The organism is Streptomyces viridochromogenes DSM 40736 (assembly GCF_000158955.1).
In the GTDB taxonomy this organism is placed as follows: domain Bacteria; phylum Actinomycetota; class Actinomycetes; order Streptomycetales; family Streptomycetaceae; genus Streptomyces; species Streptomyces venetus.
The window spans coordinates 6,913,778-6,961,192 of record NZ_GG657757.1 but is presented as its reverse complement, the minus strand read 5'-3'; the positions used below and the strand labels follow the sequence as shown (position 1 = coordinate 6,961,192).

The window sequence follows — 47,415 nt, the reverse complement described above, 5'->3', positions numbered from 1 at the left end:
AGTTCTGCTATCCGCTGCCCATCCAGGTCATCGGCGAACTGCTCGGTTTGCCGGAGGAGTTGGGTCCCGAACTGCGGGCCGTGGTGGACGGTGTCTTCCACACCTCGGCCGACGCGGCGGAAGTCACCGACATCTACGCCCGGTTCTACGCCGTCCTCGGTGAACTCGTCGCCGCGAAACGGGCGTCGCCCGGCGACGACCTGACCTCCGCGCTGATCGCGGCCCATGAGGAGGAGAGCGGCACCCGGCTGAGCGAGCAGGAACTGCTCGACACGCTGATGCTGGTGATCAGCGCCGGCCACGAGACGACGGTCAACCTGCTCGACAACGCCGTCCACGCGCTGCTCACCCACCCCGACCAGCTCGCGCACGTCCGCGACGGGCGGGCCACCTGGGACGACGTGATCGAGGAGACCCTGCGGGCCGAGGCACCGGTGGCCAGCCTGCCGCTGCGGTACGCCGTCGAGGACCTCCCGCTCGGCGAACTGGGCGGCCCGGACGGCGCGGTGATCCGCAAGGGCGAGGCGATCCTCGCCTCCTACGCCGCCGCCGGACGCGACCCGGAGCAGCACGGCCCGGACGCCGCCCGATTCGACGTCACCCGCGCTGCGAAGGACCATCTGGCCTTCGGCTACGGCGTCCACCACTGCCTGGGCGCCCCGCTCGGCCGGCTGGAGGCCCGCGTGGCCCTGCCGGCCCTGTTCGAGCGGTTCCCCGGCCTCGCCCTCGCCGTGCCGTCGGACGAGCTGCGGCCGGTGGACTCGTTCATTTCCCACGGCCATCGGTCGCTGCCGGTCCTGACCGGCTGACGGTCGGCCCGGCGGACGCCGGATCTCCGGGGGCCCTCAGCCGCACCAGTCCAGGGCGCCCCGGACGCCCACCCCGGCCCGCCGCGGCTTCCCTCCTGGACCCGGGAGTGGTGGAATCGCACCCGTCGGGCCAACTGCAGCCATCGGCGAACGAGTTGACCACCGGGAGGCCTCCGTGCCGGAGCACCGTGTCGACACCGGGAGCGCGCCTGGTTCCGGGAGACCCTCGACCTGTCGGAGCCGGTCGCGCTCACGGTGATCGCGATCGTGCACTTCATGCTGGACGAACACGACGCCGTCGGTATCGTCCGCCGGCTCCTCGACCCGCTGCCGTCGGGCAGTTGTCTGGCGATGTCGGTCGGCACCGCCGACTTCGCCCCGGACGAGGTCGGCCGGGTGGCCCGGGAGTACGCCGCGCGCGGCATGCCGATGCGACTGCGCACCCAGGACGAGGCCGCCGCGTTCTTCGCGGGTCCCGACCTGGTGGAGCCCGGCATCGTCCAGGTCCACAAGTGGCGGCCGAACCGCGCGGACGGTACGGAAAGCGGAGGTGAGGGCATCCCGGACGAGGACATCGCGATGTACGGGGCGGTCGCGCACAAGCCGTGACCACGGTCGCGCCGTTCGACCCGTCGAACAACATCACGATGCGGCGGCGGCAACTCACTGCATGTGGCCGCTCACTTGACGACCAGTGGTCACACACGGTTGGCTCCGGGCCAGCGAGAGTCATCGGGTCGTGCACGTTCACGACCATGCCTGTGCTCTCACCCTGCTCTTGCTCGGCCGCACAGCGAGGTCCGCCCCCCATGAACACTCCTCCCCCACCGCACACCGCAGCGAGACTCGCCCGAGTCGCCGCTCTGGCGTCCGCCGTGTGTCTGCTGGTGGCCGGCTGCTCCGTCCTCGGCGTGGCCCGGGACGGGAAGGACGCGGACGCGGCGGGCGGGTCGGGCGGCGGGATGAAGGTCGCCCTGGTCACGCACGGCGGCAAGGGCGACGCCTTCTGGGACCTGGTGCGCAGGGGCGCCGAGACGGCGGCCGTCAAGGACGGCGTCGACCTGACCTACGCCGGCGACGCCGACCCGGCCGCGCAGGCCGACCTGGTGCGCGACGCGGTCCGCGACAAGGTCGACGGCATCGCGGTGACCCTGGCCAAGCCGGCGGCGATGCGCGGGCCGATCGCCCAGGCCAAGGCGGCCGGCATCCCCGTCGTCGGGCTCAACTCGGGCATCGACGCCTGGCGTCCGTCGGGTCTGCTGGAGTACTTCGGCCAGGACGAGTCCGTCGCGGGCCGGGCGGTCGGCGACAAGCTCGACGAGGTGAAGGCCGAACACGCCCTGTGCGTGGTGCACGAGCGCGGCAACGTGGCGCTGGAGGCCCGCTGCGCCGGCGTGAAGAAGGCGTTCCACGGCGACACCGACAACCTGTACGTGGACGGCAGCGACATGGACGCGGTGGGCGCCACGATCGCGTCCCGGCTGCGTCAGGACACGAGCATCGACGAGGTCGTCACCAACGGCGCCCAGTACGCGCTCAGCGCGGTCAAGGCCGTGAGACAGGCCGGCAGCAGAGCGAAGGTCGCCACGTTCGACCTCAACGAGGACCTGGTGAAGGCGGTCCAGGACGGCGACGTGCAGTTCGCCGTGGACCAGCAGCCCTACCTCCAGGGCTACCTCGCGGTGAACGCCCTGTGGCTGTACCGCACCAACGGCAACGTCAGTGGCGGCGGGACCGCTCCGGTGCTCACCGGGCCGGCCTTCGTGACCAGGTCGAACGTGTCCGCTGTGGCCCGGTTCGCGGCCGCCGGAACCCGGTGACCGGGCGCTTCCTGTGACGGTGTCGCCAAAGATTCGGTCAGGCCCGGTCCGTGCGGTCACTTGTACGGATAACATCCTGCCCATCCCATGTGCCGCGTCCGGCACCCCCTCACCCCCGCGACCGTCCCCCGCACCCCCCGACCGTTCCGCCTCCCCGTTCCTCGCTCCCCGCTGATCGCCCTAGGACGACGATGTCTCGACGGACAGGTGCCCGGCGCCGTCTCGGTTCCATACGCCTCTCCCTGGTGCTTCTGGCCCTGGTGCCGAGCGTCACCCTCGCCGCCATGTGGGGCGTGACGACGATCCAGATGTTCTCGGAGGGGCTTCGGCTGCGTGACCAGACGGAGCTGAGCCGGTCGACCGGTGCCATGGGCACCGACGCGACACTCGCACTGCAGCGGGAACGCAGCCTCTCGGCGGCCTGGCTGGCCTCACCCAAGGGCTCCCGGGCCGCGCTCGACGGACAGCGGGAGGAGACCGACAAGGCGGTCGCCAAGCTGGTCGGGCAGGCGGACGCGATCGAGAAGGCGCCCTCCCGCGTCTCGGACCGGCTGTACTCGGTGCTGGGCTCGGTGGGCAGCCTGGAGTACTACCGGGACCAGGTGGACAACCCCACCGACATCACCGCCCAGCAGGCGCTCGACCAGTACTCCTCGATCATCGACGACCAGATCCACGCCTTCCAGGAGCTCTCCCAGGTCGACGACGGCGACCTCACCTCGCAGGCCGGCCCGCTGGTCGCGCTGGAGCACGCGGCGGAGCTGGTCTCCCGGGAGGACGCGCAGCTGACCCTGGCCTGGCCGGCCGGGCATCTGGACGACAAGGCCTGGGTGCAGTTCGCGGAGCTGGTGAACACCCGGCGCTGGCTGGTCCAGGACCAGGTCCTGCCCCAACTGACCGGCGACGCCAAGGCGCAGACCGAGCAGATCCTGGCGAGCCCGGAGTGGAAGACGCTGCAGGCCGTCGAGGACCAGGTGCTGGCGGCCCGCAACTCCAGCACCGAAGCGGACCGGATCGCCCTGCCGGACGCGCAGAAGCGGTGGAAGGCCGCCATGGGCAAACTGTCCGACCACTACGCGACCCTGATCGAGCAGCAGACGACGGGACTGCTCGAACGCAGCGCCGACCAGGCGGACGGGCTGCTGGTCAAGGCGGGCTTCCTGAGTGCCGGCGGGCTGCTCGCGCTGCTGGTGTGCGTCGGGATGTCCTGGCGGATCACCCGCTCGCTGTCCCGGCGGCTGCGCGGCCTGCGCCGGGCCGCCGTCAGCCTCGCACAGGAGCGGCTGCCCGACGTGGTGGCGCGGCTGGAGCGGGGCGAGACGGTCGACCCCGAGACGGCAGCGAAGACACTGGACTACGGCCACGACGAACTCGGCCAGGTGGCACGGGCGTTCAACACCGCCCAGCGCACCGCCGTGCACACCGCGGTCGAACTCGCCGACACCCGGCGCGGCTTCCAGAAGATCATCCTGGGCATCGCCCGGCAGAGCCAGAACCTCGTCAACCTCCAGCTCAGCAAACTGGACGCGCTGGAGCGTGAGCACAACGACCCCGACGTCCTCAAGGGCCTGTACGAACTGGACTCCACGGCCAGCCAGTTGCGCCGCTACGAGGAGAACCTCGTCATCGTCAGCGGCGAACGGCCCGGCCGCAGCTGGTCCGAGCCGGTCGCGCTGATCGACATCCTGCGCAGCGCGGTCGGCGAGGTCGCCGAGTACCAGCGGGTGGAGGTGCACACCGAGGAGGAGGTGTACGTCGCCCCGCCCGCGGTGGCCGACGTCATCCACCTGCTGGCCGAGCTCATCGACAACGCGACCTCGTACTCCCCCGCCCCGAGCCCCGTCACGGTGCGCGCCCAGATGGTGGCCAAGGGCCTGGCCGTCGAGGTCGAGGACCGCGGCCTCGGCATGTCGGAGGAGGACTACGCGTCCTTCAACGAACAGCTGGCGGTGCCCCCGCAGTTCGACGTGGTGGCGCTCGCCGACGACCTGCGGCTCGGCATGTTCGTGATCGCCCAGCTCGCCCACCGGCACGGCATCACGGCGACCCTGCGCTCGTCGCCGTACGGCGGGACCACGGCGATCGTGCTGATCCCGCACGAGATCGTGGTGCGGGAGTTCCCGGGCGGCGGGTCGTCCCGGGCGCGGGGCGCCGGTGTGAACGGTCTGGTGGCCACGGCCGGCCCGAGAGGCTCGGTCGGCGGAGCGACGGACGACGGCACTCCGGAGGACGAACAAGGTTCGGTGGACGCGGGGGGTTCGGTGGACGCGGGGGACGCCACGGACGCCGGGCCGGATGCCTCGGACGCCGGGCGGGTCGCGGCGTCCCAGGACGTCGAGGAGCCGCGCGGGGGCGACGCCCCGCGGGGGGCCGACCGCGCCGCCGTATCGCCCCGCGAGCCCCGCCCCCTCGTCGCGGCGCGCACGGCCTCCGCCACCGCACCGACCGCCGCCCGCGAGGTCATCCCCCGCCGGGACGGTCTCGCCCCGCTCCCCCGCCGGGTCCCGCAGACCAGCCTGGTGGAGGAGCTGCGTGAGGAGTCCGGGCCCGACGAGGACGGCTCTCCCGACGAGTTCACCGCGGAAGCGGCCGCCTCCTCCCTGGCCGGTTTCCAGCGCGGCACGCTCCGGGCCCGTGACGGCGACACCGAGCCCCCGTACGCCGAGGAGCAGGCCGCACCGCGCCGGGCCGCCGCCGACTCCGTCCCCTCGACTCCGCCCGCCGACCGCTGACGAAGGACACCGCAATGACACGCCCCATCCCCGCCACCCACACCCAGCTCGACCAGCTGCTGACCGGACTCGTGGAGCGGGTCGCCGACGTGAACCAGGCCGTGGTGCTCTCCGAGGACGGCCTGGTGGTGAGCAAGTCCACCGGATTCCTGCGCGACGACGCCGAGCGGCTCGCGGCGACCGCGTCCGGACTGATGAGCCTCAGCAAGGGCGTCAGCATGGACTTCCGGGGCGGTCCGGTGCGCCAGGCGCTCATCGAGATGGCCAACAGCTATCTGATCCTGACCTCCGCCGGCCCCGGCGCGCACCTGGTCGTGCTCACCGGGCCGGGCGCGGACGTGGGGGTCGTGGCGTACCAGATGAACATGCTGGTGAAGAAGATCGGCGAGCACCTCAGCGCGGCACCGCGGGGCATGGCCGGGCCCGTCGCCGACCCCGGCGTGTGAGGTGGGCGGAGGCGACTCGGCGGGCCGGCTCGTACGGCCGTTCACTCTGACCGGGGGCCGGACCCGGCCCAGCCGCGCCGACTTCACGCTCATCGCGACGGTCACCGCGGTCGATCCGCAGCCCGTGGCGGCGGTCCGGTGCCAGCCCGAGCACACCCGGATCCTGCGGCTGTGCGCCGAGCCGGTCGCCGTCGCGGAGCTGGCCGCCCGGCTCGACCTCCCGGTGAGCGTGGTCGTCATCCTGCTCTGCGATCTGCTGGAAGCCGGCCGGATCACCGTCCGCCCACCACGCCTCGTTTCCCGCACCACCCCGGACCTGGACCTGCTGCAGAAAGTGAGGGACGGCCTTGGCCGGCTCTGACTCCACCACGGACGCGTCTTCGGCACCCGACACGGTCAAGATCCTCGTCGCCGGCGGCTTCGGCGTCGGCAAGACCACCATGGTCGGGTCGGTCAGCGAGATCGCCCCGCTGCGTACCGAGGAACCCCTGACCATGGCCGGTCTGGACGTCGACGACCTCGACGGCATCGAGGAGAAACGGGCCACCACCGTGGCCCTGGACTTCGGCCGGATCACCATCAGCCGGGAGCTGGTGCTGTACCTGTTCGGCACGCCGGGACAGCAGCGGTTCTGGTTCATGTGGAACGACCTGGCCCTCGGCGCGCTGGGTGCCGTGGTCCTGGTCGACGTCCGCAGACCCGAGTCGAGCTTCGCCGCCATCGACTTCTTCGAACGCCGGGACATCCCGTTCGTCGTGGGCGTCAACGGCTTCTACGGCGAACACCCCTACCCGCCCGAGGACATCCGGGACGCGCTCGCGGTCCCGGAGCACGTGCAGGTCCTGCTGTGCGACGCACGGGACCGGGAGTCGTGCCGGGACGTGCTGATCGCCCTGATCGACCAGCTGATCGCGTCGGCGGTGCAGGCCTAGAAAGGCCGGGGCGACACCCGGGCCTGGAAAGGCCCGGGCGGCACCCGGGCCTGGGAAAAGGCCGGGGCGGCACGGCCCGCGGCCCGGGCGGTCGTCGCCGCCTGGCCGGAAGGGTGTGCGGCCGGTCAGACCAGCCCGGCCGACTTCAGCCAGGCCTTGGCCACGTCCAGCGGGTCCTTCTTCTCGAGCTGCACCTGTGCGTCCAGGTCGAGGAGGGCCTTGGTGTCGAGCTTGGCCGAGACCGCGTCGAGCGCCGCGGCGCCCTCCTTGGACAGCTCGCCCTTGCGGACCAGGGGCTGCACGTTCTGGAAGCCGAAGAGGTTCTCCGGGTCCTTCAGGACGACGAACTTGTCCCGGGTGATGGTCGGGTCGGTGGTGAAGAGGTCCGCGGCCTGCACGGTGTTCTTCTTCAGCGCCGTCTGGGTCAGCGGCCCGCCGGCGTCGAGGGACTTGAAGGACTTGAACTCCAGCCCGTACACCGACTTCAGGCCCGCCAGGCCCTGGTGCCGGGTCTGGAACTCGGGCGAGCCGCCGAAGTCCAGGTCCTTGGCGACGTCCTTGAGGTCCGCGATGGACGAGTCCGAGGTCAGCTTGTACTTCTTCGCGGTCTCCGCGTTGACCGTCACGGAGTCCTTGTTCTGCGCGGCCGACGGCTTCAGCAGCTCCAGCTTGGAGTCGAGCTTGGCGTCGATGGCGGTCGTGGTCTCCTCGACCGTCTTCGGCTTGGCCTTCGCGTCCAGGTAGGCGAGCAGCGAGCCGTTGTACTCCGGCAGCACGGTGATCGTGCCGTTCTTCATCAGCCCGTACGTGGTCTCGCGGCTGCCGATGTTGGGCTTGTAGGTGACCTTGATGCCCTTGGCCTTGAGGGCCTCGCCGTAGATGTCGGCGAGCAGGATGCTCTCGGCGAAGTTGTTGGAGCCGACGACGACGGTGTCGCCCTTCGCCCCGCCGCCCTTGAGCGGGTCGTCGGAGGTGCCGCCGGAGGAACAGCCCCCGAGCAGGGCTACCGCAGCGGCGAGCGCGACCGCCGCCGCGCCGGGGTGCCTCGATATGGACCGGGTACTGCTCTTCGGCGTAGTCATCACCCACTGATCCAAGCCAGCGGCCATTCGGTCAGTCAAGAGCAGCTTGGTTACCAATTGGCGTCATCTCCTGCGCACACCCGGCGACACCGCGGTCCGGGCCACCGCCCAGAACAGTGCGAGCGTGACCAGCGCGAGGACCGCCACGAGGGTCGCGCCGCCCACGACCTTCTCGTAGTTGCGCTGGTAAAGGCCGTCCACGATGTACCGTCCGAGACCGCCCAGGCTGACGTACGCGGCGATGGTCGCGGTCGACACGATCTGGATGGCCGCCGAGCGCAGTCCGCTCAGGATCAGCGGCAGCGCGACCGGCAGTTCGACCTGGAAGAGGATGCGCGACTCGTGCATGCCCATGCCGCGGGCGGCGTCCACGGGTGACGGGTCGACGCTGCGCATCGCCTCGTAGGTGGTGACCAGGATCGGCGGGACGGCGAGGATCACCAGCGGGATCATCACGGGCAGCATGCCGAAGCCCAGCAGGGTCGTCATCAGCACCAGCAGGCCGAAGCTGGGCAGGGCCCGTCCCGCGGTGGCCACCAGGGACAGGGCGTTTCCGCCCCGGCCGTAGTGGCCGGTGACCAGGCCGATCGGCAGTCCGATCGCGGCGGCGAGGAGCAGCGCCTGAAGGGTGTACCGCACGTGTTCCCCGAGGCGGGCGGGGATGCCGTCGTAGCCGTGCCAGTGGGCGCTGTCGCTGAAGAAGGAGTTGACGAAGTTCAGTACGTTCACCGGGCAGCATCCTCAAGGGCGGGCGCCTGCTTGCGCCGGGCCGTGCCGCTGGGCATCCAGGGCGTCAGCAGCACGCGGACGAGAACCAGCAGGGCGTCGACGAGGATCGCCAGCAGGGCCGTGGTGATCACGGAGTTCCACGTCAGTTCGGGCCGGTTGTAGATCTGCGCGTCGTGGAGCAGGTTGCCGAGCGCGCCCTGGTTGCCGATCAGCATGCCGACGCTGACGAGGGAGATGCTGGACACGGTCGCCACCCGCAGGCCGGCGATGATCGCCGGTACCGCGATCGGCAACTGCACCTGGAAGTAGCGCCGTACGGGTCCGAAGCCCATGGCGGTGGCGGCGGCCAGGGTCTCCTCGGACACCGAGCGCACGCCGTCGACGATCGCCGGGACGAGCACCACCAGGCTGTACACGGCCAGCGGGATCATGACGGTGAGTTCGGTCTGCCCGGTGTAGTCGATGAGCACGACGAAGAACGCCAGCGACGGGATGGCGTACAGCACGGTCGTGACGCCAAGGACGGGCGGGTACAGCCAGCGGAAGCGCACGCACAGCTGGGCGATCGGCAGCGCGAGCAGCAGCCCGGCCGCGACGGGCAGCAGGGCCTCCCTCAGGTGCAGCCCGATCAGTCCGAGCCAGCTGTGCTGGAGGTCGCTGGGGATGTCGAAGAAGTCGTGCAGGAAGCCGCTCATCCGGCGACCTTCTCGTCGTCGCGTCCCGCCGCGTGGGCGCTGCGGATCGCCTCACCGATGGTCTGCTGCGAGACGACTCCGGTCACCCGGCCGTCGGTGTCCACGGCGACGGCCCAGCCGGTCGGGGAGAGCACCGCGCAGTCGAGAGCGACCCGCAGGGAGTCGGTGCCGGGCACGAACGGCCGCCCGTGGGACAGCAGCCGGTCCGGCCTGATGTCCCCGGCCGCCAGGTCGCCCGGCTCGCTCCAGCCGAGCGGCCTGCCGTCCGCGTCGGTCACCAGGAGCCAGAGCGCGTCGGGGGCGGCGATCTGCTCGGCGGTCGCGTCGAGCGGGATCACCGGGCCGGTCGTCAGCTCGAGCCGACCGGACGGGAAGAACGACAGCCGCCGGATGCCGCGGTCGCCGCCGAGGAAGTCCTCGACGAAGGCGTCGGCGGGGCTGGACAGGAGCTCGGAGGGCGGTGCGTACTGGGCGAGGTGACCGCCGGTGCGCAGCACGGCGACCATGGTGCCGAGTTTGATCGCCTCGTCGATGTCGTGGGTGACGAAGACGATCGTCTTTCCCAGTTCTTCCTGGATGCGGAGCAGTTCGTCCTGGAGGCCCTTGCGCACCACGGGGTCGACCGCCGAGAACGGCTCGTCCATGAGCAGTACCGGCGGGTCGGCGGCGAGCGCCCGGGCCACGCCGACGCGCTGCTGCTGGCCGCCGGAGAGCTGGTAGGGGTACCGCTTGGCGAGCGCGGTGTCGAGGCCCACGCGTTCCATCAGCTCCGCCGCCCGGGCCCGCGCCTTCTGTTTGCCCCAGCCGAGCATGCGGGGCACGGTCGCGATGTTGTCGACGATCGTGCGGTGCTGGAAGAGGCCGGCGTTCTGGATGACGTAGCCCATGGACCGGCGCAGGGTGGTGACGGGCTGCCGCTGGATGTCCTCACCGTCGAGGAGGATCGTCCCCTCGCTCGGTTCGACCATCCTGTTGATCATCCGCAGGGTGGTGGTCTTGCCGCAGCCCGACGGTCCGACGAGGACGGTGATCGAGCGGTCGGGTATCTCCATGGAGAGCCGGTCCACCGCCACCGTGCCGTCCGGGTACCGCTTGGTGACTGATTCGATCCGTATCAAGACGCCGGGCCCTTCGGGTGTGCGGAGACTGTTGGCCATGGTCGTACGGTCTGTTGCCGGACGAGTCTAGACCGCGGCCGTTTCCGGACCCCGGGCGGCCGCAGGCCCCCGCGCGTTCAGCGGCAGGCGCACGGTGAACACCGTCGCCCCCGGCTCGCTGTCCAGCTCGATGCGGCCGCCGTGGGCCCGGACCAGGGAGTGGGCGACCGCGAGGCCGAGTCCGCTGCCGCCGCGGTCGCGGCTGCGGGCCTTGTCGACGCGGTAGAAACGGTCGAAGACGCGGTCCCGGTCGTCGGGCGGGATGCCGGGGCCGGTGTCCGTGACCCGCACCTCGGCCGTGCCGGGCCCGACGCACACCTCCACGGACACCTTCGTACCGGGAGGCGTGTGCACGGCCGCGTTGGTGAGGAGGTTGTCGACGACCTGCCGGATGCGCAGCGGGTCCATCCGCAGCCACACCGCCCGCGGCCCGGCCGGCCCGGTCAGCGGATGGTCGGGGCGGCCCGCGCGGAAGGCGTCCGCGGCCTGGTGCACCAGCTCCATCAGGTCGGCGTCCTGGAGCCGCAGCGGCGTCTCCGCCTCCGCCGCGTCCAGCCGGGCGAGCAGCAGCAGGTCATCCAGGAGGACCCCCATCCGGGCGGCCTCGGCGCGCAGCCGGGCCAGGTGCCGGTCGCGTTCCTCGGGGGCGTTGGCGGCGGCGTACTGGAACAGGTCGGCGTAGCCGCGCACCGACATCAGCGGGGTGCGCAGCTCGTGCGAGGCGTCGGCGACGAACCGGCGCAGCCGCTGTTCGGCCTCCGCGCGCACCGCGAGGGAGTCGTCGATGTGCTCCAGCATCGTGTTGAAAGCGGTCCGCAGTTCGTCCACCTCCGGCCCGCCGTCCCGGCCGTCGGCGCGCAGCGGCAGCCGGGCCGCCGACTCGGTCAGGTCGTGCGAGGCGATGCCGTTCGCGGTGTACGCCATGTCGCTGAGCGGTTTCAGGCCGCGGCGCAGCATCCTGCGGCCGAGGACCACCAGGGCCAGCAGCGCGAGCCCGAACGTGACGGCCTGGATCGTGATCAGCTGCCCGACCGTGTCCTCGATGTCGTCCATGGGCGCGGCGCTCACCAGCACCACCCCGGGTTCGACCTCGCAGGCGCGCAGCCGGTAGGCGCCGGCGCCCTCGAGGTGCTCGGTGCGCACGAGCTCCTCGTGTGTGGCGGCCTGGGCCCGGGCCAGGGCGGTGAAGTCGTCGACGTCGCGCGGCACGTCGGCGGGGTCCTCGGGCTTGCGCAGCTCGGGGGTGCCGTCCGAGACGTCGTACACGGCGTAGTACCAGCGGTAGTACTTCTTCCCCTGGAGGGTGCCGTGGTCCGCGATGCTCTTGGACTGGGCGAGCTGGGCGAGCTTGAGCTGGTCGTTGAGCTGGGCCGACAGGTAGTCCCGCATGTAGGTGGTCAGGGCCGTGCCGACGACGGCGAACACGACCAGCGCCAGGGCGCCGAGGCCCAGGGCCAGCCGGGTGCCCAGGCGCATCCCTCGGTAGGCCCGCCGCAGCCGGGCGATCACTCGGAGGCCTGTCGCAGGACGTACCCGAAGCCGCGCACGGTGTGGATCAGCGGGGCGGCGCCGTCGTCCGTCTCGTCGAGCTTGCGGCGCAGCCGGCTGACGACCAGCTCGACGACGTTGGAGCGGCCGCCGAAGCCGTACTCCCACACGTGGTCGAGGATCTGCGCCTTGGTGAGCACGGTGGGCGACTTGCGCATGAGGTAGCGCAGCACCTCGTACTCGGTCGGGGTCAGCGACAGCAGCTTGTCGCCGCGTCGCACCTCCCGGGTGTCCTCGTCCATCGTCAGGTCGCCGACCCGGAGCACGGACCGCTGGAAGGCGGGCCCGGCGCTGCGCCGCAGCACGGTCCGCAGCCGGGCCATCAGTTCCTCCACGGCGAACGGCTTGACCAGGTAGTCGTCGCCGCCCCGGGTCAGGCCCGCGACCCGGTCGGCGACGCCGTCGCGCGCGGTGAGGAACACCACCGGCACCATCGTGCCGGAGGCGCGCAGCCGGTCCAGGACCCCGAAGCCGTCCACGCCGGGCAGCATCAGGTCCAGCACCACGATGTCGGGGTGGAAGTCGGCGGCCCGTCGCAGCGCGTCCTCGCCGGAGTACGCCGTGACCGCCTCCCAGCCCTCGTAGCGGGCGACGGTCGCGACGAGATCGGCGATGGGCGGGTCGTCGTCGACGACGAGCAGTCGTACTTTCTCCACCCGCTCATAGTGCTTCACCGGTCCCGGGACTCCCTAGACGTACGGCGCTTCGCCGCGGCATCGATAAAAACTTGAAAGTTGAGCGACAGTATTTCGACAGCTCCCCCGCGACAAGCTCGGTGTCCCAGGATCCGATCAAGGAGCTGCCGACCGTGACGACCCTCCAACGACCCCCCACCGGCACACGGCCGGGCGTGCGCCCGGGAGTGGTGGGCCGCGCCGGCCTGTACGCGGTGCTGCTCGCCAACGCGGCCGTGGTGGCCGTCTTCTTCGTCCAGGCCGGTTTCGCCTCGAACGCGCTGATCGTGCTGGGCCGGCTGACCGGGCTGTACGGGGCGCTGCTGATGGCGTTTCAGCTGCTGCTGGTGGCCCGGCTGCCGTGGTTCGACCGGCGGATCGGCATGGATCGGCTGACGTTGCTCCACCGCTGGACCGGCTTCTCGGTGCTGTGGCTGCTGCTGGCGCACGCGGTGTTCATCACGTTCGGCTACGCGCGGTCCTCGGCCCTGGACCCGGTGAACCAGCTGGTGGACCTCGCCGAGACCACGGAGGGCGTCCTGCGCGCGATCGTCGCCCTGGCGGTCATCATCGTGGTCGGCGCGGTCTCGGCCCGCTGGGCCCGGCGCCGGCTGGCCTACGAGACCTGGCACTTCATCCACCTGTACACCTACGTCGCGGTGGTGCTGGCGTTCACCCACCAGGTGGCGGCGGGCACGACGTTCACCTCGTCGTCCGTGGCGAAGACGTACTGGTCGGCCGTGTGGGGCGGGGCGCTCGCCGCGGTGTTCGCGGGCCGGCTGGTGCTGCCGTTGTGGCGCAACCTCCGCCACCGGTTCCGTGTCACGGCGGTCGTCCCGGAGAACGACGACGTCGTATCGGTCTACGTCACCGGCCGCGACCTCGGCCGTCTCCCCGCCCGGGCCGGACAGTTCTTCCTGTGGCGGTTCCTGACGAAGGACCGCTGGTGGCAGGCCAACCCGTTCTCGCTGTCGGCCGCCCCGGACGGCCGCACCCTGCGCCTGACCGCCAAGCGGGCGGGCGACGGCAGCGCCGCCCTGCGCCATCTGAAGGTCGGTACGCGCGTGTTCGCCGAGGGCCCCTACGGCGCCTTCACCACCCTGCACCGCACCCGCCCGGACGCCGTGCTCATCGCCGGCGGGGTCGGCGTGACGCCCGTCCGGGCCCTGCTGGAGGAACTGCACGGGCACGCCGTCGTGATCTACCGGGTCGCCACCGACCAGGACGCCGTCCTCCACGGCGAACTGCGCGAGCTCGTGCTCGCCAAGGGCGCGGAGCTGCACCTGGTGACGGGGCCGCCCGTGCCGGACCGGTTGGCGCCCGGGGAACTGGCCCGTCTCGTGCCGGACATCACCGGGCGGGACGTCTATCTCTGCGGCCCGCCACCGATGATGAACGCCGTGCTCGGCAGCCTGCGCGAGCTGGGCGTGCCCAAGCCGCAGGTCCACTTCGAACGCTTCAGCCTGGCCGGATGACGAGGAGACTGTCGTGAAGCGAGCCATACCCGTCCTGGTCCTGAGCGTCGCGGGTCTGATCCCGGTCTGGCGGTACGCGCCCTCGCACGACGGCGGGGCGTCGTCGACCGTCACGGAGGCCGCGGCACCGGCGTCGACGCCCTCGGCCTCCTCGTCCGGCGGTACCACGTCCACGGTCGTGTCGGGCTCGGCCATCGACACCGAGAAGGGCCCGGTCCAGGTCGAGGTCACCTTCGACGGGCAGAGGATCGCCTCGGTCCGCATGCTGCGACAGCCGAACCACCCCCAGACGACGGCCGCCGTGCCCAAGCTGATCGAGGAGACCCTCCGGGCGCAGAGCGCCGACATCGACACCGTCTCCGGCGCCACGATCACCAGCGACGGCTACAAGGAGTCGCTCCAGGCCGCCATCGACGCGAAGGGCTGAGCCCATGCGGCGCGTCGAGCACGTCATGGGGTTCCCGGTGTCGGTGCGGATCGATGACGAGGACTTCCCCGAGGCACCGGTGGACGGACTCTTCGCCTGGCTGCGCGCGGTCGACGCGCGGTTCAGCCCGTTCCGGCCGGACAGCGAGGTGTCCCGGCTGGACCGCGGGGAGGTGCGCGAGCCCGGCCCCGAGCTGCGGGAGGTCCTGGGCCTGTGCGAGGAGTACCGGGTCACCACCGGGGGCGCCTTCGACGTACGTCTGCCCGGTCGCCGCCTCGACCCGTGCGCCGTGGTGAAGGGCTGGTCGGTGCAGAAGGGCGCCGAGCTGCTGGCGGCGGCCGGGGCCCGGCGCTTCTGTCTCAACGCGGGCGGTGACGTCGTCGCCGCCGGTGGCCCCTGGCGGGTGGGGGTACGGCATCCCGAGCACGCCGACCGGTTGTGCACGGTGCTGGACCTCACGGACCGGGCCGTCGCGACCTCCGCCCGCTACGAGCGCGGCGACCACATCATCGACGGCCGCACGGGCCGCCCGGCGACCGGGCTCCTGAGCCTCACGGTCGTCGCCCCCACCCTCACCGAGGCCGACACCGTGGCGACAGCGGCCTTCGCGATGGGCGCCGAGGGGGTCGAGTGGGCGGCGGAACGGGCGGGTTGTGAGGTCTTCGCAGTGGACGCGGGGCGGCGGGTGCTGCGGTCGGCGGGGTTTCCCGTCTATCGGTAGTACCTGGTCGCCCATGCCTTCGGCATCCGCCACCGAAGTTGGGAGGGGCTTCCGAAAGAGGTGTGCCATGACCGTGTACTTCTCCGGGCGGGGATACCAATTCCAGTGCCCGGTGTGTCATTTCTCGGTTGCCGGCCGAAGTGAGTCGAACTCTGAACGGCGTATACGGGCCGCCCAGCCACGGCACGATGAGGGATGCCCCGGGCAGCTCATCGACCCACTGCTCCTGCGGAACATGACGTCTGAGCAGGCGTGTGCTGCGGCAGAACGCCTGGGGCGGTGACCGCCGGCTGCGCCCGGTGCGAGACCTGCGCACGCGTTAGGCTCCTGGTGGATCACTGCCAACGGGTAAGGGGGACCGGACGCGTGAACGCGACGGTGACGGCGGTCAGCAGCAACGGGGTGTACTCGTTCACCAAGCCGAACAGGGACAGCATCACGCTGCTCGAAGGGCTCGGGGTGGAGGGCGACGTGCACGCGGGGGTGACGGTCAAGCACCGTTCGCGGATCGCGCAGGATCCCACCCAGCCCAATCTGCGACAGGTGCACCTCATCCACGAGGAGTTGTTCGCCGAGGTCGGCGAGGCGGGCTTCGAGGTGGCGCCCGGCGCGCTCGGGGAGAACATCACCACGCGCGGCATCGACCTGCTGGGCCTGCCGGTCGGCACGCTGCTGCGGATCGGTGACACCGCGGTGCTGGAGGTGACCGGCCTGCGCAACCCCTGCCTGCAGATCGACGCCTTCCAGGACGGGCTGCTGAAACAGGTCGTCGGCCGTGACGCGAGCGGCCGGGTGGTGCGCAAGGCCGGCATCATGAGCGTCGTGCGGGAGGGCGGGGTGGTGCGCCCCGGCGACCCGATCGAGGTCCGGCTGCCGGCCGAACCGCACCGGCCGCTGGAGCGCGTCTGACCGAGTCTGACCGAGCGGTCCGGCCGTCAGCCCTCCGGCAGAGCCTCCAGGAACCCCGCCGAGGGGACGAAGAAGAGGCTGCCGGTGACGGCCCGTGAGTAGTCCAGCAGCGGGTCGGGGCCCGAGCCCGGCCCGCCGAGGAACATCTTGCGCAGCATCGTCTCGGGGATCCCGGGCGTGCGCGCGTAGGCCACGAAGTACGTGCCGAACTCGCCGTGCCCGGGCCTGCCGAACGGCATCGCGGCGCGCAGTATCCGCTGCTCGGAGCCGTCCGGGCCGAGGACGGTGTTGACGTCCTTGTGGGAGCCGGGCGCGTCGAGTTCGAGGTTGGTGAGCTTGGTGCGGCCGATCACCTTCTCCTGCGCCTCGACGGCGAGGGCCTCCCAGGCGTCCACGTCGTGCAGGTACTTCTGCACGACGGCGTAGCTCCCGCCGCGGAAGGCGGGATCCTCCTCGCCCACCAGCGCCGCGTCGGCCGCTGCCGGCCCGACGGGGTTCTCGGTGCCGTCGACGAAGCCGAGGACGTTGCGCGAGTCGAAGTACGAGAAGGCCTGCGTCTCGTCCCGCACGGTGACCGTGCCGCGCAGCCGCCGCATGAGCTCGGCGGCGAGGGCGAAGCACAGGTCGGTACGGGCGGCCTTGATGTGGAAGAACAGGTCGCCGGGGGTCGACGGCGCGTGGTGCCGGGGCCCGGCCAGTTCGCGGAACGGGTGCAGTTCGGCGGGCCTGGGGCCGCCGAACAGCCGGCCCCAGGCCCGGGATCCGATGCCGGCGACGCAGCCGAGGCCGCCGTCGGGGCTCGGGAAGCCGACGGACCGTACCAGTCCCGCGAGGGCCCCCAGCACCTCCCGTACGGCCGCTTCCCCGCCGGTGTCGATCGTGGCTACCAGGAACACCGCGACCGACGCCGGCGGGTTCAGCACCGGCTGTGGCAGCGTCTCTCCCGGGGGCAGCGGTGACGTCATGGCTTCCCATCCCTTCGCCCGGCCGACAGGGCCCGCCCGCTCCCCCTCCGAGGCGGCGCGGCCCACGCCCCTGACACGATGCCCAGCGAACAGGCGGCCGGAACTCCCCTGCCGGAAAGGATGGTTGCTAGGACACCTCGTCCTGAAGCACCTTCACGTCCCACGGGCCGAGCGGCACCGCCTCGGCGTACGCGGTCTCCGACAGCACGTCCCGCACGGCCGCGGGCACCGGCACGGACACCTCGTCCCACGACCAGTTGTGCAGGAAGCGCACCCGGCGACCGTCCCGGGCGGTAGCCGAGGTGAATACAGGTCGTGACGAGTTGGCCGGGGCGGCCGTACTCGCGGACGATGCCGGCCTGCCGGGCGATGAACTCGGTGGTGAGCCGGTTCGTGCGGAACCGCTTTCCCGGCGCACGGGGTCCGGGTGCGCGGGCTCGGCGCCAGGGGCCGGGCCCGGTCCGCCAACTGGACCGAAGTCCCGAAGGGTTGGCTGCCGCCTACGGCTGGACAGAACCCCCTGCCTCGCGCAGGATGTGGGCGATGCGGCCCGACCCCAAACGCTTTCTCACCCACGCGGTACGTCGTGTCGCGCGCGCCGGGGATCCGGCGCAGGTGCTCCAGGAGCTCTGCGGGACGACGGTGCCGTCCGTCGCGGACGCCCTCGTCGTGTATCTCGCCGCTCCGGACCAGAAGGGTTCCGGGACTTCCGGGACTTCTTCCGGGGCGCGACTGCACTTGAGCGGCAGCGGCTGCCGCCCCACGGGGACCGCCGGGTCGCGCCCGGCCCCGGCTGCCGCCGTCGCCCCGTACCTCCCGGCCGACCCTTCGCCCGACGCGGGTGCGCTGTGGCAGCCCGGACCGCGGGAGGGGCTCGACGGCGCGATGGGCGGGGCGGCGCGCGTCACCGTGCCGATGGCGGAGTCCGGCGTACTGGCGAAGGTCCTCCAGGCGGGCGAGGCGCTGGGCAGGGACTCCAACGACCTGGATCCGGCGCTGGGCGAGCTGCTGGGGCCGAACGCCCGGCTGCCGGAGGGGAACCGGGTGCTGCTCGTCCCCCTGGCCGGTGCTCACGGAGCGGCGGGTGCCGCCCTGTTCCTGCGGCGGCCGGACCGGGAGGTCTTCCGTACGGAGGACCGGCAGGTGCTCTGCGAGCTGGCGGCCCATGCCGCGCTGGGCGTGAGCGGGCCACCGCCTGCCCCGCCCACTCCGGCACCGGCCTCCACGCCGACGCGGCGGGACGGGGACCGGCTGCGGTTCGTGGGTGCCGCGACCCGGCGGATCAGCCGCGCCATGGAGCTGGACGAGATCCTGACCGGGCTGTGCCGGGCCGTGGTGCCCACCTTCGCGGAGGCGGTCCGCGTCCACCTGCGCGAACCGCTGCCGGTCGGCGACGAGCGGCACGCCGGCCCCGTGGCGCTGCGGCTGTTCCGCGACGAGCGGTTCCCGACGGAGGAGGGTTCGGACGCGGTGCCGCTCGCGGACCCCGGGGCCGCCGAGTTGTGCGAGGTACGGCCCGGCAGCGCACTGGCCGAGGTGCTGCGGGGCGTGCGCCCGGTGTTCACCGACGCCCCCGCGGCGCGGGCCGCCCTGTCCGAACTGCTCGGCGACGGCGTCGAGTTCACCGTGCCGGAGGGACAGCGCGCGATCCTCGCGCCGCTGCGCGGCCGGCGCCGGGTCATCGGCGCGGCCGTGTTCCTGCGCCGCCCCGCAAGCGCGCCGTTCGAGGCCGCCGACCTCCTCGTCGCCGCACAGCTCGCGACACACAGTGCCCTCGGCATCGACAAGGCCGTCCTCTACGGCCGGGAGGCCTACATCGCGGACGAGCTCCAGCGCACCATGCTGCCCGAGACCCTGCCCAGCCCCGCCGGTGTCCGGCTCGCCGCGCGCTATCTGCCCGCCGCCGAATCGGCCCGCGTGGGCGGCGACTGGTACGACGTGATCCCGCTGCCGGGCAACCGTGTCGCCCTCGTCGTCGGCGACGTCATGGGTCACTCCATGACCTCCGCCGCCATCATGGGCCAGCTGCGCACCACCGCCCAGACGCTCGCCGGGCTCGACCTGCCGCCGCAGGAGGTCCTGCACCACATCGACGAACAGGCCCAGCGCCTCGGTGCCGAGCACATGGCGACCTGCCTGTACGCCGTCTACGACCCGGTATCGCACCGCATCACCATCGCCAACGCCGGTCACCCGCCCCCCGTCCTGCTCCACCAGGGCGGCCGGGCCGAGGTGCTCCGTGTGCCGCCCGGCGCGCCGATCGGGGTCGGCGGTGTCGACTTCGAGGCGGTCGAACTCGACGCCCCCACGGGCGCGTCCCTGCTGCTGTACACCGACGGTCTGGTCGAGTCCCGTCTCAGGGACGTGTGGACCGGTATCGAGCAGCTGCGCGAGAAGGCGGAGGCCACCGCCCTGCGCGCCGGGCCCGACCGGACGCCCTCGCTGGAAGCGCTGTGCGACGAGGTGCTCGACATGCTCGGCCCGGGTGACCGGGACGACGACGTCGCGCTGCTCGCCGCCCGCTTCGAGGGGATCGCGGCCGGCGACGTGGCCTACTGGTTCCTCGACCCGGAGGACACCGCCCCCGGCCGGGCCCGCCGCCTGACCCGGCGCGCCCTGGCCCGGTGGGGCCTGGAGGAACTCGGCGACTCCGTCGAACTGCTCGTCAGCGAGGTCGTCACCAACGCCGTACGGCACGCCTCCCTGCCCATCAGCCTCCGCCTGCTGCGCACCGACGTCCTGCGCTGCGAAGTCGGCGACGACGTCCCCCAGTTGCCGCGGCTGCGGCAGGCCCGGGCCACCGACGAGGGCGGACGCGGCCTGTACCTGGTGAACCGGCTGGCCCGGCGCTGGGGCGCGACCCGGCTCGGCACCGGCAAGGTCGTCTGGTTCGAGATCGCCCGGCCCTGAGGCGTCTCCCCGGCCCCCGACGCCCCATCGACCGCTCAATACAGCGGTGTGGATCAACCATTCAGAAGCGCCGGAGCGAGCCACCCGAAAGTGCCGAGTTCGTCCGTCACCCACACCCACCCCACGCGCACCCGCTAGCCTCTTCGTCACCGAAGGTGAACGGGGGTTGCCCATGGTGAACGACGATCGCACGCCGCCGGACTGCCCTGGGGGGCATGACGGCAATCCGGAGAGCGGTGCCGGCGTCCATCTCCAGAATCAGCTCGAGATCCTCATCCAGGACTTCCGCACGAGCATCGAACCGCCGATGCCGGTGTTCGTCGTGCACGGGCAGCAGAGCGGGGACGATGACGCGGTGGCCGGGCTGGTCCGGCAGCTGTACGCGGGCCAAGAGGCGCACGGCACGCGCTGCGCGGTGGCGCAGGACGCCTACGAGGGTGCCACGGAGGTGCGCCGGGCCGCCGCCATGGTGCGGGCGCTGAGCGATCCGAAGAAATGGGGCGGCCCGAAGGCCGTCTACCGGCGTTACGCGTTCCCGCGGCTGCGGCTGGTGCACGCCATCGACGACGCGGTCGCGGCACTCGGAGACAGCTGGCCGGCGCCCGCCCCGGGCAGCCCCGAGGCCGGGCAGGACCAGCGGCAGCGGCTGCTGAACCAGCTGGCCCAGCAGCGCTGGCGGCCGAAGAACACCGCGCGCTGGCACTCGGGGCTGCCGCTGTTCGACATGGCGCACATCCTCCCGGCGAGCCTCGTGACCGTGCTCGCGGCACTGCTGGCCCGCAGCGAGTGGTACGTGGCGGTGGGCGCCGGTCTGGTCTTCCTGCTCCTGCTGACGGTCCTCAACTACGTCCTGCCGGGGCGGGCGCCGATCTTCCTGTGGCTGCGCCGGGAGAGCCGCTGGTTCATGACGACGACCTTCCTCAGGGCGGCGGCCGTCCAGGAGGATCCCACCGAGGTCTCGCTGCTGCGGCCGGTGCGGTCCTGGAAGGCGATCGCGGCCCGGGCGTACGACGTGGCCGAAGCGCTCCGGGCGGGCGGTGACTTCCACCTCCAGCTGTGCGTGCTGGCGCTGCGGGAGGACCTGCGGGACAACCACCGCCGCTGGAGCTGGGACCTGCGCGGCTTCAAGCGGCCCCGCCCGCCGATGCTGTTCCTGCCGCACGCGGACGACCGCAACGGCGGCATCGAACTGATCCGGGCCGTCAGCGACGTCCGCAGCCGGCGCAGCGAGCTCGACCCGCTGCTCGTGGTCGCCGCGGTGCGCACGGACGACGTACCGCGCCTGGAGCGCAGCGTGGTCCAGGCGGCGCCCGCCCCGGAGGCCGCACCGCCCAAGTTCGGCGAGCGGCTGCGCACCTGGTACCGGGAGTGGGCGCGCAACCTGCGCGCCGAGCAGTCGCCCAGCCGGGAACGGTCCGTCCTGCCCTGGGTGATGAAGATCCCGCTGCCGCACGACCAGCTCGACCCGGTCGAGGAACACCGCCGCCATCTGCGGGCGTCCGCCCGGCCCACGCTCGCCCGGCTGGTGTGGGCCCTGCACACCCTGGTCCTGGTCATCGCCCTGCTGGCCGTCGGCACCGTGATGCGGGCCGACGCCCTGCACGACCAGTACTGCTCGGCGTCCGTGCTGACGGCCAACCGGGACACCCGGCGCGAGCAGACGCCCGGCGGTGGCACGGAGTGCATCGGCATAGCCACGGACGGCGTCCGCTTCGCCGACTGGCTGCCCGCGCCCCAGCCCCGCGGCGAGGTCGCGATGCTGAAGGCCAAGGACGAAAAGCCCTGGACGGTGGACCAACTGGAGGACCGCATCGCTGGACAGAACGCGGACGTCCTGGCCCACCACGCCGGCAAGTACGTCACCGTCGTCTACGCCGGGCCGCTCAGCGCCGACCCGGCGGCCGGCTCCTCGCTCGTGAAGGGCGCCGAGGAACTCGCGGGCGTATATCTGGCGCAGGCCGTCATCAATGAGAACTCCAGCGTGAAGCTGCGCGTCCTGATCGCCAACGGCGGCGTGGACCTGGGCCGCCAGAAGGTGATGGCCGAGCAGATCGCCGCATACGCCGCCCACGACCCGACCGTCGTGGGGGTCGTCGGTACCGGCCGCGACCTGAAGTCGAGCCGAGCGACGACGCGCACCCTGATGGAGGCCGGTCTGCCTGTCGTCTCCGGCACGAACTCCGCCACCTATCTGCCCCGCGAGTTCGCCAACTGGTTCAGCCTGGCCGCCACGGACGAGTGGCAGACCCGGCAACTCGGCCTGATCGCCGCTCAGTTGCGCACACCGGACCGACGGCAGTACGCCCTCGTCCTCGCCCGCGACACGGCGAAGACCGACGACGTCTACACCGACGAACAGGCGCGCTACGGCGAGCGGATGCTGCGGCGACACGGCTTCACCCTGCTCGATTCACGCCGCTACACCCTCAGCGGCGGCAAGCCCGAACTCCGCTCGCACGCCCAGGAGATCTGCAGTGACGGCAGGGTCCCGTCCGTGATCTACTTCGCGGGCCGGGTGGAGGACGTCGACCCCCTGATGGCCCAGCTGGGCACCGAGTCGGGCTGCGCCGGGAAGCCCCTGGCCATCCTCACCGGCGACGACCTGTCCAAGGCGGACTTCACCGGCGGCGGGGCCTCCCTCGCACCGGAGGTCACGCTGTACCACGCGGCCCTGGCCGAGCTGCGGACGGCCGCCACCAGGACCGGCTTCTACCTGGACGCGGCGAAGTACCTGCCGGGGCTGAAAGGCCGCCGCCTGCGCTACGACAGCCCGGCCCTGGCCAGCGGCCAGACCGCCCTGGCACACGACGCGACCCGCGCCCTGTTCTGGGCGGCCACCCGCGACGACCGGCCGCAGAGCCGCGCCTCGACCTGGGTGAACCTGCGCAACGTCAAGATCGAGGGCATGGCCACCGGCACCATCGACTTCACCCGCGCGCCGCTGTACGGCGACCGCACCGGGCACAGCATCGTCCTCAAGGAGGTCCGCCGCGCCGGTGACGGCACCTCCACGACCCGCGTGGTGTGCAGCCGCACCGCGGGGGACACGGACCGCCTCACCGAGAAGGAGTGCCGGATCGGCTGAGCGCCGCCTCAGCCCTGCTCGGGCGTCAGCCGCAGCGCGATGGAGTTGATGCAGTACCGCTGGTCCGTGGGGGTCGAGTACCCCTCGCCCTCGAAGACGTGCCCGAGGTGCGAGCCGCAGCGCGCGCACCGCACCTCGGTCCGCACCATGCCGTGGGACCGGTCCTCGATCAGCTCCACCGCGTCGGTGTCCTTGGGATCGAAGAAGGACGGCCAACCGCAGTGGGACTCGAACTTGGTCCCCGAGGTGAACAGGTCGGCGCCGCAGGCACGGCAGGAGTAGACGCCCTGGGTCTTCGTGTCCGTGTACTCACCGGTGAAGGCGGGCTCCGTGGCCGCCTGGCGCAGCACCGCGTACTCGCCCGGGCTCAGCTCCGCGCGCCACTGCTCGTCCGGCTTGTCGACGTCGTACGCCATGAGCTACCAGCCCCTCAGTTCGACAGACGGTCCAGGATGTGCGGGCCGAGGTCGGTGACGTCGCCCGCTCCCATGGTGAGAACGAGATCCCCCGGCTTCGCCATTCCCGCGATCGCCGAGGGGACGTCCGCCTTGTCGTGGACCGGCGTCACGTCCGCACCGGCCGCCCGGGCGGCGTCGATGATCAGCTCGCTCGTCACACCCGGGATCGGGTCCTCACGGGCCGGGTAGATGTCCAGCACGACCGACGCGTCCGCCAGGGAGAGCGCCTGGCCCATCTCCTTGCCCAGCTCCTGCGTCCGCGAGAAGAGGTGCGGCTGGAAGACGACCAGGATGCGGGAGTCGCCCGCCGCCGCGCGCATGGCCTCCAGGTCGGCGGTCATCTCGGTGGGGTGGTGCGCGTAGGAGTCGATCACCTGCACGCCCGCGGCCTCGCCCTTCAGCTGGAGCCGCCGCTTCACTCCTGTGTACGCCGCCAGCGCGGGGGCCAGCTCCTCGGCGGGGATGCCGAGCGCCACACCGGCCGCGAGCGCGGCCACCGCGTTGTGCGCGTAGTGCCGGCCGGGGACGGAGACCGTGAAGGTCAGCTCCTCGCCGTCCAGCACCACGGTGACCTCGCTCTTCAGGCCCTGCGGCACGACCGAGAGGACGCGCACGCCGGCGTCCTGCGACTCGCCGTACGTCACCACCCGCACATCGCGTCCCGCGACCCGGCGCGTCAGCTCCCGCGCGCCCTCGTGGTCGGCGGAGATCACCAGGGTGCCACCCGGGGTGACGCGGTCCACGAAGGTCTCGAACGACTCGTAGATCTCGTCCATCGAGGCGTAGTTGGCGTGGTGGTCGAGCTCGACGTTGAGGACGATCGCGACCTCGGGCGCGTACTTGTGGAAGCTGCGGTCCGACTCGTCCGCCTCGGCGACGAAGATCTCACCCTCGCCGTGCAGCGCGTTGGAGCCGGGCGCGTCCAGGTCGCCGCCGATCGCGTACGACGGGCTCAGGCCCAGCGCGCTCAGCGACACCGCCAGCATCGAGGTGGTGGTCGTCTTGCCGTGCGTACCGGCGACCGCGATCGGGCGCAGGCCCGTCATCAGGGCGGCGAGCGCGTCGGAGCGGTGCACCACGGGAATGCCCAGTTCGGCCGCGCGGGCCAGCTCGGGGTTGTCCTGCCGGATCGCCGACGACACGACCACGCAGCTGGCGTCGTCCGCGAGGTGCTCGGCGGCGTGCCCGATGTGCACGGTCGCGCCCAGGGCCCGCAGCGCCTCGGCCGTCGCCGACTCCTTGGCGTCGCTGCCCGCCACGCCGGCCCCGCGCTGCGCGAGGATCTTCGCGATTCCCGACATCCCGGCCCCACCGATACCGATGAAGTGCGGTCGGTCCATGGCGGGGGGAAGGCCGGGTGCCATGCGGGTCTCCAAGTTCGGGTGACGACGGTGAGCGCACCCAGCCTATTTCAGGAGCGCGTAGGGGCGTGCCAACCCCGGGGCGCGGGGCTGTATCGATGTGCGGCTCCGCCGCGCGGGCGCGATCAACCACGAACGACCCGCACCCGACGAAACAGAACGGCCCTCCCCTACGCCTTGCTGTGCGAGAACAGCTTCAGCACCGGCACGCCCACCTTGTGCCGCGCCCGGGACGCCCAGTCCCGATGGAAGAACTCCTCCACGTAGTGGGGATCGGTCAGCACGATGACCTCGTCCGCCCCGACCTCCGCCACCAGGGACTTCAGCGAGTCCAGCGGATGGTCCTCGATCAACCGCCCTTCCGCCGCGCTCCCGGACGCCCGCAGCGCCGCGAGAGAGACCTCCAGCGCCCGTTGCCCCACACTCAGCGCCTCCTGCCCCTCCGGCGTCTCCCCCTCGCGCACGGCCTCGTCGAGCTCGCCGAGCGCCACGTCGTCGATGGCCCGCAGCAGCCGGTCCGCCTGCTCGCCGCGCGGCTGGAGCAGCACCTGGAAGGAGACGCTTTCCTCCCCGTGCAAGGTGGTGACGAACTCCACGTCGGCGGACGTCAGCGCCTTCTCGATCATCAGTACGCTTGTGAACACCAGGCGCCCCTTCTCCTCCGAGGGCCTGCGGCCCCCACTCCACCGTGGGCCGTGCCGGGCCCTGCGGAAACCATCCTGCCCCGTGTTCGCACGGGTACTGCCGGATCCAGTGTGCCCCCCGGAAATCAAACGGAACGGCATATTTCGTCAATGAACGGACGGATGGCGACCATCGTCCCCGTTTGCGGACGTACCGGCCGGCCGGACATCCCCGCCGTCGGCACCTTGTACCCCGTGTCCGGCGCTTCAGTACGCCTCAGGACCGTCCGTACCTGGTGAACAGGAAGCCGTCCTCCTCCAGCATCGACACCAGCCGGAAGCGGCGCGGCACGGTGACGGCGGGGCCCCCGGCGATGCGCTGCGCGTCGCCCGCGGTGAGCATCGGGGAGACGGTCAGGCAGAGCTCGTCGAGCACCCCGGCCGCCACCAGCTGCCCCAGCAGCCGGGGGCCGCCCTCGGTCAGCAGCCGGGTGTGGCCGAGATCGGCGAGGGCCCGGACGGCACGGGCCGGATCCACGCCGATGCCTTCCCCGGCGGTCAGCACCCGCGCGCCGGCCTTCTCGGCGGCGGCGACGCGGTCCGGGGCGGCCGAGGCTCCGGTGAGGATCAGGGTGGGCACCAGGGGCGAGGTGAACAGCGGGAGCGAGAAGTCCAGGTCGAGGCCGGCGGTGACCACCGCGATCGCGGGTGCGGGGGCCTGCCCGGCCGCCTCGCGCGACGCGGCGAACTCGGCCCGCGCGCGTGCCGGGCGGTACCCCTCCTGCCGCACGGTCTCCGCGCCGACGACCACGACGTCCGCCAGCGCCCGCAGCGTGCCGAAGATCCGCATGTCGGCCGCGCTGGAGATGGGCTGCGAACGGCCGTCGTGCTGGGCGGCCCCGTCCAGCGTGGACACCATGTTGGCGCGCAGCCACGGCCGCGGGCCCCCGGGGCCCGGCTCGGGATACGCGTACGCGGCGGCCAGCTCCTCCAGGCCCCACTCCCGCCCGTCACCGCCCACCGCCCCCTCACCGGGGGCCGGAGCCGCTGTTTCATCGGTCACAGGGAACAGACGTCGCATGCCGTGCAGTGTTCCACGCGCCTGCGCGCCTGTCCGGCGGGCCGAGCCGTGGCCGCGGGGTCTGACACGCCCATCTGCGGCGTTGCCGTCAGCCGATTCCCCCGAGCTCTCGGCTTCGCTCGAGCAGGGGGGACCCCCATCGCATCGGCGCCCTCCTCCGCCCCGCAGCTGGACGCACCGGACCCCGCTCTCGGGCGTCACCAGGTCAACGCCGGATCCGGCACGGCTCGGCCCGCCGGACAGGCTCTAGCATGGTGAACCGTGTCCTCCTCCCCCGCCCCCTCCGGTACCGGCCCGATAACCGACGCGGCCCCCCTCTCCCTGTGCGCGCGTGAGCCGCATGTTCCCGCGGATCGGCTGGTCGCCGAGATGGTTCCGCCGCCGCGGTTCGACTCGGTGCGCTTCAGCACGTACATCCCGGACCCGAACCAGCCCAGCCAGACGGAGGCCGTCCGGGTCCTGGAGAGCTTCGCGGCCGGACTCGACCACGGTGCGGGCGGTTCCGGCAAGCGGCGGCTGTTCGGGTTCGGCAAGGCGGCGAAGAAGGCCCCGGCCGGACCGCGCGGTGTCTACCTCGACGGCGGCTACGGCGTCGGCAAGACCCACCTGCTGGCCTCGCTGTGGCACGCCACCCCGGCCGAGCCCGAGCTCAAGGCGTTCGGCACCTTCGTGGAGCTGACCAACCTGGTGGGCGCCCTCGGGTTCCAGAAGACCGTCCAGACCCTGTCCGGCCACCGCCTGCTGTGCATCGACGAGTTCGAGCTCGACGACCCGGGCGACACCGTCCTGGTCTCCACCCTGCTCGGCAAGCTCGTCGACGCGGGCGTCGCGCTGGCCGCCACCTCCAACACGCTGCCCGGCAAGCTCGGTGAGGGCCGGTTCGCCGCGGCCGACTTCCTGCGCGAGATCCAGGGCCTGTCGGCCCACTTCCGCCCGCTGCGCATCGACGGCGAGGACTACCGCCACCGCGGCCTGCCCGAGGCGCCCCCGCCGTACTCCGACGAGCAGGTGACCAAGGCCGCCCACGCCACCGAGGGCGCCTCCCTCGACGCGTTCTCGCCCCTCCTGGACCACCTGGCCCGCGTCCACCCCAGCCGATACGGCGCGCTGACCGACGGAATCGAGGCGGTGTGCCTCACCGGGGTGCGGCCGGTTCCCGACCAGTCGACGGCTCTGCGGCTCGTCGTCCTCGCGGACCGGCTCTACGACCGCGAGGTGCCCGTGATGGCCTCGGGCCTGCCCTTCGACCAGCTGTTCAGCGAGGAAATGCTGAACGGCGGCTACCGCAAGAAGTACTTCCGGGCCATCTCCCGGCTCACCGCCCTGGCCCGCGACGCGGGACGACTCGCGAACTCCCGGTAACCCACAACCCGATATCGCGCCCGACTGCCGTGCGACAAGGGCTGGTTCACGCCAGCCCACCCACGGTTTTCAGGCTCTCTTCAGCTTGAAACGTTAAGTTAACCCTGCAAACGACTTTGCAGGGTTAACGTGTTTCTTGACCAGTCATTGACCAAGTGTTGGTCAGCGCTAGATGCGTGAGTCACCGGAAGGGGGGCGCATGTACCGAGGTACGACGGCACGGACCGTGGTGTCGATCCTCGCCGCAGTCCTGCTCGCCCTTCAGTTCTTCGCACCCACGGCATCCTTCGCATCCGCGCACACATCCCGTAAAGCCGAGGCCAAGGCTCAGCCCGGAACTGAACCCTCCGGCACCTTTTCGCGCCCCGGACTCAAGGCCTCCGGGAAAGCTCTGCGCGACGAGACGGTCACCTGCCGCGCCGAACACCACGGGGCCCGACCGGCCCCTTGCGGACCCGCGACCGGTTCCACCACACCGACCACGCGCCCTCGGCGCCCGAGCGGACACCGCTGCGGCACATCCCGCCGACAGCACCGGACCGGTCCGCACCCGGCGACGCGCACCAACGCACGTCGAGATCCTCGGCGTCGCACACACCGGCAGCGCTCCAGGTCTTCCGCTGCTGAGCAGCAAGAGCAGTTCAACCCCCACCTCTGTCATGCCCGTCCGACGCGCCCCCACGCGCGCCAGGAGGATCACCACACTCATGCAACCCCTCATCGACAACGCCCGCATGTTCGGACAGCGCCCTGAGGAGTTCGCCCGCCTCGCCGAGGGCCAGTCCCCCGACGTCCTGTTCATCACCTGCTCCGACTCCAGGGTCGTACCGGCCCTGATCACGGGCGCCCGGCCCGGCGAGCTCTTCGAGCTGCGCACCGCGGGCAACGTCGTCCCCCCGTACGCTCTGGAGCACCCCACCTCCGAGGCGGCGACCATCGAGTACGCCGTGGAGGTGCTGGGCATCAAGGACATCGTGGTCTGCGGCCACTCGCACTGCGGCGCCGTCGGCGCGGTGGTGCGGGGCGACGACCTCGCCGCCGTACCGGCGGTGCGCGACTGGCTCGCGCACGCCGCCGATCAGCCCAAGTGCGAGGATCCGGCCGACCCGACGGTCGCCGAAGCCGTACAGAACCACGCCCTCACCCAGGTGCTGCGCCTGCGGTCGTACCCGTGCATCGAACGCCGGCTGTCCGAAGGCCGACTCGGGCTGCGCGCCTGGTACTACGAGGTGCACACCGGCATCGTGCGGGAACACCGCGCGGACACCGACTCCTTCGAGACCCTGTGAGGGAGACCATGACCAAGTTCCCTTATCTGAAGCAGGACTTCCTGGCCTCGATCGTCGTCTTCCTGGTGGCGGTGCCGCTGTGTGTCGGTGTGGCGGTCGCCTCCGGGGTTCCCGCGGAGCTCGGCCTCATCACCGGCATCGTGGGCGGGCTCGTCACCGGCCTGATGCGCGGCAGCAGCCTTCAGGTGTCCGGGCCCGCCGCCGGCCTCACCGTGCTGGTCTTCGAGGCCGTCAGCGAGTTCGGAGTGGCCACGCTCGGCGTGATCGTGCTGCTCGCCGGGCTGCTCCAGCTCGCCATGGGCTTCCTCGGGATAGGTCGCTGGTTCCGGGCGATATCCGTCTCCGTCGTCGAGGGCATGCTCTGCGGCATCGGACTGGTGATCATCGCCGGCCAGATCTACGCGGCGGCGGGCCTGAAGGCCCCGGAGTCCGGGCTCGGCAAGATCGCGGGCCTGCCCGGGGCGTTCACGGACGCGCTCGGCAGCACCAGCGCCCTGGCCTCCCTCGCGATCGGCGCGGGCACCATCGCCGTCATCGTGCTGTGGAAGAAGCTGCCGAAGGCGGTTCAGACCGTGCCCGGCGCCCTCGCGGCGGTCGTCCTGGCCACGGTGGCCACGCTCGCCTTCAGCCTGCCGGTCGCCACCGTTCAGGTCGAGGGTCTGCTCGGTGTCATCCAGCCGCCCGGGGCCGAGGCCTTCGGCGAGCTGGCGAGCCCGGCCATCTGGGGCACCGTCATCGCCTTCGCGCTGATCGCCTCCGCGGAGAGCCTGTTCAGTGCGGCGGCCGTGGACCGGCTGCACGACGGTCCGCGCACCGAGTACAACAAGGAGATGATCGCCCAGGGCGCGGGCAACACCCTGTGCGGTCTGCTCGGCGCGCTGCCGATGACCGCGGTCATCGTGCGCAGCTCCGCCAACGTCAACGCGGGCGCCAAGACCAAGGCATCCCGGGTGCTGCACGGCGTGTGGCTGCTGCTGTTCGCCGCCGCGATGCCGTGGGCCCTGGCCCTGATCCCGGTTCCCGCCCTGGCCGGCATCCTGGTGCACGCCGGCTGGAAGCTGATCCCGTTCCGTCAGATCATCGCCCTGTGGCGGGCTCACAAGGGTGAGGCGCTGATCCTCGTCGTCACCGCCGTGTCGATCGTCGCGGTGAACATGTTCGAGGGCGTGCTCATCGGTCTGGCCCTGTCGGTCGTGAAGACCGCCTGGGAGGCCTCGCACGTCAGGCTCGAGATCATCGACAAGGGCGCGGGCCCGATCCAGGCGTACCTGTCCGGCAACGCCACGTTCCTGCGGCTGCCGAAGATCCTGGACAGCCTGGAGAGCCTGCCGCAGGACCGTCCGGTCGAGCTCGACCTGAAGGGCCTGCACCACCTCGACCACGCCTGCCGCACGGCCCTGGAGAGCTGGGCCGAGCGGCACAGCGCGACGGGCACCGAGCCGGTGAAGGTGACGGAACCCGAGCAGTCGGTGGAGGCGGAGAAGGTCACGGCCTCCTAGGGCCTGTCGTTTGGATCAGGTCGGCCGAGAGCGACTGCGCCTCTCGGCCGACCCGAGCGGGGCGTGGTGCGTGCAGATGCAAGGCGGAGGAGGGCGGCGACGCGGAGCGTCGACAACCGACGACAACGCGGCAGATGCGCGTGCCACGCCCCGCGACGCCGGCATGATCCAAACGACAGGCCCTAGCGGCCCGGCCGGAACACCGGATCCCCTGGTCCGGGGCGCGCAGCACCTGCGCGCCCCGGACCTTCGTCTGTCGGGAGCCGTTCCGGTCCCGCAGGCATGGCCCCGATCCCGATTCCAGGCATATCGTTACAGCAACAGACGAAACGGGACCTCTGAACGGGGAGGTCGTCATGCTCCAAGAGGTGGTCGCGGCGGTACTGGCCGCCGGAGCCGCGGGTCTGGTCTATCTGGGCGCGGCGGCACGAGTCGTCAAGCAGTACGAGCGCGGGGTCGTCTTCCGGCTCGGCCGGCTGCACAGTGAGGTACGCCGGCCCGGGTTCACCATGATCGTCCCCGCGGTGGACCGGATGCGCAAGGTCAACATGCAGATCGTCACGATGCCGGTGCCCGCCCAGGAGGGCATCACCCGCGACAACGTGACCGTGCGGGTCGACGCGGTCGTGTACTTCAAGGTCGTGGACCCGGGCGCCGCGGTGGTCAACGTCGAGGACTACCGCTTCGCCGTCTCCCAGATGGCGCAGACGTCGCTGCGTTCGATCATCGGCAAGAGCGAGCTGGACGACCTCCTGTCCAACCGGGAAAAGCTCAACCAGGGGCTGGAGCTGATGATCGACAGCCCGGCCGTGGAGTGGGGCGTGACCATCGACCGCGTCGAGATCAAGGACGTGTCCCTGCCCGACACGATGAAGCGTTCCATGGCCCGCCAGGCCGAGGCCGATCGCGAGCGGCGCGCGCGTCTGATCAACGCCGACGCCGAGTACCAGGCCTCGAAGAAACTGGCCCAGGCCGCCCACCAGATGGCGGACACGCCCTCGGCGCTCCAGCTCCGGCTGCTGCAGACCGTGATGGCCGTGGCGGCGGAGAAGAACTCCACGCTGGTGCTGCCCATCCCGGTGGAGCTCCTGCGGTTCCTGGAGCGGGGCCGTGAGGAGGACCGGCCGCCACCGGCGGAGGACGCCCCGGTGGACAAGGAGGAAAGGGCCATGGAGGAACTGCGGCGCGCGGTCGAGCAGTGACGCGCGCTACGCGCGTGGTTCCCGCGACCGGCACCAGGTGATAGACACAGCGGGATCACTGTTCCTGTCCGCCAGCAGGAAGGTTTCCCCATGACCACATCCGGTCGTATCGCCACACGACGTCAGGTGCTCGCCGGGACGGGTGCCGTGGGCGCCGGGATCGCGTTCTCCGGCGCCCTGTCAGAGCTCTTCGCCGGCACGGCCGCGGCTCAGCCTCTCGGCCACGAGGGCTACGGCCCGCTCGTCCCCGACCCGAAGGGCCTGCTCGATCTGCCGAAGGGGTTCCGCTACCGGGTCCTGTCCCGGCAGGGCGACGAACTCCGGTCGGGTGAGGGCAAGGTCCCCTCCAACCACGACGGCATGTCGGCCTTCGGCGGCCGGGCCGGCCGTGTCCACCTGGTCCGCAACCACGAGAACCGCGCCGACGGCAAGATCCCGGTCCCGACCGTCGAGGGCCTCACCTACGACCCGGCCGGCAAGGGCGGCTGTACGGCGCTGACGCTGGACTCCGGCAACCGCGTGCTGTCCGAGCGCGTCGCGATCGCCGGCACGGCCGTGAACTGCGCGGGCGGGCCCACGCCCTGGGGCACCTGGCTGACCTGCGAGGAGACCGAGGACAAGGCCGGCACCAACGGTTACACCAAGGACCACGGCTTCATCTTCGAGGTCGACCCGGTCGACCCGCACCGCACCGGAGCCGTACCGCTGACCGCGATGGGCCGCTTCCAGCACGAGGCGATCGCCGTCGACCCCCGGCGGGGCGTGGTGTACGAGACGGAGGACGCCTTCGAGAAGCCGTTCGGCCTCTTCTACCGCTTCCTGCCCGAGAGGCCGCTGGGCGGCAGGGGTTCGCTGCGCGCGGGCGGCCGGCTGCAGGCCATGCGGGTGCCCGGGGTGCCGGACCTGTCCACGATCCAGGACATCGGCGCCGAGTTCGACCGCGTCGAGTGGGTGGACGTACCGGATCCGCTGGCCGCGGGGACGCCCATCCGGTTCCAGGACTTCGGCCGCGGGGGCATCACGCACGCGCAGAAGCTGGAGGGCTGCTACTGGGGCGGCCGGTCGGTGTACTTCGTGTCGTCCTTCGCGCACCGGTCGGCGGGTTCGGCGGCCGACCACTACGGGCAGGTCTGGCGCTACGACCCGGACCGCCGCAGGCTGACCCTGGTGATCGTGTTCGGCCCGGACACCGACCTCCAGCTGCCGGGTGAGTCGCCGGACAACATCTGCCTGGCTCCCAGCGGCGGCCTGATGGTCTGCGAGGACGGGGAGGGCGCCCAGCACGTGTTCGGTGTGACCCGGCGCGGCGAGGTGTACGCGATGGCCCGCGGCCGGCAGAACATCGGCACCCCGGAGGAGCCCGAGTGGGGTGAGTTCGCCGGTGTGACCTTCTCCCCCGACGGCGACACGATGTACGTCAACTGCTACAACCCCGGCACCACGTTCGCGGTGACGGGCCCTTGGCGCCGCTGACAACGGCGCGCCTCCGGCCGGGGCGGCGGGTGCGCGGCCCCGGCGCCTCGGCGCAGCCCTGAGGCGGCCCTGACGGCGGGCCCTGAGGCGGCCCGCCGTCAGGCGGCGAGCAGGGCGTCGATCTGGCCGACGGCCTGCTGCAGACCCTCCTCCATACCCATGGCGACCAGCTGTTCCATCTGCTCACGGGAGTCGAAGAGGGAGCGCATCTCCATACGGGTGCCGCCCTCGTGACCGGTGAGCCGCACCCGCACGGACATGGTCGGCATGTCGTCCTTGGGCTTGCCGTCGTCGTCGGCGAAGCCGTCGGTGAACTCCAGGGACGTCGGCGGGGTGACGGAGGAGATCCGCCACCAGCCGCGGTGCCGGTCGCCCTCCGGGCCGGTCATGAAGTAGGTGACCTCGCCGCCGGGGGTCAGGTCGTGCTCCTCCACGGTCGCCGGGTAGCTCGGCGGGCCCCACCAGCGCTCCAGCTGCCGGGGGTCGGCCCACAGCCGCCACACCCGCTCGACGGGGGCGGTGAAGTCGGCGATCAGGGTGAGGGTGAGGGTGTCGAGGTCCTTGTCGACGCTGGTGACGCTCATCGCTCGGGTCCTTCCGCGGTGTCGTTCTCTTCGGTCTCCGGGTCATCGGCGAGCAGCCGGGCCATCCGGTCCACGCGCCCGCGCCATGCCGACTCCAGCTCGTCGAGGGCCCGGCGTGCACGGCCCACCGCGTCGGGGTCGGTGCGCACGAGCTGCTCCCGTCCGCTGCGCTGCTTGGTGACGAGACCGGCCCGCTCCAGCACCGCGACGTGTTTCTGTACCGCCGCGAAGCTCATCGGATAGCCCTCGGCCAGCCGCGACACCGACAGTTCCCCGCGCACGCAGCGGCGCAGTATGTCCCGGCGCGTGGTGTCGGCCAGGGCGTGGAACAGCCGGTCCACCGTCTCGTCGCCCAAATCATCTACAACCATTTGGTTGTACGTTAGTCCTGCCGGCTCCCTCTGTAAAGCCGAACGGCGGACACTGAAGCGGACGGGCCGGGGTACTCGGTGGCCCATGAGCGAGAAGCAGCAGGTCAGCAGCTCGTACTGGCTCGACACGGCACCGGACGGCCACCACCCGGCGCTGACGGAGGACCTGGACGTCGACGTGGCGGTGATCGGCGCTGGTATCGCCGGACTGAGCACGGCGTGGGAACTCGCACGGGCCGGGCGGAGCGTGGCCGTGCTGGAGGCCGGGCGGGTCGCGGCCGGAGTCACCGGGCACACCACCGCCAAGGTCACCGCCCTGCACTCGCTCGTCTACGACAAGCTGCGGCGCACCCGCGGCCCCGAGGGCGCGCGGTTGTACGCGCGCTCCCAGTCCGAGGCGCTCGCCCACGCGGCGGCGATCGTCGAGGACCTGGGCATCGACTGCGAGTGGGAGACCCGGAGCGCCTACACGTACGCCCGCGACGCGGGCCGGGTGGAGGAACTGCGCGCCGAGGCACGGGCGGCCGCAGAGGCCGGGCTGCCCGCCTCGTTCGTGACGGAGACCGGGCTGCCCTTCCCGGTGGCGGGCGCGGTCCGGGTCACCGGGCAGGCGCAGTTCCACCCGCGCAAGTACCTGCTGGCCCTCGCCGCCGACCTGGCCGGACACGGCGGGCGGATCTACGAGGACACCACCGTCCTCTCCATGGACGAGGGCGAGCCGTGCCGGCTGTCGACCACGACCGGGGCGACGGTCCGGGCCCGGGACGTCGTCGTCGCGACGCACTACCCGATCTTCGACCGGGCCCTGCTGTTCGCCCGGCTGTCCCCGCGCCGTGAGCTGGTCGTCGCCGGGACGATCCCGGCGGACCAGGACCCGGACGGCATGTTCATCACGCCCGAGGAAGGCACCCGCTCGGTGCGCACCGCGCCCTCCGAGGGGGACCGGCGCCTGCTGGTGGTCACCGGCGAGCACTTCACGCCCGGCACCGGCGACCCGCGGAGCAGTTTCGAACGCCTCACCGCCTGGGCCCTCGACCACTTCCCCGACCTGGACGTCACCCACCGCTGGGCCACACAGGACAACGACCCGACGGACACCGTGCCGATGGTCGGCCCGCTGTACCCGGGTGCCCGGCACGCCTATGTGGCCACCGGCTTCGGCGGCTGGGGCATGACCGGCGGCATCATGGCGGGCCGTCTGCTCACCGCGCAGATCACGGGCGAGGAGTGCGCGTGGAGCGGGCTGTACGACCCTCGCCGGGTGCGTCCCGCCGTGCGTGAGGCGCCGTCGTTCCTCAAGACGCAGGCCAAGGTCGCCGGGCACTTCGTGGGCGACCGGCTGCGGCCGTCGCCGCCGGTGGAGTCCCTGCCGCCCGGCGAGGGTGCCGTGGTCCGCGCCGACGGTCACCGACTCGCGGTCTACCGGGACGACGACGGCGCTCTGCACGCCGTCTCCGCCCGCTGCACCCATCTGGGCTGCCTGGTCTCCTTCAACGGCGCCGAGCGCGCCTGGGAGTGCCCCTGCCACGGCTCCCGCTTCGGCACGGACGGCAAGGTGATCCAGGGACCGGCGACCAAGCCACTGGAGCAGCGGGACATCTGACGGCCGGGTGACACCCGCACGCGGCACGCATAACGGGCTGATCCCGCTCATATCTTCATACGGTGATCACCCTTCTCCGCCGTGCCACCGCGGTGTGCGCCCTCGGCGCCGCCCTCGCGGCCTGCGGCACCGCCGAGCCCCCGCGGGCCGCGTCCACACCGGCGTCCGCGCCCGCGTCCAGGCCCCCGACCCTCGCGCCCGGCCCCGCCGGCCTGACCCCCGTCTTCGCACACGGTTCCCGCACCCGCGGCAGGACCGTCGCGCTCACCTTCGACGCCGACATGACCGCCGGGCAGGGGGCGCGGGCGGCGGCCGGTGAGCGGTTCGACCATCCGCGGCTGATCTCGACGCTGCGCACACTGAAGGTGCCGGCCACCGTGTTCATGACCGGGCGGTGGGCCGAGGAATACCCGGACCAGGCCCGCTCCATCGGCCGGGACCCCCTCTTCGAGGTCGCCAACCACTCCTACAGCCACTACGCGTACACGCCGGACTGCTACGGCCTGCCGACCGTGCCCGGGACGCGGATGCGGTCGGACGTGGAGCGGGCGTACGCGGCCTTCCGGAGGGTCGGCGTACCCGAACCGATGCCCTACTTCCGCTTTCCCGGCGGCTGTTACGACCGGCGGGCGCTGAAGGCCCTGGCCCCGACCGGGGTGACCGCGGTGCAGTGGGACGTGGTCGGCGGCGACGCGTTCGAAACGGACCCGGACGTGGTCGTCCGGCAGGTGCTGGACGGGGTGCGCCCGGGGTCGGTGGTCGTGCTGCACTGCACCCGCAGTGCCGCCCCGGCGACCGAGCGGGCGGTGCGCGCGATCGTGCCCGGGCTGCGGCGCGAGGGCTTCCGGTTCGTGAAGGTGTCGGAGTTGATCGGGGCCGTGGGCGCGCGACCCTGACCGGCGACGCTGGAGGTATGAGCGAGGACGACTACTGCCTGATCGACGCGCCCAGGCCGCCCAGGGCGGAGGGACCGCCGTACGCGATGGGGGTCCCCCCGCTCGAGCGCAGTCGAGAGTGGGGGAGCGTGCTGTGCCGCGAGCCGACGGAATACCCGGAGTCGTACAAGGGCATCACGCTCTGCCCGGTCTGCGAGTGGCAGGAGGCCCAGCGCACCGCCTGCTCAGGGTGATCTGCGGGAGGCGAGCGCACCGGACAGGGCCAGCGCCGCGGCCGTCACCAGCGCCGCGGCCGCCAGGGGCAGCAGCGGCAGCGGCACGGTGCCCTTCTGTGAGCCGGTCACCAGGCCCTGCACCACCGCCTGCGCGGGTGAGCCGGTGGCCACGAGGGACAGCAGCGCCGCGAGCAGCAGGGCCAGCACGGCGCGGCCCGGCGACCGCAGCAGGGGCCGGCTGGTGAGAGCCCCAACGGCCGTGCCGAGCAGGGCGCAGGCCAGGGCGGCGAGCAGTCCGGCCCCGCAGGCGGGGCCGAGCGGCACCCGGGTGCGGTGGTCGGAGGCGACCGGATCGCTGAGCAGGGTGACGAGGAGGGTCGTGACCGTGCCGAGCGCCGCCGCGCCGGCCAGCGCCACCAGCAGGCAGGCCACCTGGGCACGCCCGGGCCCGACTGCCGCCGCCACACAGCCGCGCGCGGCATCCGGTTCGCCGGTGACGCAGATCCGCGCCAGCCACGCCGCGACGGGCAGCAGCGCGGCGGCGGAGTAGCCGAGCGAGTCGAGCACCGGCTGACCGGCCTGGATACTGATGGCGAGGAAGGCGGCGTACAGCAGGAACGGCGGCAGCCAGCGCTGGGAGCGCAGCAGCAGGGCGGCGTGATAGCGCAGCAGGGCGGTCACCGGCGGCTCCCGGTCGGGTCTTCCCGCTGGACCACGCTCGCCACGTGCCAGGGCGGGCGGGCCGTGAGCAGGGCGCGGAGCACGACGTCGGAGTGCGGGGCGGGGACAGTCAGGCGATAGCGGCCCGGTGCGGTCTCCTCGGCCGAGGAGACCGACGCGTGCACCTCCGCGGGCAGCCGCCCGTCCGGCGGACCCTGCGCGTCGACGATGACCTGTGGGCCGGACGGGACCGGCTCGGCGGACGCCCGCTCCACAAGGCTCCCGTCCCGCACGGCGTAGGTCGCGTCGGACAGGCCGGCGAGGCGGCGCGGATCGTGGTCGACGAACACCACGGAGCCGCCGGCCGCCGTGCGCTCCGCCACGGCCCGCTCCAACTCGGCGCGCGCCTCGGTGTCCAGACCGGTCCACGCCTCGTCCAGCACCAGCAGCTCCGGCTCGCCCAGCAGGGCCTGCGCGACCGCGACCTTCTGGCTGCTGCCCTTCGACAGCCGTGCCATGGGTGTATCGGCGTAGGCGGCGGCACCGAGGCGCTCCAGCCACTCGCCGGCGGCCCGGGCGGCGGCGGTGCGGGTCAGGCCGTGCACCCTGCCGAGGTGGGTGAGGTAACCGGCGGCGGTGAAGGGCAGGGCCGGCGGGAACCGTTCCGGGACGTACGCCGTGCGCGGGCGGCCGGTCATGCGGCCCTCGCTGGGGGCGTCGATGCCGGCGAGCAGCCGCAGGAGGGTGGACTTGCCGCTGCCGTTGCCGCCCTCGACGCGGATGAGCCGGCCCGGTGCCACCGTCAGGTCGACACCGCGTAACACCCAGGGGCCGCGCAGGCCGTAACGGCGGCCCGCGTTCTGAAGGCACAGGTCGGGTCGCATGCGGCCATCCTGCACGATCTCCCGGCTGGCACACTGGGATTCGTGAGCGAAGACCCGACGCCCGTGAGTGACAGCCCTTTCCGTTCCGAACCCTCGGCGCGCGATGCGGCACCGCAGTTCGTGCTGCCGCTGGTCGTGCGGATCGAGCGCACGGATCCGCCGGCGCGTACGGACGCGCTGGAGACGGCGGCGCGGGCCGTGCTGACGATCCTCGCTGACGAGCGGTCGGCCGGCGACGGCGAGTGGGCCCAGGCCATGCGCGACTGGCAGGACGCCAGGATCCGCAAGGTGGTGCGGCGGGCGCGCGGCGCCGAGTGGCGGCGGGCCGAGGCGCTGCCCGGCCTCACGGTCACCGGCAAGTCGGCTGAGGTGCGGGTCTTCCCGCCGGTCCCGCTGGACGGCTGGCCCAGGGACCTGGCCCGGCTCCAGGTCTCCGGCACCGACCTGGACGACCCGGAACCGCCGGTGGACGCGGACGCGACCGCCCCCGTGCTGTGGCTGAACCCCGACCTCGGCATGTCGGCCGGCAAGGCGATGGCCCAGGCCGGGCACGCCGCACAGCTGGCCTGGTGGGAGCTGTCCGACGAGGAGCGGGCCGCCTGGCACGACGGGGGCTTCCCGCTCGCCGTACGGACGGCCGACCGGGCCCGCTGGCCCGAACTGACGGGCAGCGGACTGCCGGTGGTGCGCGACGCGGGGTTCACGGAGATCGCGCCCGGCTCGTGCACGGTCGTCGCGGACCACCCGGCGCTGCGCCGGTAGCCCGTGCCGCGGCAGGCAACGTTTGCGCGACGGGGCGAACGTTGCCTGTCGGGGCACTAGATGCCCTTGCGGCCACTCGTTCGGAGCAGCCGCGGGCGCGCCGGACGCGGACGGGTGCTCCAGTGGGGTTACCGGACAACCCTCATTCAGGAGGCAGCCATGACCAGCGCCGCAAACTCTCCCTCCGGCGACGACCGGTCGCCCAGCGGTGCCGGCTACGACGGTACCGACGATTCCTCGACGCCCGGAGATCTCGCTCTGAGCGGCACCCTGATGATCGTCTACGGCCTCTTCGCCGTGTTCGAGGGCATCGTGGCGATCGCGAACGACGAGGTGTACACGAGCTTCGGCGACTACGTCTTCGAGTTCGACCTGACGGCCTGGGGCTGGATCCACCTGGTCATCGGCGTGCTCGCGGTGGCGGCCGGGTTCGGCCTGTTCACCGCTGAGCCCTGGGCGCGAATCGTGGCGGCGGTCGTGGTCGGGCTGGCGCTGATCGCGAACTTCATCTGGCTGCCGTACCAGCCGTTCTGGTCGATCATCATGATCGTGACGGGCCTGTTCGTCCTGTGGTCGGTGTTCAACTACCGCTCCTCCCGCACGGCGTAGCGCCGCCGAACCTCAAATGTTCCTCTGAAGGACGGCCCTGTGCGGTTCGGGGCCGGGCGGCTGGGCCATACCCCCCTCACGTTCGAGGATCGGGCCGTGCGGAGGAGGGGGACGATGGAGCGACTGGGGACGGGCATCGGGTGGCGACCGGAGATCGCGGACGCCGTGGAGCGCATGCCGGGGATCGACTGGGTCGAGACCGTGGCCGAGAACGTCTGCCCCGGGCACCTGCCCGAGTCGCTGCGGCGGCTGCGCGAGCGCGGCGTCACCGTGGTGCCGCACGGCGTCTCGCTCGGCCTCGGGGGCGCGGACCGGCCCGCCGAGAGCCGGCTGGTGGCGCTGGCCGAGCGGGTGGAGGCGCTGGGGTCGCCGCTGGTCACCGAGCACATCGCGTTCGTACGGGCGGGCGGCGCGCTGACCGCGTCCCCGCGTCTGGAGGCGGGCCATCTGCTGCCCGTCCCCCGGACCCGGGACGCCCTCGACGTGCTGTGCGAGAACGTGCGCATCGCGCAGGAGGCGCTGCCGGTGCCGCTGGCCGTGGAGAACATCGCCGCGCTGATCGCCTGGCCGGGCGAGGAGATGACGGAGGGCCAGTTCCTGTACGAGCTGGCCGACCGTACGGGCGTGCGGCTCCTGATCGACGTGGCCAATCTGCACACCAACCACGTCAACCGCGGCGAAGACCCCGTCAAGGCCCTCGCCGAGCTGCCCCTGGAGGCCATCGCCTACGTCCATGTGGCGGGCGGCTTCGAACGCGACGGCGTCTGGCACGACAGCCACGCCCACCCGGTCCCGCGCCCGGTCCTCGACATCCTGACGGACCTCGCGTCCCGGGTGTCCCCGCCGGGGGTGCTGCTGGAGCGCGACGAGAACTTCCCCGAGTCGGCGGAGCTGGAGGGGGAACTGGGCGCGATCCGCCGGGCGCTGGACGCGGGGGCCGTGGAGCGCGTGAAGACGGAGCTCCGCTCGGCGGGCGGCGCGGTCGTCGCCGCCCGGCGAGGGGAGACGGGGGCTGTCGATGCCGCGCTGACCGGTGACGTCGCCGAGGATGCGGCGCCGGGCGGGCGAGGAGAAGAGGCTGTCGGTGCCGCGCGGCACGAGGAGCTGCGGCCCGGAGCCGGGGCCGGGCTGCTCGGAGAGACCCGAGGCGTCGCGAGCGGGATGGTCGCTCGGGGCGGCGCCGGGCGGCCGGGCGGGGAGGTCGGGGCGACACGGGGCGCCTGCGGCCTTCCCCGGCCCGGTGACGGTGGAGCCGCTCGGCAGCGGCTCGGCCTCGCGCAGGCCGCGCTGCTGTCCGCGCTGGTCGCCAAAGCGCCCGTGCCCGAGGGGTTCGACCGGGCGCGGGTCGGCGTCCAGGCGCGGGCGCTCGCGGCCAAGCGGGCCGATGTCGTGGCCAAGGTCGCGCCCGAACTGCCGGTGATCCTCGGGGCGGAGTACCGCACGGCCTTCCTGGCCTACGCCCGGACCCAGCCCATGACCGACGGCTACCGACGCGACGCCCTCACCTTCGCCGAGCACCTGCTGACCGCGGGACGGCCGCAGGACACCGCGGCACGGCGGAAGCTGCGGGAGTGGTGGCTGGAGCGGTCCGGACCGGCACCGCGATCCCACCGTCCGGCCCACCGACTGGCCCGCGCCACACGCAGGGTGCTGCTGCGCCGCTAGGTCGTGTCCGCGGGCCGGTCGTCACGTCTTCGTCTGCCGTTCCTTCGGCACCGCGTCACCCGCCGGGGCGTCACCGCGGCCGTAGTGGTGCGTGGTGAACATGTAGAGCAGCCCGGTCCCCAGCACCACGGCACCGCTCAGCAGGACGATCCAGTTCTCCCACCAGGGCTTCTCCGGGGTGCGGGCCCAGCAGATGTTGACGATGGCGAAGATGCCGTAGGCCAGCGCCCCGACGTTCACCAGGAGTCCCCAGCGGCCCAGGGTGAACTCCCCTGCCGGACGCCAGCCCTTGAGCCGGGCGCGCAGCGCGGCCAGGACCACCATCTGGAACGAGGCGTAGATACCGAGGATCGCGAACGAGACGATGTTGGTGAGGGCGTCCTCGGAGGCCAGCGAGGCGAACGCGATGAGCATCGGCACCACCGCGGCCACCAGCAGCGCGTAGCCGGGCACCGCGCGGGCGTGGGAGAACCGCCGCAGCAGCCGGTGCCCGACGATCATCTCGTCGCGGGCGTAGGAGTAGATGAGCCGGCCGGCGGCGGCCTGGAGGCTGATCGTGCAGGACAGGAAGGAGATCAGCACCACGGCCATCACCGCCCGCGCCCCGCCCGTGCCCATGGCGTCGTACAGCACGGTCACCACCGGGTCGGCATCCTCGCCGGAGATGACCGCGTTGTAGTCCGTGACCGACAGCAGCAGCGACATGCAGGTGAACGTGGCCGCGGCGCCGCCGATGTAGATGGTGCGGCGCATCGCGCGGGGGATCACGCGGCCCGGGTGGGCGACCTCCTCGGCGGTGTCACCGCACGCCTCGAAGCCGTAGTACTGGTAGAAGCCGATGATGGCCGCCCCGAGGAACACCGGCAGGTAGGAGCCGTTGCCCTCGGTGCCGTAGGTGTCGAAGATGACGCCGATGTTGTGGTGGCGGTGCGTGGAGAGCAGGTAGATGCCGACGACGAGGGCGCCGATGAGCTCGCCGGTGAAACCGATGATGGCCGCCGCCGACAGTGCCTTGGTGCCGGCGTAGTTGATGAGGACGGCGATGGCGATGAGCACCGCGGTGCACAGCACGGTGGTGTGCACGGTGGGGTCGAAGCCGAAGAGGATGGCGATGTAGGGGCCGGCGCCGTAGGCGACGGCGGTGATGGTCACCAGCAGCGCCCACATGTAGATCCAGCCGGTCATCCACGCCCAGCGTTTGCCCCACAACCGCCGGGCCCAGGGGTAGACGCCGCCGGCGATGGGGTACTGCGCCACGATCTCGCCGAAGATCAGCGCGACGAGGAACTGGCCGCAGCCGGCGAGCACGAACGCCCAGATCATCGGCGGTCCGCCCTCGGCGAGCGCGGTGCCGAACAGGGTGTAGGTGCTGACCACCGGGGAGAGGTAGGTGAAGCCGAGGGCGAAGTTGGCCCAGGGGCCCATGTCCTTGCGGAACTCCGAGCCGGGCTCCCCTCCGGGGACGCCGGACGCCGGTTCGGGAGGCTGAGGACTCGTCACTGCCCGGCCTCCCGCCGGGAGGGGCCGGTACGGCCGGTGATCAGGTCGGCGGCGCGTTCGGCGGCGAGCAGCACGGTCACCATCGGGTTGATGGTGGGCATGGCCGGGAACACCGACGCGTCGACGATCCGTACGCCTTCGAAGCCGCGCAGCCGCAACTCGGGGTCGCACACGGCCATCGGGTCGTCCGGGGCGCCCATGCGGCAGGTGCCCGCCGGGTGGTAGACGGTGTGCGCGGCGCGGCGCCCGTACTCCGACAGGGCGGCGTCGGAGACGACGTCGGGGCCGGGGGCGACCTCGCGGACGAGCCAGTCGCGCAGCGGGCCGGTGGCGGCCACCTCGCGGGCGATCTTCAGACCGTCCACGATGGTGCGCTCGTCGTAGCCCTCCGGGTCGGTGAAGTACCGGAAGTCCAGGGCGGGGTGCTGGGCGGGGTCGGCGCTGCGCAGCCACATGCGGCCGGTGGAGCGGGCACGCGGCACGTTGGGCGTCATGGACACCCCGTGCGCGGGGACCGGGTAGCCGAGGCGTTCGGTGTTGACGGTGAACGGCAGCTGGTAGAAGTGGAACATCAGGTCCGGGCGGGGCTGCCCCTTGTCGCGGCGGAGGAACAGGCCCGCGTCGGAGTCCATCGCGGAGTTGGGCGGCAGCGGGCCCTCGGTCTCCCAGACGATCACGGACTCGGGGTGGTCCAGCAGGTTCTCGCCCACTCCGGGCAGGTCGGCCCGTACGTCGATGCCGAGGGCGCGCAGGTCGTCGGCCGGGCCGATGCCGGAGAGCATCAGCAGCCGCGGGGTGTCGATGGCACCGGCGCACAGCACCAGTTCGCGCTCGGCGCGTACGGTGGCGGACTCGCCGTCGGCCCCCCGGACGGCGACGCGGGTCAGCCGTCCCGAGTCGTCGGTGAGCAGCCGGTGCGCCCAGGTCTCCAGCAGGAGCGTGAGGTTGGGCCGGTCCAGCACCGGGTGCAGGTACGCGACGGAGGCGGAGGAGCGCAGGTTGCCCTCCGGCTGGTAGGCCAGCGAGAAGAAGCCGGTGCCGTCGGCGAAGGGCTCGGCGTTGAAGTCGTCGACGACGGGGACGCCGAGGGCGCGGGAGGCGGCGGTGACGAAGTCCTTGGCGATGGGGTTGCGGTCGGCCTCGGCCACCGGGACGATCTCGGTCTTCAGCCGGTCGCGGTAGGGGAGGATCGTCGCCGGGTCCCAGCCGGAGCAGCCCCGGTCCACCCAGTCGTCGAGGTCCTGCGGCAGCGGCAGGAAGCTGATCAGTGTGTTGTGCGAGGAACAGCCGCCGAGCACACGGGCCCGTGAGTGCAGGATGTGCGAGTTGCCACGCGGCTGCTCGACCGTGGTGTAGCCGTAGTCGAACTCGGAGCCGAGCAGGTTGATCCAGTTCCGCAGGCGCAGGATGCGCTCGTCGCCGACGTCGCTGGGGCCGCCCTCGATGACGCAGACGCGGCAGTCGGGGTCCTCGCTCAGCCGGGCGGCGAGCACGCAGCCGGCGGTGCCGCCGCCGACGATGACGTAGTCGTAGGCGGACTCGGCGCCGTGTGCGGAGGTGGGGGCCATGCGGTGCCCTGCTTTCTTTGTCGTTCGGTGCGCCACGGGCGGGCGGTGTGCTGCGGGAGGGTCAGCCCTTGAACCAGCCGGAGGGGGCGGGGGCCAGGTTCTGGTAGATGTGCTGGGCCTCCTGGTACTCCCGCAGCCCGGTGGGGCCCAGTTCGCGCCCGACGCCGGAGCGGCCGAAGCCGCCCCACTCGGCCTGTGGCACATAGGGGTGGAAGTCGTTGATCCACACGGTGCCGTGCCGCAGCCGCTGGGCGACGCGCTGGGCGCGGCTCGCGTCGGAGGTCCACACGCCGCCGGCCAGGCCGTAGCGGGTGTCGTTGGCCAGGCGCACCGCCTCGTCCTCGGTGTGGAAGCGCTCGACGGTGACCACCGGGCCGAAGATCTCCTCCTGGACGATCCGCATGGACCGGTCACAGTCGGCGAAGATCGTCGGCAGCAGGAAGAAGCCGCGGCTGAGGGCGGGGTCGTCGGGGCGGGTGCCGCCGGTGACGAGGCGGGCGCCCTCCTCCTGGCCGATGGCGATGTAGCGCTCGACCTTCTCGCGGTGTTCGGCGGAGCTGAGCGGTCCGCTCTCGGTGCCCTCGTCCAGGCCGTTGCCGAGCCGGATCGCCTGGGCGCGGCGGGCGTACGCCTCGACGAACCGGTCGTGCAGCGAGTCCTGGACCAGCAGGCGCGAGCCGGCCGAGCAGACCTGCCCGGAGTGCAGGAAGGCGGCGTCCAGCGCGTAGTCCACGGCGGCGTCGAAGTCGGCGTCGGCGAAGACGATGTTGGGGTTCTTGCCGCCCAGTTCCAGCGCGATGTTGCGCGGCCCCTCGGCGGCGCTGGCCATGATGGACCGTCCGGTGTTCAGGCCACCGGTGAAGGACACCAGGTCGACCTCGGGATGGCTGGTCAGGGCGGCGCCGACGGTCGCCCCGGAGCCCAGGACCAGGTTGGCGACGCCGGGCGGTGCGCCGGCCTCCTCGATGAGCCGGATCATGGCGATGGTGGTGAGCGGTGTGATCTCGCTCGGTTTGAGGACGAAGGTGTTGCCGGCGGCCAGGGCCGGGGCGACCTTCCAGGAGGCCTGGAGGAGCGGGTAGTTCCAGGGGGCGATGAGCGCGCAGACGCCGACCGGCTGGTAGACGACGCGGCTGAGGACGTCCGGGCCGACGTCCACGACCCGGCCGCCGTCCTTGTCGGCGAGTTCGGCGTAGTAGCGGAAGGCGTTCGCCACGTCCTCCACGTCGATACGCGCCTCGGCCAGCGTCTTTCCGGTGTCGAGCGTCTCGGTGCGGGCGATGTCCTCCTGGTCGCGCAGCAGCAGGTCGTGGACGCGCAGCAGCAGATCGGCCCGGCGGCGGGTGGGGGCCTGCGCCCAGTCCTCCTCCTGGAAAGCACGCCGGGCGGCGCGTACGGCGCGGTCCACGTCGGTGGTGTCGGCCTCGTCGACGGTGGTGACGACGGAGGCGTCGTACGGGTTGACCACCTCCCGCCTGCCGCCGGCCCCCGCCCGGGTCCACTCGCCGTCGATGTACAGCTCGCCCACCGCGGGGCCTCCTTCGCATCCGGCCGGTGCCGATCGGCTCGACGGTCAGCAAGATGGCCCATCGGGCGGTCGGCGGCCACGGGGCACACCGCCGCGAGGACGTCCGGGCGGTGCAGAGGACCCGGGTGGGCTAGTCGCCGGCCCCGCCCGTCGCGGACGGCGGTTGACGTAGGCCCCGCCATGAAGCGGAACGTCACATACCGACAACACTCCGTCCGGATCGTGAACGAGGCATGGTGTTTTCACGACCGTGTCACATACAAACAACATATGCTCTGGGTCCTTTTCCTGCTGGCGGCCTGGGCCGTGGCGGGCACGGCGTGCACGCGCCTGTGCCTGGCCGCCGTACGCGCCGCGGCCGTCGACGCGGACGCCGGCCGCTTCCGTGAACTGACCCTGTACGAGGCCGCGTTCCTCTCCGGCGGCCCCCGGCGGGTCGCGGACGTGACCCTCGTGGCCATGGCACGCCAGCGCCGTCTGCTGCTGGCCCACACCGGCTGGGCGACGGTCGTCGATCCGCTCGGGCGGGACGAGATGGAGCGGTCGGTCATAGGAGCCATCGGCCCCGAGGGACAGTGCCGGATCGCTCCGGTGCGGGCCACCGCCGCCACGGCGGACGCGGTGCGCGGGATCGCCGACCGGCTGGTGCGCGCGGGGCTCGCGGTGCCCGACGGCGCCCGTACGACGGTCGCGGTGGCCGTCCGTCAGGTGCGCGTGGCGGCCCTCGCCGTGTTCGGCCTGGGCGTGGCAGCGCTGCTGACGCCCGCTCCGCCGGACATGCCGCGTCATCTGGTCGCCCTGTGGTTCGCGCTGCCGCTGGCCCTGACGCTGAGCTGCCTCGCCATCGCCCGGGTCGAGGTCCACCCGTACTCGCGCTGGGCCTCCCCGGCCGGTCAGCGGCTGCTCGGCGCACTGACCCGGAACGCGGACGGCACCGCCGACGACCGTACGTTCCTCACGTCCGTGGCCGTGCGCGGCGTCCGCGCGATCGGCGAGCCGGGACCTGCGCGCCGCCTTCGCGCACCGCGAGGGACACGACTGACGGACCGGGGGCGCACAGGGGCATTGGGGGGCGACACCGGGGGCCGGTGCTTGCCTTCCCCGAC

At 72.2% G+C, this 47,415-nt stretch carries 42 protein-coding genes and 2 pseudogenes; 25 read left to right on the top strand and 19 right to left on the bottom strand.

Features of this window, described 5'->3' with window-relative positions; genetic code table 11:
* The 7 genes and pseudogenes from SSQG_RS30490 to SSQG_RS30460 form a co-directional block, all read left to right on the top strand.
* Positions 1-809 (top strand): cytochrome P450 (locus SSQG_RS30490; RefSeq protein WP_039933965.1); only part of this gene is annotated, 809 nt, incomplete at its 5' end.
* A 213-nt stretch (positions 810-1,022) separates the two neighbouring features.
* Positions 1,023-1,418 (top strand): annotated as a pseudogene (locus tag SSQG_RS30485) (SAM-dependent methyltransferase); the annotation flags it as partial.
* A gap of 200 nt (positions 1,419-1,618) precedes the next feature.
* The gene (locus SSQG_RS30480; protein ID WP_003993791.1) at positions 1,619-2,629 is read left to right on the top strand and encodes a substrate-binding domain-containing protein; all 1,011 of its coding nucleotides are present in this window, start codon (positions 1,619-1,621) and stop codon (positions 2,627-2,629) included.
* 191 nt (positions 2,630-2,820) lie between these two features.
* Positions 2,821-5,361: a sensor histidine kinase gene (locus SSQG_RS30475; protein WP_039933963.1), complete on the top strand. Its 2,541-nt coding sequence runs from the start codon at positions 2,821-2,823 to the stop codon at positions 5,359-5,361.
* Positions 5,362-5,375: 14 nt separating this feature from the next.
* Positions 5,376-5,807, top strand: a complete 432-nt coding sequence (locus tag SSQG_RS30470) for a roadblock/LC7 domain-containing protein (protein ID WP_003993789.1) — start codon at positions 5,376-5,378, stop codon at positions 5,805-5,807.
* A gap of 1 nt (position 5,808) precedes the next feature.
* The gene (locus tag SSQG_RS30465; protein ID WP_003993788.1) at positions 5,809-6,168 is read left to right on the top strand and encodes a DUF742 domain-containing protein; all 360 of its coding nucleotides are present in this window, start codon (positions 5,809-5,811) and stop codon (positions 6,166-6,168) included.
* Positions 6,155-6,739, top strand: a complete 585-nt coding sequence (locus SSQG_RS30460; RefSeq protein ID WP_003993787.1) for a GTP-binding protein — start codon at positions 6,155-6,157, stop codon at positions 6,737-6,739. Before SSQG_RS30465 ends, SSQG_RS30460 begins: the two co-directional genes overlap by 14 nt.
* 125 nt (positions 6,740-6,864) lie before the next feature.
* On the opposite strand, the gene SSQG_RS30455 is transcribed toward SSQG_RS30460, so the two are convergent.
* From SSQG_RS30455 to SSQG_RS30430, 6 genes are all read right to left on the bottom strand, one after another.
* Entirely contained in the window at positions 6,865-7,821 is a 957-nt protein-coding gene (locus tag SSQG_RS30455) for an ABC transporter substrate-binding protein (RefSeq protein WP_039933962.1), read from the bottom strand.
* 63 nt (positions 7,822-7,884) lie between these two features.
* Positions 7,885-8,550, bottom strand: coding sequence for an ABC transporter permease (locus tag SSQG_RS30450; protein WP_003993785.1), 666 nt, complete (start codon positions 8,548-8,550; stop codon positions 7,885-7,887).
* The gene (locus SSQG_RS30445; RefSeq protein WP_039935537.1) at positions 8,547-9,233 is read right to left on the bottom strand and encodes an ABC transporter permease; all 687 of its coding nucleotides are present in this window, start codon (positions 9,231-9,233) and stop codon (positions 8,547-8,549) included. The genes SSQG_RS30450 and SSQG_RS30445 overlap by 4 nt, the downstream gene beginning before the upstream one ends.
* 8 nt (positions 9,234-9,241) lie before the next feature.
* Positions 9,242-10,363, bottom strand: coding sequence for an ABC transporter ATP-binding protein (locus SSQG_RS30440; protein ID WP_003993782.1), 1,122 nt, complete (start codon positions 10,361-10,363; stop codon positions 9,242-9,244).
* A 66-nt stretch (positions 10,364-10,429) separates the two neighbouring features.
* Complete coding sequence (locus tag SSQG_RS30435) at positions 10,430-11,911, bottom strand: sensor histidine kinase (protein ID WP_003993781.1); 1,482 nt, start codon at positions 11,909-11,911, stop codon at positions 10,430-10,432.
* Entirely contained in the window at positions 11,908-12,606 is a 699-nt protein-coding gene (locus SSQG_RS30430; RefSeq protein ID WP_039935535.1) for a response regulator transcription factor, read from the bottom strand. Before SSQG_RS30430 ends, SSQG_RS30435 begins: the two co-directional genes overlap by 4 nt.
* Positions 12,607-12,758: 152 nt before the next feature.
* On the opposite strand from SSQG_RS30430, the gene SSQG_RS30425 reads away from it, so the two are divergent.
* From SSQG_RS30425 to SSQG_RS30410, 4 genes are all read left to right on the top strand, one after another.
* On the top strand, positions 12,759-14,099 hold the full coding sequence (locus SSQG_RS30425) for a ferredoxin reductase family protein (RefSeq protein ID WP_208865681.1): 1,341 nt from the start codon (positions 12,759-12,761) through the stop codon (positions 14,097-14,099).
* A 13-nt stretch (positions 14,100-14,112) separates the two neighbouring features.
* Entirely contained in the window at positions 14,113-14,526 is a 414-nt protein-coding gene (locus tag SSQG_RS30420) for an FMN-binding protein (RefSeq protein ID WP_003993776.1), read from the top strand.
* 4 nt (positions 14,527-14,530) lie between these two features.
* Positions 14,531-15,247, top strand: a complete 717-nt coding sequence (locus SSQG_RS30415) for an FAD:protein FMN transferase (protein WP_003993775.1) — start codon at positions 14,531-14,533, stop codon at positions 15,245-15,247.
* Positions 15,248-15,625: 378 nt separating this feature from the next.
* Positions 15,626-16,156, top strand: coding sequence for an MOSC domain-containing protein (locus SSQG_RS30410; RefSeq protein WP_039935532.1), 531 nt, complete (start codon positions 15,626-15,628; stop codon positions 16,154-16,156).
* A gap of 26 nt (positions 16,157-16,182) precedes the next feature.
* Here SSQG_RS30410 and SSQG_RS30405 read toward each other — a convergent pair whose 3' ends face one another.
* Complete coding sequence (locus SSQG_RS30405; protein ID WP_039933961.1) at positions 16,183-17,121, bottom strand: Dyp-type peroxidase; 939 nt, start codon at positions 17,119-17,121, stop codon at positions 16,183-16,185.
* Between the two features lie 127 nt (positions 17,122-17,248).
* The gene (locus tag SSQG_RS41540) at positions 17,249-17,395 is read right to left on the bottom strand and encodes a Beta-galactosidase C-terminal domain (RefSeq protein ID WP_244299304.1); all 147 of its coding nucleotides are present in this window, start codon (positions 17,393-17,395) and stop codon (positions 17,249-17,251) included.
* 611 nt (positions 17,396-18,006) lie between these two features.
* Between SSQG_RS41540 and SSQG_RS30400 the strand changes: the two genes are divergently transcribed.
* A complete protein-coding gene (locus tag SSQG_RS30400; protein WP_003993771.1) occupies positions 18,007-20,031 on the top strand; it encodes an ATP-binding SpoIIE family protein phosphatase in 2,025 nt (674 codons plus the stop codon).
* Positions 20,032-20,203: 172 nt separating this feature from the next.
* Positions 20,204-23,116: an ABC transporter substrate-binding protein gene (locus tag SSQG_RS30395; RefSeq protein ID WP_003993770.1), complete on the top strand. Its 2,913-nt coding sequence runs from the start codon at positions 20,204-20,206 to the stop codon at positions 23,114-23,116.
* 8 nt (positions 23,117-23,124) lie between these two features.
* On the opposite strand, the gene msrB is transcribed toward SSQG_RS30395, so the two are convergent.
* The 4 genes from msrB to SSQG_RS30375 all read right to left on the bottom strand — a co-directional run bounded on the left by msrB (position 23,125) and on the right by SSQG_RS30375 (position 26,639).
* Positions 23,125-23,532: a peptide-methionine (R)-S-oxide reductase MsrB gene (msrB, locus tag SSQG_RS30390; RefSeq protein WP_003993769.1), complete on the bottom strand. Its 408-nt coding sequence runs from the start codon at positions 23,530-23,532 to the stop codon at positions 23,125-23,127.
* Between the two features lie 14 nt (positions 23,533-23,546).
* Positions 23,547-24,938 (bottom strand): UDP-N-acetylmuramate--L-alanine ligase, encoded by a 1,392-nt coding sequence (gene murC / locus SSQG_RS30385; protein ID WP_003993768.1) that lies wholly within the window; start codon positions 24,936-24,938, stop codon positions 23,547-23,549.
* 167 nt (positions 24,939-25,105) lie between these two features.
* Positions 25,106-25,579: a hypothetical protein gene (locus SSQG_RS30380; RefSeq protein WP_003993767.1), complete on the bottom strand. Its 474-nt coding sequence runs from the start codon at positions 25,577-25,579 to the stop codon at positions 25,106-25,108.
* 256 nt (positions 25,580-25,835) lie between these two features.
* The gene (locus SSQG_RS30375) at positions 25,836-26,639 is read right to left on the bottom strand and encodes a pyrimidine reductase family protein (protein ID WP_003993766.1); all 804 of its coding nucleotides are present in this window, start codon (positions 26,637-26,639) and stop codon (positions 25,836-25,838) included.
* A gap of 261 nt (positions 26,640-26,900) precedes the next feature.
* Here SSQG_RS30375 and zapE point away from each other — a divergent pair, with 261 nt between their 5' ends.
* From zapE to SSQG_RS30350, 5 genes are all read left to right on the top strand, one after another.
* Positions 26,901-28,001, top strand: coding sequence for a cell division protein ZapE (zapE, locus tag SSQG_RS30370; protein WP_003993765.1), 1,101 nt, complete (start codon positions 26,901-26,903; stop codon positions 27,999-28,001).
* 707 nt (positions 28,002-28,708) lie between these two features.
* Positions 28,709-29,290, top strand: coding sequence for a carbonic anhydrase (locus SSQG_RS30365; RefSeq protein WP_003993764.1), 582 nt, complete (start codon positions 28,709-28,711; stop codon positions 29,288-29,290).
* Positions 29,291-29,298: 8 nt separating this feature from the next.
* The gene (locus tag SSQG_RS30360) at positions 29,299-30,789 is read left to right on the top strand and encodes a SulP family inorganic anion transporter (protein WP_003993763.1); all 1,491 of its coding nucleotides are present in this window, start codon (positions 29,299-29,301) and stop codon (positions 30,787-30,789) included.
* Between the two features lie 356 nt (positions 30,790-31,145).
* The gene (locus SSQG_RS30355; RefSeq protein WP_003993762.1) at positions 31,146-31,991 is read left to right on the top strand and encodes a slipin family protein; all 846 of its coding nucleotides are present in this window, start codon (positions 31,146-31,148) and stop codon (positions 31,989-31,991) included.
* A gap of 90 nt (positions 31,992-32,081) precedes the next feature.
* Positions 32,082-33,464 (top strand): PhoX family protein, encoded by a 1,383-nt coding sequence (locus SSQG_RS30350; RefSeq protein WP_003993761.1) that lies wholly within the window; start codon positions 32,082-32,084, stop codon positions 33,462-33,464.
* A gap of 98 nt (positions 33,465-33,562) precedes the next feature.
* On the opposite strand, the gene SSQG_RS30345 is transcribed toward SSQG_RS30350, so the two are convergent.
* Together SSQG_RS30345 and SSQG_RS30340 are read right to left on the bottom strand one after the other, a co-directional pair.
* Positions 33,563-34,048 (bottom strand): SRPBCC family protein, encoded by a 486-nt coding sequence (locus tag SSQG_RS30345; RefSeq protein ID WP_003993760.1) that lies wholly within the window; start codon positions 34,046-34,048, stop codon positions 33,563-33,565.
* Positions 34,045-34,419, bottom strand: coding sequence for an ArsR/SmtB family transcription factor (locus SSQG_RS30340; RefSeq protein WP_003993759.1), 375 nt, complete (start codon positions 34,417-34,419; stop codon positions 34,045-34,047). The genes SSQG_RS30345 and SSQG_RS30340 overlap by 4 nt, the downstream gene beginning before the upstream one ends.
* 85 nt (positions 34,420-34,504) lie before the next feature.
* Between SSQG_RS30340 and SSQG_RS30335 the strand changes: the two genes are divergently transcribed.
* The 3 genes from SSQG_RS30335 to SSQG_RS30325 all read left to right on the top strand — a co-directional run bounded on the left by SSQG_RS30335 (position 34,505) and on the right by SSQG_RS30325 (position 37,151).
* Entirely contained in the window at positions 34,505-36,022 is a 1,518-nt protein-coding gene (locus tag SSQG_RS30335; protein WP_003993758.1) for an FAD-dependent oxidoreductase, read from the top strand.
* 62 nt (positions 36,023-36,084) lie between these two features.
* Positions 36,085-36,918: a polysaccharide deacetylase family protein gene (locus tag SSQG_RS30330; protein ID WP_003993757.1), complete on the top strand. Its 834-nt coding sequence runs from the start codon at positions 36,085-36,087 to the stop codon at positions 36,916-36,918.
* 17 nt (positions 36,919-36,935) lie between these two features.
* Positions 36,936-37,151 (top strand): hypothetical protein, encoded by a 216-nt coding sequence (locus tag SSQG_RS30325; protein ID WP_003993756.1) that lies wholly within the window; start codon positions 36,936-36,938, stop codon positions 37,149-37,151.
* Here the strand turns inward: SSQG_RS30325 and SSQG_RS30320 are convergent.
* Both SSQG_RS30320 and SSQG_RS30315 read right to left on the bottom strand, forming a co-directional pair.
* Positions 37,143-37,814, bottom strand: a complete 672-nt coding sequence (locus tag SSQG_RS30320) for a hypothetical protein (RefSeq protein WP_003993755.1) — start codon at positions 37,812-37,814, stop codon at positions 37,143-37,145. The genes SSQG_RS30325 and SSQG_RS30320 overlap by 9 nt on opposite strands.
* A complete protein-coding gene (locus SSQG_RS30315; RefSeq protein WP_003993754.1) occupies positions 37,811-38,677 on the bottom strand; it encodes an ABC transporter ATP-binding protein in 867 nt (288 codons plus the stop codon). Before SSQG_RS30315 ends, SSQG_RS30320 begins: the two co-directional genes overlap by 4 nt.
* A 42-nt stretch (positions 38,678-38,719) precedes the next feature.
* Between SSQG_RS30315 and SSQG_RS30310 the strand changes: the two genes are divergently transcribed.
* The 3 genes from SSQG_RS30310 (at position 38,720) to SSQG_RS30300 (ending at position 41,713) form a co-directional block, all read left to right on the top strand.
* Complete coding sequence (locus SSQG_RS30310; protein ID WP_039933958.1) at positions 38,720-39,439, top strand: aminoacyl-tRNA hydrolase; 720 nt, start codon at positions 38,720-38,722, stop codon at positions 39,437-39,439.
* A 159-nt stretch (positions 39,440-39,598) separates the two neighbouring features.
* Positions 39,599-40,048: a DUF7144 family membrane protein gene (locus SSQG_RS30305; RefSeq protein ID WP_003993752.1), complete on the top strand. Its 450-nt coding sequence runs from the start codon at positions 39,599-39,601 to the stop codon at positions 40,046-40,048.
* Positions 40,049-40,162: 114 nt separating this feature from the next.
* Positions 40,163-41,713, top strand: coding sequence for a DUF692 domain-containing protein (locus SSQG_RS30300; protein ID WP_003993751.1), 1,551 nt, complete (start codon positions 40,163-40,165; stop codon positions 41,711-41,713).
* 21 nt (positions 41,714-41,734) lie between these two features.
* Here the strand turns inward: SSQG_RS30300 and SSQG_RS30295 are convergent, their stop codons facing one another.
* The 3 genes from SSQG_RS30295 to SSQG_RS30285 form a co-directional block, all read right to left on the bottom strand.
* The gene (locus SSQG_RS30295; protein WP_003993750.1) at positions 41,735-43,213 is read right to left on the bottom strand and encodes an APC family permease; all 1,479 of its coding nucleotides are present in this window, start codon (positions 43,211-43,213) and stop codon (positions 41,735-41,737) included.
* Complete coding sequence (locus tag SSQG_RS30290; protein ID WP_003993749.1) at positions 43,210-44,781, bottom strand: GMC family oxidoreductase; 1,572 nt, start codon at positions 44,779-44,781, stop codon at positions 43,210-43,212. Before SSQG_RS30290 ends, SSQG_RS30295 begins: the two co-directional genes overlap by 4 nt.
* Positions 44,782-44,842: 61 nt before the next feature.
* A complete protein-coding gene (locus SSQG_RS30285) occupies positions 44,843-46,309 on the bottom strand; it encodes an aldehyde dehydrogenase family protein (protein WP_003993748.1) in 1,467 nt (488 codons plus the stop codon).
* A 270-nt stretch (positions 46,310-46,579) separates the two neighbouring features.
* Between SSQG_RS30285 and SSQG_RS30280 the strand changes: the two are divergent.
* A pseudogene (locus SSQG_RS30280) lies at positions 46,580-47,351 on the top strand (TIGR04222 domain-containing membrane protein).
* The last annotated feature ends 64 nt before the right edge of the window (positions 47,352-47,415 follow it).

Bases quoted from the DNA above. Each gene is read 5' to 3' on its own strand.
- SSQG_RS30480 (WP_003993791.1), top strand. From the start codon at position 1,619: ATGAACACTCCTCCCCCACCGCACACCGCAGCGAGACTCGCCCGAGTC.
- SSQG_RS30475 (WP_039933963.1), top strand. From the start codon at position 2,821: ATGTCTCGACGGACAGGTGCCCGGCGCCGTCTCGGTTCCATACGCCTC.
- SSQG_RS30470 (WP_003993789.1), top strand. From the start codon at position 5,376: ATGACACGCCCCATCCCCGCCACCCACACCCAGCTCGACCAGCTGCTG.
- SSQG_RS30455 (WP_039933962.1), bottom strand. From the start codon at position 7,821: ATGACTACGCCGAAGAGCAGTACCCGGTCCATATCGAGGCACCCCGGC.
- SSQG_RS30415 (WP_003993775.1), top strand. From the start codon at position 14,531: ATGCGGCGCGTCGAGCACGTCATGGGGTTCCCGGTGTCGGTGCGGATC.
- SSQG_RS30405 (WP_039933961.1), bottom strand. From the start codon at position 17,121: ATGACGTCACCGCTGCCCCCGGGAGAGACGCTGCCACAGCCGGTGCTG.
- SSQG_RS30400 (WP_003993771.1), top strand. From the start codon at position 18,007: ATGGGCGGGGCGGCGCGCGTCACCGTGCCGATGGCGGAGTCCGGCGTA.
- SSQG_RS30395 (WP_003993770.1), top strand. From the start codon at position 20,204: ATGGTGAACGACGATCGCACGCCGCCGGACTGCCCTGGGGGGCATGAC.
- msrB (WP_003993769.1), bottom strand. From the start codon at position 23,532: ATGGCGTACGACGTCGACAAGCCGGACGAGCAGTGGCGCGCGGAGCTG.
- murC (WP_003993768.1), bottom strand. From the start codon at position 24,938: ATGGCACCCGGCCTTCCCCCCGCCATGGACCGACCGCACTTCATCGGT.
- SSQG_RS30375 (WP_003993766.1), bottom strand. From the start codon at position 26,639: ATGCGACGTCTGTTCCCTGTGACCGATGAAACAGCGGCTCCGGCCCCC.
- SSQG_RS30365 (WP_003993764.1), top strand. From the start codon at position 28,709: ATGCAACCCCTCATCGACAACGCCCGCATGTTCGGACAGCGCCCTGAG.
- SSQG_RS30360 (WP_003993763.1), top strand. From the start codon at position 29,299: ATGACCAAGTTCCCTTATCTGAAGCAGGACTTCCTGGCCTCGATCGTC.
- SSQG_RS30355 (WP_003993762.1), top strand. From the start codon at position 31,146: ATGCTCCAAGAGGTGGTCGCGGCGGTACTGGCCGCCGGAGCCGCGGGT.
- SSQG_RS30350 (WP_003993761.1), top strand. From the start codon at position 32,082: ATGACCACATCCGGTCGTATCGCCACACGACGTCAGGTGCTCGCCGGG.
- SSQG_RS30345 (WP_003993760.1), bottom strand. From the start codon at position 34,048: ATGAGCGTCACCAGCGTCGACAAGGACCTCGACACCCTCACCCTCACC.
- SSQG_RS30340 (WP_003993759.1), bottom strand. From the start codon at position 34,419: ATGGTTGTAGATGATTTGGGCGACGAGACGGTGGACCGGCTGTTCCAC.
- SSQG_RS30335 (WP_003993758.1), top strand. From the start codon at position 34,505: ATGAGCGAGAAGCAGCAGGTCAGCAGCTCGTACTGGCTCGACACGGCA.
- SSQG_RS30325 (WP_003993756.1), top strand. From the start codon at position 36,936: ATGAGCGAGGACGACTACTGCCTGATCGACGCGCCCAGGCCGCCCAGG.
- SSQG_RS30315 (WP_003993754.1), bottom strand. From the start codon at position 38,677: ATGCGACCCGACCTGTGCCTTCAGAACGCGGGCCGCCGTTACGGCCTG.
- SSQG_RS30305 (WP_003993752.1), top strand. From the start codon at position 39,599: ATGACCAGCGCCGCAAACTCTCCCTCCGGCGACGACCGGTCGCCCAGC.
- SSQG_RS30300 (WP_003993751.1), top strand. From the start codon at position 40,163: ATGGAGCGACTGGGGACGGGCATCGGGTGGCGACCGGAGATCGCGGAC.
- SSQG_RS30290 (WP_003993749.1), bottom strand. From the start codon at position 44,781: ATGGCCCCCACCTCCGCACACGGCGCCGAGTCCGCCTACGACTACGTC.